Below are 52380 nucleotides of genomic sequence, written 5' to 3'. Positions count from 1 at the left end.
AGCCAATTCTGGTCTTACCGTTGGAATCTGCAATTAATGGCTGCCAACGGATATATCGTTATCGCACCCAACCGTCGGGGTCTCTATGGATTCGGTCAAGAATGGCTCGAACAAATCAGCGGAGACTACGGTGGCCAAAACATGAAAGACTATTTCAGTGCGACCGATGAAATGAAAAAAGAACCGTTCATCGACGGCGACCACATGGGCGCAGTTGGCGCCAGCTACGGAGGATTCTCGGTCTATTGGCTGGCCGGACATCACCAAAAACGATTCAAAGCATTTATCGCCCACGCAGGTATCTATAACCTCGAACAACAATATGTAGAAACCGAAGAAATGTGGTTTGCCAACTGGGATATGGGCGGAGCTCCGTGGGATAAAAAGAATGCCACGGCACAACGTACGTTCGCTACATCGCCGCATAAATTCGTAGACCAATGGGACACCCCCATACTCATCACTCACGGAGAATATGACTTCCGCATTCTTGCCTCTCAAGGTATGTCGGCGTTCAACGCAGCCAAACTGCGAGGAGTTCCGGCAGAAATGCTCATCTTCCCCGATGAAAACCACTGGATATTGAAGCCTCAGAACGGCGTACTGTGGCAAAGAATTTTCTTCCGTTGGCTCGACCGTTGGTTGAAGCCGCAAGCTACAACTACCGACCAACAAAAATGATCGAATTCGACAACATAACTTTCATTTATGACAACAAGCCTCTGATGCAACACTTCTCGTGTTGCATCAGCTCCGGCGAGAAAGTGGTGCTTTACGGACCTTCGGGACACGGTAAAAGCACCCTTCTTGCTTCGGTAGCCGGCTTTGTTTTACCAGACGAAGGCTCTGTCCGTATAAACGGTAAAATCCTCGACAGCGTTGCCATACAACAAATACGACGGATAACCGCATGGTTGCCCCAAGAGTTCACTCTTCCGTTTGAAACAGTCGAAGAACTGATCGCAGCCCCTTTCAGGCTAAAAATAAACCAACCGTCGAGACCTACGAAAGAAACTATCCTGAATCATTTCGCAAGACTCGGACTGGAACCCGAACTGTATGAAAAACGCTCTATTGAAATATCGGGAGGACAGCGCCAGCGCATTATGCTGATGATAACGGCTTTGTTAAACAAAAAAATCGTTCTTTTGGACGAACCTACCTCGGCTCTCGATCCCGACTCTATTTCTCTTATCATCGATTACATTCACGCCATGCGGGAAACAACCGTAGTGATGGTGTCGCACGACACTCGCTTCATAGAGGCGTTCGACCGAAAAATATACATCGGAGACTGATTATGGAAACAATAAATATCGGATACGGACACATGGCTTTGGGATTTCTGTTATTGATAATCCCTACCTATTTTCTCTACCGTTACCGTACCGGTTTGGTAAAAGACACGCTTATTGCCGCGCTACGTATGACCGTACAACTCTTCCTCATCGGATTTTATCTCGAATACCTGTTTTTATGGGATAAACTGTGGATAAATCTGTTATGGATATTGCTCATGATAATCATAGCTTCATCGACCGCACTGAAACGAACCCACTTACCCGTACGAACTTTATTCATGACTGTTTCCGTTGCATTTCTCGTCTCACTACTCATCATAGACTTTTACTTCTTAGGCTTAGTCGTTCGCCCGGAAAAAATCTTTACCGCCCGATATTTCATTCCCATCAGCGGTATGATTTTAGGCAATATGCTATCGGCCAACGTTATCGCTCTCAATTCGTTTTACGGCTCTCTAAACAGAGAACGACAATTATACCTTTATCTGTTGGGGAACGGCGCATCTCCCAGCGAAGCCCTAACCCCCTTCATGCGTGAAGCCCTCATCAAATCGTTCAACCCCACGATCGCATCAATGGCTGTCATGGGACTTATCGCCCTTCCGGGAACTATGACCGGACAAATTTTAGGAGGCAGCAGCCCGAGCGTAGCCATCAAATATCAAATCATGTTAATGATAACCATTTTCGCCTCTTCGCTCATATCGGTTTTGCTCACCCTATGGATTTCCCGTAAGAAAACATTCGATAAATACGGAATGACGAAATTCTAAACGAGCATTTCCTCCCGGTTGCGTTTCAATCGAGCTTTGAACACATCGGGCTTATCATTGAGAATAAGCTCTTCGGGAAACTCAGTCTCCACCAACAGAGGATACAGCCATCTGTAATCGGCGATGGAAAAAGAGATATGGGCATCACTCCCCAAAATGACAGGTTGCTCATAACGTTTGCACAAACGCAGGATTTCCAAATTATTTTCTCTCGCTTTCTCCTTATGGCGATATGGATTGAGAGAACTGTTGTTTATTTCCAACAACACCCCGTTCTCTTTGGCAGCCAGCACTAACGGTTCAAAAAACAGATTGGCCGTACCGTCACCGGGGTGACTGATAATGTCGATATGACCATTACGTATAGCACCTTCCACAGCCGATGTATTCTGCTCGACCGTTCCCGGCCGATAACAAAGCGAATGAAGTCCGGCTATGCGAATATCCAAAAACTTAAAATATTCCTCTTCCAAGTCGAGAGAACCTTCATAATCCACTATATTTATCTCGGCACCTAATAAGAGTTCCACCCCATACATCAATCGCGGGACCACCGGTAAATTCCTAAAATATATGGGTGAACAAGTTCCCGGAATGCCACCCGTGTGTTCTGTAATACCCAATATTTGCAGGCCTTTATCGGCCGCCGTGCGAACCATCTCCTGTAAAGTACTGAAAGCATGTCCGCTAGCAACCGTATGAGTATGTACATCGAGAAGAATTTTCATAACAAACAAAATTAAAGGATTTACAAAGGTACACGAAATCGGAGGGACGTGCAACTTTTGAATTTCAGAAACGGTCTTTTCCAAAAAAGAAAGAAAATTGTACCCTCCAAAACGGCACAAACAAATTCACGAAAAGACTTATCTACCTTTATGCAGAAGAGGCTGCCCCATTTTTTATCTTGGGACAGCCTCTTTCATGTTTCTATTTATTTCAAATCCGGCTCAAATTGCTTGCTCTATATTCCAGACAAAGGCCCGTAGACCAAGCTGGGGAGTAGCCTCGTCCATCTGATGCAGTTTTTCCAACAGTGGCTCTACTTTACTATCCTCGACAACGGTTATAATGGCAGAACACATGGAAGGCCATGCATGACTGCCATAGTGGGGTTCCCCTGTTTTGGAACCACGTCCTCTCATCTGTTCGAAATAAGAGAACCCCCGACAAGAGAGTTTATCCAACAGTTCGATAATTCGCACATAGTGAGCTTGATCAAAAGTGATAAGAACAGATTTCATATCGAATTATATTTTTAGTGTTCTGTTTTCCTTTTCCCAGAATCGGAAAAGGAAAACAGAACATTTTGATTTAGTTATTAGAATTTATCTTTACATCTTGAAGCAGCCGTTCGTGATGTTTCTTGCGTTTGCGCTTCACACCGACAGAGGCAAATACACAATAAAGTACAGGTATGAGAATCAATGTCAAAATCGTAGATACTGTCAAACCACCGATCACCGCCGTACCCATCGGCCTCCACATTTCAGAACCTTGCCCCGTACCGATAGCCATAGGAACCATACCTAAAATCGTAGTTAAAGTCGTCATGATTACAGGACGCAAACGAGAATGTCCACCTGTTACAACGGCTTCACGTATTCCCATACCTCTTTCCCGGTTCAACGATATATAGTCGATAAGCACGATACCATTTTTCACCACAATACCAATAAGCATTATCGCACCGATCAACGACATCACATTCAACGTATTGCCCGATAACCACAGGGCCAAGAACACACCAGAGAATGCAAAAGGCAACGAGAACATAATGATAAACGGATAGGTCAATGACTCGAATTGGGCAGCCATTACAATGAACACCAAAATCACGATGAGATACATCAAAGTAAATAAGTCGCCAAAAGAATCCTGTTGATCCTCATAAGTACCGGACAATTGTATACTGATACCCGAAGGAAGCGACATTTGGTCTATTTTTTCCTGAGCCGCAGCAACAACATCGCTCATCGCAGCTCCCGACAGAATAGCCGAGACCGTATTGATACGCTCACGGTCTTTACGGTCAATCGTCGGCGGGGCAAACCGCTCTACGACCGTTCCTAATTCTTTCACACGAACGCCTTTTCCCTGAGCATTATAAACGACAATATTTTCTATGTCATCTATCGACGTACGATATTCGGGAGCATACATTACTTTAATATCATATTCCTCTCCTTCCTCACGGAACTGGGAAGCCGTAGCTCCATTAATACGATTTCTTAAATAAGTAGCAGCTGTCGCCAAGTTAAGACCATTAAGAGCCAATTTCTCCCGGTCGAAATCCACTTGATACTCAGGCTGATAATCGGAACGACTAATACGAACCTCGCTGACACCCTTTATATCCCGGAGTAAAGCAGAGAGCTGAGCCGCTACACTATCGGTCTCTTCGAACGAATAACCATAGATTTCGTAATCAAGCATGGTCTCACCACCCATAGCCGACATACCACCACCTAAATTCACTTGCGATTTCTTAATTTCGGGATATCCCGCCAAATCTTTACGCATCAAATCACAAATCTCCGACAGTGTTCTCTTCCGTTCTCCCGGATCACTCAAACTGATATTAAAGGTCAAAATATGAGAACCGTTCTTACTCATCGAAGCAAAGGTATTGTCTGTACTGGCCTGTCCTGCCGTAAAGTTACAAACTTCAATTTCGGGATATTGTTCCATCCATTGATTATACAACCGCATACCTATCTCTTTGGAAATTTCAGTACGCGTTCCAATAGGTAATTCCACGATTACCCCTATACGCCCATTATCCTGAGTAGGCATAAACTCCGTTCCCACGAACCGAACCAAGAATAAACTGAGAACAAAGAAAGACATACACGAAATAATAACTATCGTGCGGTGTCCTACCGCCCAATGCAACAGACGTGCATAGGCATTGTCGAAACTGTCCAATCCTCTCTCAATGGGACCGTAAAGTATCTTGAAAGCCTTAGATTGTTTCGGTTGCAACTTCAACATACGAGAACAAAGCATGGGAGTCAAGGCCAAAGCGCACACGATAGAAATAACCATAATGATGGTTACCATCCAACCTAATTGTTGGAAAAGAACTCCGGTCATACCTGTCACCAATGTCAACGGGAAGAACACGGCGATAAGCGTCAACGTAGATGCCACCACAGAAAGTCCCACTTCATTCGTTCCATGAACGGCGGCCTGCATCGGCTCACTTCCCCGCTCGATATGATTCGTCACATTTTCAAGTACCACAATAGCATCATCGACCACCATACCGATAGCGATCGAAAGAGAAGAAAGAGAAATAATATTCAACGAATTTCCCGTAGCCGCCAAATAAATGAACGATGCTACCAAAGATATAGGTATGGTAATGACGATGATAACAGTAGCTCTCCACCGACCCAAAAACAGGAATACCACAATCGACACAAAGATTAATGCCAAAATAACGGTTTCGAACAACGTATCAATCGTGTTCCGAATATTATCCGAAGTATCGACAATCACACCTAACTTCACATCGCTCGGCAAATTTTTCTGTAATCTAGGCAGTGCTTCCATAACGGCATCGGAGATTTCCACAGAGTTCGCCCCCGACTGTTTCTGGACGATAATCATCGCCCCTTGTACTCCATTGTTATAGGTTTCTTGCGCCCGCTCTTCGACTGAATCGTGTACGACGGCGACATCTCTTAAATAGATTGTCTTTCCACCGAAATTACCGACTACGATATCGTTCATTTGCGCGGCGTCGCTAAACTCCCCTTGCACACGCAATGAATAAGTTTCCGAACCGACATCAAACGTACCTCCCGGTATATTCCTATTTTCAGCGCCAATAACCGACGAAATAGCTTCGATGCTGAGATTATAGGCTTCGAGTTTGACCGGATCCACATAAACCTGTATTTCTCTTTCGGGAGCACCGCTGATAGAGACAGAACCGACTCCACTGATACGCGCCAAAGGACTGGCGACGTTATCATCGAGGATTTTATACAGTGCCGGCATACTTTCATTCGCCTGAACAGAAAGCAGCACAATGGGAATCATATCGGAACTAAATTTGAAAATAATGGGATTTTCCGCCTCATCGGGCAGTTCCGATTTTACCATATCCAATTTATCGCGCACATCGTTCGTCAGTACATCTATATCTTCACCGAACTCAAATTCAAGGGTAATCAACGATATATTTTCTTTCGACTCCGAAGTAATGTGCTTCAAATCGCTCACCGCATTCAGTGCATTCTCCAACGGACGAGTAAGGTTATTCTCTATATCGGCAGCACTGGCTCCGGGATACGCTGTCATGACCATAATCGTATTGGTCTCAATATCGGGATAGAGGTCAATAGGCAGCTTTGTAAGGGAAAAGATACCTAAGATAGCCACTGCGACAAAGCACAATGACGTCATAATTGGCTTCTTTACCGAACCTTCATATAGACTCATATAATTTTTCTTTAATGTGTGAATAGTTTAATTAGGTATCTTAAAATCACTCTGCAATTTTCACAGAGGCTCCATCTTTCAATCTGGATTGACCGGCGATCACAACTTCGGCTCCATTCTCTACACCAGAAATCAATTCATAAGTTTTGTCTATATGACGCCCTAACTGAACTTGATTAAACGACACTTTCCCGTCTTTATATACATAAACGAATCTATCGCCAGATCCGGAACGTTTTACAACGGCTTGATCGGGAACAACAACTCGATCGACATCTCCAAAGTCGATATTGACGCGGGCAAACATGCCCGGACGGATACGGCTATCGGTATTGGGTATATTGATCTCGGTCACAAATGTGCGGGTGGTTGCATCTACCGTGGGGTGTATCAAGGATACTTTTCCCTTGAAAACTTCATTGCCATATACCTCGACATTTACATCGACCGGCATACCTACCTTAACTTTCGTGAAATCGCTTTCCGACACATTGACCAACACTTTTACAGGCTGTATCTGCATCACCGTTAAAATAGCTCCACTGGCCATATCGCCATTATCAAAATTACGTGCAGTCACCACACCGTTTACGGGACTTAGCAAAACCGTATTTTCATTTAAATTTTCATAAGCGGTCTTGGTCGTCTCATATTGCGTACGCAACTGATCTACTTGCTGCTGAGAAGCTCCGCCTACGGCAAAAAGCTCCTTTACACGGTTATACTCCAACTCCAAATTGTCCAACTGTAACTTCTGCTGAGCTAAATTGGCTTGATCCAAATCTACCAATTTTTGTCCGGCATAGACTTTATCACCGACTTCTACATATATTTTTTTGATACGATTGGGAACAGACGAACTAATCAAATTGCGCTTATAGGGCTCTACCGTAGCTGTATATGAAACGACCTGCGGAACAGCCTGCTCCATAACCTTAGCAATTTTCACAAGTTGAACAGTTTCTTCCTCAACTTGTTCGACAGTCTCCTTCTGTCCGGAACAAGCGACAAACGACAAGGCCGCACAAACAGCCATTACGTTAAAAAAATGATTTCTTCTCATATATTTATTTTCTTATATTATTCTATGAATGGGTTACTTATCTTGCTTTTCCACTTGTTTATATTGTTCCAAATCGGTATTTCCCAGTAGCAATTGCAAATCGGATTTTGCCGCCAAGAAATCGTATATGGCTTGATTATAGGAGAGACGGGAGTTTGTCAATGCCAAGTCGGCATCATTAAGCTCTACAAAGGTAGCAGAACCGATCTCGAAACTTTTTTGCATGATGGAATATGCTTTCTCGGCTTGTCGAACACCTTCTTTATTGGAAGCAATCTGTTTTATAGATTTCTGGATATTATCCATCGACATTTGCACTTGCATCGAAAGAGAGTTTACCAAGTTATCTCGTTGTAGTCCCAACTGCAAGACATTCGATTTAGCTTGTTTTATTTTAAAGTGACGAGCCCCACCTTGAAATATCGGCAACGATAAAGAAAGTCCTACCGTAGAATAGGGATTCCATCGGAAGTCATCAAACATACCGCCATAACTCATCGATATCCAATTATAATTGGCTGTCGCCGATAAGGTGGGAAACCAAGCCATGCGTTGTACGTCGACTGCCTTTTTCAAATAGGCCGTTTGTAAATCCAATTTACGCAAATCGGTATTTTGTTCAAGCGAGGTATCGATATTCAAAGTCTCTTCATACATGGATGCCTCATAATCGTCTAATTTGTCGGTCACTTCTATATCAACCGTCATATCCATACCCATCAGAACCTTCAATTGAAGTTTACTCAATTTGACGCTGTTCTCGGTTTGCAATAATGTAGGTTCGAGATTACGGACTTGCACCTCGGCCCTTAACACATCGTACTCCGAAGCTGTTCCCTGTTCAAACTTATTTTTGTAATCCCTTGCATTTAACTTGGCATTGTCATAACTCATTTTGATAACATCATAGGAGTTTTGCGCCAACAACAGACTATAATATGCCTTCTCTACTTGATTAACCAAACTCAACCGAGAGGAACGAGCTGCTTCTACCGCTTGTTCGACATCGGCACTCGACAATTGAACGCTTTTCCACAATTGGGGGGCGATAATCGGCAACGAAGCACTAAATCCTACCGAATAGGTATTGTCCGTACCGACTTTCATTCCATCGGAGGAGCTAGTTCCTCCCCCAAGATCAGGAGCCTTGAATTCGGGGTGCAATTGGGACATGGCATTAAACACCGGATCAAACATAGCTCCTACGTTAAAGGCTTTTGAATCCATGTACATAGTCTGCTTCTCTATCGTGCGACTGTATGAAGCAGAAGCATCGATTCGAGGAAACAGACCCGCAATAACTTCCTTTTTGGAATAATCTTTCTTCTCTATTTCCACATCGGCAACCTTTATAGTTGGATTCTCATTGAGCGCTATACCGATAGCTGTTTTCAAATCGAGAGTTACCGATTGAACTTTCTGTTCCTGAGCCCAAGATATTCCGGGGAAAAGGAACAGCATCAACATAGCACCGACTCGGTGCATGATCGTCATTTTGTTCATACGTCTTTTTTCATCATTAAAGTTTTTACCATCTTTTTATCTATTCTCCTCAAAAAATTCATCTGTATATTTTACTCCCTCCGGAGTAGCTATTCCTCGAATAAAGCTCTTAAATATCGTTTCAAAAATCTCGGTAAAAGTATATTTAGAATTAAATATTTGATCTGATTTTTTTAAAAGTTCAAATTGAAAAGTCAATAGCGTCGCTACAATCTCCATATTGATATCGGCTCGTATCACACCTTCACCGACACCTTCTTTCAATAAATCGACCGTAGCTTGTTTATGGCATTCCTTATCATTCTCATACTTATCATTAACTCTCGGATAATATCGTTCCATATCCACAAAAAACATGGGGCTTGTATTCCGCATGAAACGGAGGATATCTTCATAAACATTCAACAACAAATCAATCACATTCTTTCGATTGGCAAAATATACCTCCAACCGAGCCCTTCTTTCCATTTCCTGACTTTCCAAACAAGCCAATAATAACTCGTTCTTTTCCTTGAAGTTTTCATAAAGAGTCCGTTTCGAGATACCTAATTGAGACGCAATCATATCCATTGTAACAGATTTAATTCCGTTACACAAAAACATACGGGTTGCCTGCTTGATAATTCGTTGTTGTAACTCTGTATTCATAATAATTATCCCATTATTGCGGCAAATGTATAGAAAACTTTGGAAACCAAAATAGTTTTCACCGCTTAATTATGTGCTATTTCGTTAATAAAAACAAACACTATTAGACTTAGGCGATCCAGAAAGCACATAATTATATAATAATCAAATATTTATATATTTAAAATAAAAAAAAAGAGAATAGGCATTTATAAAAAGAAACCCCGGTTAAAAATAACCGGGGTTTCTTTCAGTCTACTTTTCTACTTTATTTTTCTTCTCCATAGGTAGCAATTATACCCATTTTCGAATCTTCTATAAAAGATAGAATATAATCAATTTCGGGACTTGGCTCCACCACTTCTTTAATACGAAGCACTGCATTTTCAAGACTAGTACCCGACTGATATATCTGTCGATAAGCCAAAGCGATATTCTCGATAGTAGCCTCACTGAATCCTCGCCGTCTAAGAATAAATGCATTTATTCCCTTATATGTAATGGGATTATGTGCAGCTAAAATATACGGAGGTATATCTTTACCCGTACGGCAACCGCTTTTCACCAAAGTCCAGCTACCTACCCGACAGCGCTCTTTCACGATTACACGTCCGGCGAGAATTGCTTTACTATGAATATGACACTCTCCCGAGAGGTCGCAATCGATACCTAAAATGCAATCGTCGTCCACACGGCAGTCGTGTCCGATACGTGTTCCTTTCAACAGACAAATTCTATTTCCAATGACAGTTTCTCCTTCGGGAGTCGTAGCTCTATTGATGATAACATATTCTCGAATCATATTATCGTCCCCGATAGACAACCGGGTAGCATCGCCTTTATAATGGAAATCCTGCGGCTCGGCGCCCAAAATAGCACCTTGAAAAACCCGATTGTTTTTTCCCATGACAGTTCCCGCCAAAACACTGGCGTATGGATATATCACACAATTGTCTCCAATGACAACATCTTTATCGATATAAGCAAAGGGGTGAATCGTCACATTGTTCCCAATCACCGCTTTGGAATCGACGTACGCTAACGGACTAATCATAGTATATTATTTTTAATTTTTACTTCGTATTTTCCTCTATTTCCCGTCCTCCGCCTAAGGCATGATACAAACTGACGACAGCGACCATGCATTGATACGAATCGGAAATCTGGGACAACTGGGCATTCAACAACGACTGTTGAGCCGTAAGGACTTCGAGATAGGTCGAAGTACCCAGCTTCATCAACGACTCGGTAGCTTCAACAGCTCTTTCCAAAGAAGCAACCTGCCGATTTCTATTTACAAGAGTTTCCTTTGTCGTTTGAATTTGATAAAGAGCATTGCTTACCTCTTTTCCTGCATTAAGGATTGTCTGTTGGAAATTAATAGCAGCCATCTTCTGCTGAGCTTTGGCAGCTTTCAGATTCGCGACATTACTGCCATGATTGAATATCGGTTGTACCAACGATGCAGCCGCAGACAGCAACACTTTTCCGGGATTAACGATCATGCTCCCGGCAGAGTTGGTCCATCCGGCAGATCCCGAAATTACCAAGTTGGGATAAAAGGCAGACCGCGCTATATTCGTAGTATAATATGCCGCAGCCAACGAGAGCTCTGCCGACCGTACATCGGGACGATTGGAAAGTAATTGAACCGGGACTCCCACTTGTAACATTTCGGGGAGTTTCTGGTCTTCAAACGTTCCTCTCTCGATCGATTGGGGCGCTTGATAAAGCAATGTGGACAAACTGTTTTCCGCTTCTCTTATCTGTTGCCGCAAAGCCGGTATCGAAGCCGCAATCATATAGCTATTCGCTTCACTTTGCGCTACCGCAGCTTCATTTGTCATGCCTCCAATCTTCATCGCTTTTATCGTCTCCACGCTCTTTTCCCACAACAAAGCGGTCTCTTCCGTAACAGCGAGTTGCTTATCGAGCATCAACAAGGTGTAATAACCATTAGCTATGGTAGCGATAATCTGTGTACGAACCGCTTGTTCATACGCTTCGCTTTGCATTAATACAGCTTTTGCATTGCGTTTTGAATTCAGCACTCTTCCAAATATATCGATCTCCCAACTTGCCGTAACCGGCGCATTGTAAGTCCATGAGGCTTTGCTACCATCGAAACTACTTACACCGCCTTGCGGAGTCAAATTCAACGTTGGCAAAAACGCCAAGCGAGCGGCATTGAAACTAGCCTGAGCCGCTTCTACTTGCAACATGGCACTTTGCAGATCGCTATTTTTTTCTAATCCAATGCGTATGAGATTCTGCAATATCGTGTCGGTAAAGACTTCTTCCCACGGCAAATTCCCCATATTCAAGGAATCTGCCGCAAGGGTATCGCCTGCCGCGACAGTATCTCGGAACAAGCCTTCTACATCGACATCGGGTCGATGATATTTATTATATATGTGGCAGCTATTAAACATAGTGAGCATAGCTAAACCACACACGGTATATAAAAGAATTCGTTTCATATATTCTCTGTTTTATAGAGTTACCTCAAATTTATTTGGAATATTGTTCAATCTCCGAAATAACCTCCGAATTATCAAGATCGTTCCATTTAAGAGGTTTAATCTTTTCTTGAATAATCTGGAAGACAACGAACAAAGCCGGAACAATAAATATCTGACATATCATACCGATGAGCATACCTCCCACGGCTCCGGCTCCCAGAGTGCCGTTACCGTTAGCACCTACTCCACTGGCAAACATCATAGGCAACAAACCGATAACCATCGCCAATGACGTCATCAAGATAGGACGCAGACGGGCTGCCGCTCCATCGATGGCCGCATTGATAATAGGCATACCCGTACGACGACGATCCAACGCAAACTCTACGATAAGAATCGCATTCTTCGCCAACAAACCGATAAGCATAATCAAAGCGATTTGCAAATAGATATTATTCTCGACTCCCATCATCAATGCAAATATAAAGCTACCGGCCAATCCAAACGGTATCGAGAGGATTACCGAAAGCGGCAAAATGTAACTTTCGTATTGAGCACTTAACAACAGGTAAACAAATACCAAGCACAACATAAAGATAATAGCTGTCGTACCACTGCTCGAACCCTGCTCTTCACGGGTCATACCCGAGAACTCATATCCATAACCTACCGGCAATGTTTCGGCGGCGACTTCCTCGATAGCTTTAATAGCTTCACCAGAACTATATCCGTCGGCCGGATTACCGTTAATAGTCATAGCCGTAAACATATTGAAACGCTTGATATTATCGGGACCATATACCTTTTTCAAGGTAATGAAATTGGTAATCGGAGCCATCTCTGAACCATTACGAATTTTTATGTTGTTCAGACTTTCGGGATTGGCCCGAGCACTCGGTTCTGCTTGTATCATGACACGGTACAATTTACCGAAACGGTTAAAGTTAGAAGAGTACATACCTCCCAAATAACCTTGTAGAGCCGCCAGCACATCGCTCGGGCTAATACCGGCCTGTTTACATTTGGCGACATCGACATCGACCATATACTGCGGGAACGAAGGATTAAATGTCGTCGAGGCCATCGCTATCTCCGGTCGCTTCATCAGCTCAGCTAAGAAATTTTGAGCGACTTCATAAAAATGATCCAGCGAACCACCGGTCTTGTCCTGCAAGTTCAACTCGAAACCATTACTGATACTGTACCCCGGAATCATAGGCGGAGCAAAACACAATACACGGGCATCCTTTATTTCCGTAGCGAACTTCATATAAAGAGTCCCGATTACAGAATTGGCATCCATACCTTTTCCGGTACGTTCGTCCCAATCTTTCAATTTCACGATAAAAGAGCCATAGGTATTCCCTTGTCCACCGATAAAACTGAATCCTAAAATTTGTGTACGACTTTTTACTGCCGGATGAGTAGCGATAATACTATCTACCTCCATAAGAATTTTCTCCGTACGTTCCTGAGAAGTTCCCGGCTGCAAATCGGCTGTAATCATTATCGTACCTGTATCTTCATTCGGGACAAGTCCCGTAGGAGTGATGTTCATTAAAATAACCAAGACAATAACTCCTACGATAACTCCCGCAAACGAAAGTTTTTTATGATGGACAAAATGGGTAACCCCATTTTTATATTTGGAGAGCATCGTGTTGTATGCTGCATTAAACGCTATATGAAAACGATCGATAAACGATGTTTTTTTATTTTCATGTCCGTCTTTATTGTGAGGTTTCAATAAAATAGCACACAAAGCCGGACTCAGCGTCAATGCGTTGATCGCCGAGAAACCAATGGCAAATGCCATCGTGAGACCGAACTGCCGATAGAATGTTCCCGAAGTTCCCGGCATGAAACTTACCGGAATAAACACCGACATCATCACCAACGTAATCGAAATGATAGCGCCAGAAAGCTCGCGCATGGCATCGATAGATGCTTTACGGGGTGACTTATATCCTTGATCCAACTTAGCATGGACTCCCTCGACGACCACTATGGCATCATCGACCACAATCGCAATGGCAAGAACCAATGCACAAAGAGTCAACAAGTTCAAACTAAATCCCATCAAATACAAGGCAAAGAACGTACCGATCAACGACACCGGAATAGCGATAGCGGGAATCAACGTCGAACGGAAATCTTGCAAGAAGACATACACTACAAAGAACACCAAAATAAAGGCTTCGATAAGGGTCTTGATTACCTCGTGAATCGAAGCAAACAGGAAGTCGTTAGCATTCAAAGTCGTTTCGATTTCCATTCCGGGGGGAAGGTCTTTCTTTATATCTTCCAACAAATTTGTAATATCGCCGATAATTGCAGTGGCATTGGATCCGGCAGCCTGATAGACCATCGCACTTACCGCATTATGCCCGTTCTGGAAGTTTTTAAACCCATAGGTCAACCGACCTAATTCAATATCGGCAACATCTTTCAAGTACAAAATTTGCCCATCGTCGTTTGCTCGTATCACCATATTACCAAACTCCTCAGGGGTTTGTAAACGGCCTTTATAGGTCAAAACGTATTGGAACGATTGATTTCCCTGATCTCCGAACTGACCGGGAGCGGCTTCGATATTCTGCTCAGCCAAAATACCTGCAATATCCGCCGGCATCAAACCATATTGCGCCATAACATCGGGTTTCAACCAAATACGCATAGAATAGTCTGTCGCCATAACATCGGCAGCACCGACACCAGATACACGCTGAATTAAGGGGAGGACATTAATTTTTGCATAATTTTCAAGGAACTCCAAGCTGTACCGGTCGTCGGGACTGAACAGAGAGAATACCATCAACATACTCGTCTGACGTTTTTCGGTAATCACACCCACCCGCGTTACTTCTGCCGGCAACAGATTTTGAGCCTTAGCAACCCTGTTCTGCACATTCACGGCAGCCATATCGGGATCGGTTCCTTGCTTAAAATATACGTTGATCGACGCCGATCCTGTATTGGTTGCCGTAGAAGTCATGTATAGCATGTTTTCCACACCATTTATGGACTCTTCCAACGGAGCTATAACACTATTCAATATGGTTTGAGCGTTAGCTCCTGTATAAGTTGTCGAAACTTGTATAGTAGGAGGAGCAATATCTGGATATTGCGTAATCGGTAAAAATACAAGTCCTATAACACCCAGTATGACCATAAAAATGGAAATAACGGTCGATAATACCGGGCGGTTGATAAATCTATCTAACTTCATAATCTTTTATCTATTTGAAGTTCTTGTTATTGATTATTTTGCGAACCGGCAGCCTTAATAGTCATGCCGTCCTTCAAAGTATTGACACCTTCTGTCACGATACGATCCCCGGCTTTCAATCCCGAAGTTACCATATACTCTTTTCCGTTGTCGATCGATGCAATGGTTATTTCGGTAGAAGTCACCGTAGAGTCGTCATTTAAAACATAAACAAATTTCTTATCTTGAATTTCGTAAGTAGCTTTTTGCGGAACCAAAATAGCATGGTCGTTTTTCATAGGAATCATGATAACTCCCGAACCTCCGCTACGCAACAACCTATTCGGATTTTCAAAAGTAGCACGCATATTCGAGGAGCCTGTCTGTGTATCTATAATTCCACTGACCGTTTCGATCCGCCCCTTCAACGGGTATATACTACCATCGGAAAGTTTCAACGATACAGTCGGAAGTTTTTGCAAAAAATTCTCAGCACCGTATTGTGCCACCAATTCCAAAATTTGCCGCTCGGTCATCGAAAAGTAAACATACATCTCGGAATTATCCGAAACAGTGGTAAGCGGAGTGGCCGAAGACGGCGACACCAAACTCCCCACACGGAAAGGAATCTCTCCCACTACTCCATCGAGCGGACTGATAACTCTCGTATAGGAATCGTTATTACGGGCATTTACCAATTGGGCTTCCGCCTGAGCCAACTGGGCCTTAGCCGAAGCATAAGAGTTTTCGGCCATTTGCAAATCATATTCGCTGATGATGTCTCGTCTCTGCAACTCCCGTTTGTTTTCTGCCGTAAGGCGAGCGGTTTCGGTACTGGCTTTCGCTACCTCTACATTAGTCTCGGCGACTTTCAATGCAGCTTTGTACGGGACTGTATCGATAACGAAAAGAACTTGACCTTTTCTTACGACAGACCCCTCATCGACTCTCAAATCTGTAATAAAGCCACTAACATTCGGACGTATCTCAATATCCCGCTTACCCTTAATTGCAGCAGGGTAATTGCTATACCACTCCATCGAATCGGGCTGTAATGTCATTACGGCATATTCGCGAACCATTCCGCCTCCATTCTGGGCATTTTTTCCTCCACAGGAAAATAAAAAAATACAAAGCATCGCACCTGCGATAGGCTGAATAAAATTTTTAGTCAATTTCATAAGCAACAAAAATTATTTTCAACGTTGATATTCCAAGTCGAGTTAAAATTTTATATTAAAAATTATTAAACACAACTTATTGATAAATTTAATCAATACCTACATAAAACCTTTATAACCCCTATAAACAGGGATTTTTCAAACACATTTCGAATGCTACAAATTTAGGCATAAACTCTGTATAATAGCTGGAAAGAATGAAAAAATAAAATAAATAAAAATTATATCCTTCATTCTATTACAAATTCTCTTTCAGAGATTTTATTTCGGCTGCAAATATAAATCCATCTTTACATACAAATGAGTCCTTTTATCCCCCTATTCAGGTCTATTTTTCTCATTCAAGATTATTTACAAGACTATTAGACTATTTTTGCTCCGAAAAAATAAAAATATTTATGACCATTCACATAACCGATATTCCCAACGAGAGCTTCAATCATTACAAACATGTTTTACATGTCGATAACGAGTTCGCTTTGATAGAGATTAATAAAGATAATATCTCGGATTTATCAAAATTCAACTATCCTTACAAAGCAGAAGCATTCACATTATGTATTGTCCTGAAAGGTTGGGTTAAAGGAAAAATAAATTCCATAGAGTATAATGCAATAGCTCCTTGCGTAATCAGCATTTATCCCAATCAAATTTTACAACACGATAGTAACAGCGAAGATTTTTATATCATTTGCATTGCTTTTACCAAAAACTTCGCCAGCAATATCGCATCGTATTCCAAAAATGAAATTTTATTATTAAGGTTCCCCCGGCAGGACAATATATCTCATCATTTATCTCAGGAAACTTTAACTGCATTATTGGACTATTGTGCTTACATAAAAAAGATAATAGCCGATACTGATAATCCTTTCCGAATAAAATCGATACAACACCTTACCGTAGCACTTTTCTATTCGACAGTTTGGAAACAAATAAGTTCTTACAAAAAAAACGAAAAGACAAGAGCCGACTATATTACCTACGAATTCTTAGATTTGGTAGAAAAAAATTTCAAAAAATATAGACAGTTGAATTTCTATGCCGACAAGCTATGTATTACAGCCAAATATTTATCTACAACCGTAAAAAATAATAGCGGCATATCGGCTAGCGAATGGATAAAGAGGTATGTCATTTTGGAGGCTCAAAGATTACTCAAAAATTCAAGTATGACGATTCAGCAAATCAGCAATGAACTGAACTTTCCCTCACAAACTTTTTTCAGTAAATATTTTAAACATCAAATCGGATTATCACCCAAAGAATATCGAAAGAGCTGATTCCCCTTGTAAAACTTTTATTTTTAAAGAAATGTTTTTCTTAACATAAGAGATGAGATAAATTTGCTACATTTGTACTCGATATGCTTACAAATTAAAAGTTATTTAACTTTTAGGAATACAAATTAAACAGATAAACCACTAAATAGTATACTTATGTCAAAAGTTTCAAAAGAAGATGCCTTAAAATATCACAGTGAAGGTAAAGCTGGAAAAATAGAAGTAATTCCTACCAAACCTTATAGTACACAACGAGACCTATCCCTAGCCTATACTCCGGGAGTAGCAGAACCGTGTCTTGAAATAGAACAAGATGCAGAAAAGGCGTATGAATACACGGCCAAAGGTAATTTAGTAGCAGTCATTTCCAACGGGACGGCTGTATTGGGTTTAGGCGACATCGGTGCTTTGGCCGGAAAGCCCGTCATGGAAGGGAAAGGCTTGCTATTCAAGATATTCGCAGGTATCGACGTATTCGATATTGAGGTCAATGAAAAAGACCCTGACAAATTTATTGCCGCAGTAAAAGCCATATCCCCCACTTTCGGAGGTATAAATTTGGAAGATATAAAAGCTCCCGAGTGTTTCGAAATAGAAACCCGATTAAAAGAGGAACTAAATATCCCCGTTATGCACGACGATCAGCACGGAACAGCGATTATTTCCGGGGCCGGACTTTTAAATGCTCTCGATATACAAGGGAAAAAAATAGAAGAGGCGAAACTCGTCGTTAACGGCGCCGGAGCCGCAGCCAGCTCTTGTACGAAATTATACATGGGATTGGGCATTAAAAAAGAGAACATCGTCATGGTGGACAGCAAAGGGGTCATCAGCACCAGCCGCACCGATTTGTCGCCGGCAAAAAAGCAATTCGCCACCGAACGAACCGATATAAAGACCTTAGCCGATGCCATGCGCGGAGCGGATATTTTTCTGGGACTTTCCGTGGCCGATGTCTTGACAACAGAAATGGTACAATCCATGAATGAAAAGCCCATCGTATTCGCATTGGCCAATCCTAATCCCGAAATATCTTACGATAAAGCAATGGCTTCTCGCAAAGATTTGATATTCGCTACCGGTCGGTCGGACTATCCCAACCAAATAAATAATGTATTGGGATTCCCTTACATTTTCAGAGGAGCTCTCGATGTTCGCGCTACCGCCATTAACGAAGAGATGAAACTGGCTGCTACGTATGCCATTGCCAAACTAACCAAAGAACCTGTACCCGATGTTGTCAACTCGGCCTATGGAATAAAGAGACTTTCGTTCGGTCCCGAATATATTATCCCCAAAGCTCTCGACCCCAGACTATTGACCGCAGTAGCCCCCGCAGTCGCCAAAGCAGCGATGGACTCTGGTGTCGCCCAGCATCACATCACCGACTGGGATGCCTACAATGACCGGCTGAAAAAGCTGATGGGATATGACAACAAGATGTTACGGGAATTTACCGAAATGGCCCGCAAAGAGCCCAAACGTGTCGTGTTTGCCGAAGCCAATCATGCCAATATGTTACAAGCAGCTTCTACGGCAATGAAAGAGGGCATTTGTAAACCTATTTTATTAGGAAACGATGAGTTAATAGGAAAGTTGGCAGAGTCCATAGGTGTAGATTTATCGGGCATGCAAATTATCAATTTGAGGCATCCGAACGAAGAAGACCGCCGTATCCGCTACGCACAGCTTCTTACAGAAAAGAGACAACGCGAGGGCATGACCTACGCCGAAGCTCATGAAAAGATGTTCGACCGCAATTATTTCGGTATGATGATGGTCGAAGCCGGAGAAGCCGACGCCTTCATCACAGGCACATACTCCAAGTATGCAGAGACTATACAGATTGCAAAAGAGGTTATCGGTATACGCGAAGGATACAAACATTTCGGAGCTATGCACATCATGAACACCAAGTGCGGGACTTATTTCCTTGCCGATACACTCATCAATCGGAAACCGACTACCGAAACATTAATCGACATTGCAAAATTGTCCTATGACTCTGTAAGGTTTTTTGCCAAAGATCCTGTTATCGCTATGGTATCCTATTCTAACTTCGGGTCGGATAATCAAGGAAGTCCCCTAAGAGTACACGAAGCCATTAAAATTTTACACGAACAATATCCCGAAATCATCATCGACGGAGAAATGCAAATGAACTTTGCCCTCAATAATAAACTCCGAGACAAATCGTACCCGTTCAACAAGCTGAAAGGGAGAGAAGTAAATACGATTGTTTTCCCGAATTTAAGTTCGGCGAACTCGGCTTATAAAATGATGCTGGAAATGGGTGTGGCAGAGTCTATCGGCCCGATACAAATGGGATTGAACAAGCCTATTCACTTCACCGATATTGCCAGCTCGACGAGAGATATTGTCAACCTAACGACGGTCGCTGTTCTCGATGCCATTGTTCAGGAGCGTAGAAACAAACAATAAAAAAATGCACATCGTTTATTTCAGCCCGACGGGTGGAACCCGAAAGGCTGCCTATATCATCGGCAAAGAGATAGACCCTCAGGCTACGGAAATAGATATTACCGACCATACACGGCAACAGAACTCTTACGAGCTAAATGGGGAAGACACCCTATTAGTAGCTGTTCCTGTGTATGGAGGGAGAGTTCCTTCCGTAGCCATAGATCGACTGAAACGTATAACCGGGCATAACACCCCGGCTATACTCGTGGTCGTCTATGGGAATCGGGATTACGACGATGCTTTACTTGAATTAAAAACAACGATGGAATCGAACGGATTTCAAACCGTTGCTTGTATCGCCTGTATTGCCGAGCATTCTATCATGAGGGTTTATGCCAAAGGTCGTCCGGATTCTGACGATGAAACGATCTTAAAGAATTTTTCAGAACAAATCAAAACTAAATTGGTGCAACTGAAAAATGGAGAGAGTTTCACAGAAATACAAGTGAAAGGAAATGCTGATTATAAAATATATAACGGAGTACCCCTGAAACCTCGTGCCGGTAAAAAATGCACACAGTGCGGGAAATGCGCGGCATTATGCCCCACCAACGCTATTCCCCAAGAGAATCCCCGAATGACGGACGAAAGCAAATGTATCTCTTGCATGAGATGTATCGCCGTCTGTCCTCAAAATGCGAGAAAAATAAATCCACTGAAATTATTTCTATCTATTCGGGCTTTCAAGGAAAAATGCGAAACAAGAAAAGAACCGGAACTATTTATATAACAAGACAACAACGCTGATTAAACGACAAATACAGGATTATTTTCGCTCGAATGTTCAGGCGAGAAGTGGAAGCCCTCTGCCGAGAAAGAACAAATATCGTCGGGGTGAGATATTTTGTTTTTTAGAATATAACGAGTCATCGCCCCTCTCATCATTTTCGCATATATCACGATTGTCTTAAACCCGTCGCCTTTATATACTTTAAATTCGGGAGTGATTACTCGTACCCTTTTATTTATTCGAGACCAATCGAACGATTGCTGGATTTCACGGCTTGCCAAATTGACCAATATTCCACCAGCCTCTTTTGTATCGTCAATCAATTTATCGGTTAAAAGCGGCTTCCAATATTCCGAAACAGGAATACCCATCGAAGGCAATTCAACAGCATATTCCATGCGGTAGGGTTTTATTACATCGAGCGGCCGAGTCAATCCGTAACAAGCCGATGCCATACGCAGATGATTCTGGGCATATTCAAAATCGGCCTCGGTAAAATCGGCCGGCGAAATGTAACGAAAGACAATACCGGTATAGGCCAAAAGAGCCGGTAATCCATACACGTCGGGCGAATGAAATACATTATATCTCTCTTTCGTCTGCAAGGCCAAATTACGATTTATCCCCAGCATACCCGACAGTTCTTCGACCGAATAACCAGCCATTTCCATCGCTATATGCTCGGCCTCATTTTTATATAACGGAACGGTAACAAAAGGAACAGTAGTTCTACTACTCCCTACCATCGTTTTTGCCGGAGACAACAAAATCAACATAACTCAATCAATTAAACTGCTTCTGCAACTCGTCATACGAAACGATGATAAAAACCGATTTGCCATCGGGTGTATAAGCCGGTGTTTTCAAAGATAACAAATCATCGACCATAGACAACATTTCTTCCTGAGAAAGAGACTGTCCCACCGGTACAGCAGCAGCCTCGGCCAAAGTCCAAGCCATACGCTTTTGCAACGAAGCCTTTGCATCATGTTCTTTCTCCGAAGCAGTTACAAGCATTTGCCCAATAAGGTCTCGTACATCTATCCCTTCTATACCGGCCGGTATCGCATTGATAGAATAGCTATTCTGCCCCATATCGGCTAAATCAAATCCAAGTGCTATCAATTCTTCCCAGATTCCATGTAAAGTTTCTGATTGAGAGACTGTCAATTGCATGATTTCGGGGAACAAAACACGTTGCGAAGCCATTTCGCGAGAGGATATTCCCACCATAAAACGCTCAAACAAAATTATGCCATGAGCCCGATGTTGATCTATCACCATTAACCCCTCAGCCGAAGAAGTCATAATGTATTTCCCTTTCAACTGCAACACAGTCCTACCGCTTTGATTCAGTTTCGACTCGAACTCAGGAAAAACCGATTGTTCCCCTTCACTAGAAAAATTAGAAACATATCCATCAGAGAAATCCAATTTAGACGGAAAATCGTTGTCTGAATCGGGCTGAACGGTCGAACCTTCTTTTGTATTGTTAAAGCTGCTATAAAGCTGCTGCCAATCATAATTCGGTCTCTTCACAGAAGAACCGCCACCTCCTGCTCGAAAAGGGTTATACGTCGTATCCACATGAACCGTAGGGGGAAGAACATGTGTGCCCGGCTTCGATGTTGGAATTTCCGGTGCATCTTCCATATCGAAATCGATAGAGGGAGCCGTACTGAATTTTCCCAATGCTTCCTTTACAGAGGCAGAAAGAATTTGCCAGATGGGCTGCTCGTTCTCAAATTTTATTTCGGTCTTAGTCGGGTGGATATTCACATCAATCGTCTCGGGATCGACCGTAAGATTGATAAAGTAATTGGGCATTTCACCGACCGGTATCAAATGTTCGTAACAAATCGTCACCGCTTTATGAAAATATGGGTGGCGCATATACCGGCCATTTACAAAAAAATATTGTAATGCTCCTCTTTTGCGAGCAGCTTCGGGACGCCCCACATAACCCGAAATCTTCACCAAAGACGTTTCCGTTCCCAAAGAAAGTAACTGCTGATTAAGACTCTTACCAAAAAGTGCAACAATACGCTGCCTCAAATTGGTAGCCGGCAAATTATACAATTCCGAGTCATTATGGACGAGAATAAAACTAATCTGAGTATTAATCAATGCCATACGCTCAAACTCATTGAGTATATTGCTCAATTCCACCTGATTGGATTTAAGAAATTTACGTCGTGCTGGCACATTAAAAAAGATATTTTTTACCGCAAAATTACTCCCCACAGGAGTAGAAATCGCCTCCTGACCTTCACATTGGGAAGCCGACATACGTATACAAGTGCCTACCTCATCGTCGACTCTGCGCGTACGAAGCTCTACCTGAGAAATAGCGGCGATAGAAGCCAACGCTTCTCCTCGAAACCCCATCGTACGTAGCGAGAATAAATCGTCGGCCGAACGAATTTTAGAAGTCGAATGACGTTCGAAGGCTAACCGGGCATCGGTCGGAGACATTCCTTTGCCGTCGTCTATCACCTGAATAAGAGTACGTCCTGCATCTTTCAAAATAATCTGAATAGACGTAGCACCCGCATCGACAGCATTCTCCACCAATTCTTTAATTACCGAGGCCGGACGTTGTATCACTTCTCCAGCTGCAATTTGATTAGCCACAGAATCGGGCAATAAATGTATGATATCACTCATAATTCGACCAAATCTTAATGATTGAAGCGATGTTTTTTCTCTTCAACAACTTCTATTTTCACTTCTGGTTTTCGAAATATGTCTTCGGGGCTTACCGGCCTCAAATCACTATACCATTTATAGGCCGGTAAATATAGCTGCTCGGGCTTTATCAAGTCCAACGGAGTCATGCTTCCCTGCGGTTGAGGCCAAATAATTATCTTCTCCATCTGCTGATTTTTCAAGTACATTCTCAAAAATCCGCTTTCGGCTTTATTCAGCCCTGTCAATGTCGAATCCCGTTCCTGAGGATAGAAAATCGTTTGAGCATTGCCATTTACATCTATTTGACGCAACTGCCCTTGCTCAAACCATGCTTTCAACTCCTTACCGGAAACTTGATCATAAAAAACAGAATCTTTATGCTGTGCAGCAAAAGCAGACCCGGGAATCAAGGCCCAATCGACCGTACTGTCATTCATGTGTATACGAATCGTATCTCCGGTTATCTGATAATTTTCATTCCAAATGATAGGGAGTTTATACATGTGAAGAAGCGAATCTACCGACGTAAACTCCATAGAATCACAAACTCCCTGCGCATCTATCCTAAAAAATCTCACACCATGATAGGCCTGCAAAAGACGGGTGGAATCGGGCAATACCAAGTGAGATTTAAGAGTATCGGCATGCAAATACAACGTATCGCCTCGCGAAAACTCCAATAAGCGTGCCGAATCTGTCGCAAACGAATACTCGGTTCTTTCATTGTAGAAACCATATTGTCCCTCCATAATCAACGAACGAATGGAGTCGTTGAGCACCATATTACCGAACACTTCTCCGAATCCCGATCGCCTATCGTAAAAAATCGTATCCCCCGTAAGGCTCTGTCCTTTCGACGTAACCAAAGAACGATCCAAAAGCATCGATTTATCAGTTTCGGTATTATACCAACCCGCCGACGAATAAATGATATTACTATCCGACACAATAGTCGAAGGACCCACAATATCGGCAATCTTAGTCTGCGTATTATATTCGAGCGTATCGGAATATAATGTATATTTTTCATTCACCAACTGCACATCGAAATTGAAGACCGACTGTTTGGTATCGGGGGAATATTGACCATATACAGAAGTCAATTCATTCTGAGAATCAACCAATTTGCCCCCATCGAAATAATAGCCGATATTCGGAATCATCTCATAATTCAAACTATCGGTAAACAAAGTTACATCTCTGTTTTCCATGCGCACATTATTCCGCAGTCGAGCTATCTGCTCATCTCCACGATAATATAACACATCTCCATAAATAAACAGAGTATCGCCCTGCTCCATGCGAACATTACTAAATGCATCGAGTGAGTTGTCTTTTTCATAAAAATATGCACTGTCGCAGTACATATACATACTATCTTTCCGAAAGACAACATTTCCCCTCAATACTCGATAATCGGCACTCTGCTCCTTATCGAAAGTAAGTTCGTCACTATTCACCAAGTACACTTTATCGGGATCGTCCTGTTTAGGAAGTTTTTTTTCGGGAGTGCCCGATGCCGCCCACATACCAAGAGTAAGCAGGCATAAAATACCGACCAGTATTTTATGCCTTCCCTTTTCATCTTTTATTCTTTTTTGATGCCCCATTGGCGTCGATCTTATTTCTTTATCCAACCGTCATACTTAAATTCGCAGTTTCGCCAACCTTCTTTTATGCGGATATATGTCTCGCTTTGCTTCTTAGCCAACCACTCATTCAATATATCGGTCTTCTTCTTTTCCTCTACAATAGCTTTTAAGGTTTGATAATCATCAGACATATTGGCTTTATGTCCATCTATTCTGTTTTTCAGCTTTACGATTGCAACCACCTCTTTATTTTTACGTTCGTCGGTCATGACAAACGGTTTCGAAATTTCGCCCACCTTCAAATCGGCAACCACCTTAGCCACATCTTGGGGCAATTGTCCCATTTCGAACTTAGAATTTCCGGTTTGAGGGTTTACCATAAGTCCCTTGTTATTGCGAGTATCCTTGTCTTGCGAAACATATTGGGTTATTTCATCGAACGATATTTTCTTATCTATTAAATCTACCCTCAACGAATCGAGACGAACCAAAGCATCGGATATATCTTTCTCGGAAACGTGCGGACGAAGTAGTATATGCCGAACATTTATACGGTCGCCTCTCTTCTCTATCAACTGTATAATATGGTAACCATATTCGGTCTCCACAATTTTAGAAACCTTCTTCGGGTCATTCAAGTTAAACGCGACATTGGCAAACTCCGGCACCAAATTGCTTTTGCTCACGAAGCCCATTTCTCCCCCCATCATGGCAGATCCCCGATCTTCGGAATAAAGAACCGCAAGAGTAGAGAAATCTCGCTCGCCTTTATTTACTTGTTCGCTGAAATCACGCAATCGAGCTTTCACATTATCTATTTCCTGCTGCGGAACCTTAGGATTCAAAGTAATAATTTGGACTTCTACCTGCATGGGAATATAAGGAATACTGTCGGCCGGCAATTGATTATAAAACTTACGCACCTCGGCCGGTGTGGTTTTTACATCTTTTACCAAATTTCGTTGTACTTCCTGTACGGTTCCCTGATCACGAATAACATTCGCCAACTCTTCACGAATTTCGGTTACCGGCTTTTTAAAGTATTCTTCCATTTTTTCCTTCGACCCGATATTAGCGATCAGATAATTGATACGAGCCTCTACTTGTTGAAAAACAGTAGCATCAGGAACTGTAATCGTATCCAGTTTCGCCTGATGCAGAAAAAGTTTCTGCACGGCAAGCTGTTCGGGTATTACACAATAAGGATCGCCATCAATACGTTGTCCGTCGTATTGCATTTGTCGATATTGCTCTTCAACCTCAGACTTATAAATAGCTTCATCTCCTATTATCCATACAACCTCATCGATAACATTGTCATCGGAAAAAGCCGGCAAAGACACCGCCATAAAGAAAAATAAAAGCCAATCAGTAACTTTACACATAATTCAATTATTTTATACTCTCTTTTTCAATAGATTTCTCACCTTTATACAACCACTTTATATCACCCGACTTCTCGGCATCCCGATACAGATTTTCTTCCAGCTCCCGATCAAAGTTCAACCGATTGCTATTTGTCAAAATTTCCTGAATTTGAGCCCGAGCAAAATCATAAGGCATTTCTTCTCCCGGCAAACGATATTCTGTAATATTCAGTAAATACCAATATCCGTTTTTATTAAATTCCAACTTATGATGTGTCTTTAAAAAGGATTCAGCATCTCCAAACTCGTATGGAATATTATTGACGATTTCTTCAAACGGTATCCACTTGTCATAAAAGTAGTCATAGATCACCGCATTTTTCAAAGCATATTTCTCGATCTTTTCTACTCCATCGGGATTTGTAGAACAATACCATTTTTTCAACTGTCCAAGATTGGGCGTATTCTCCGGTACTTTAAGAAACAACCCTTTCAAGATGGCTTCATGCAAACGAAACATTTCTGAGTTTCGCTCATAATAATCCAGCATTTCTTGTTCATCAAAAGACTTCGTCACCCGTTCATTAACCAATCTCTTACGATATTCGAATATGACTAAATCTCGTCGGTATTTCTCAACCAATGCATCAATACGTTCTATATCGGGAATATTCTTTTGTGCCATTCGATATAGTAATACATCACAAATCCATCGACGGATATACTTGTCGGCAAAATCGGTACTATCAGCGCGAGAGAGTCCCTCTGGCATGGCATCGGCAAGCTCTTGACGCGATAGTATTTCATCGCCCACTTGTACCAATGAATTTTCATCGCTCTGTAACCCACTTCGGCATGCCGAAAAAAGGCATGCCGAAAATGCTGCGCATAATACTATTATCGAGACTTTATACATCTATATTACCTACATAAATATCCGCTAAATTACGACTAAATAATGGCAACTACGGCCTATTAACTGTTTTTAGGACATCTTCATAGATTTCTACCGGATATTTTTTATTGAGTTTCTTCACCCAAACTTTTTCAAGGTAAGTTTGGTAATCGGCCGTTACTTGTCCTCTCACATCGGTATACGCTTCCGGCATCTTCTTCAATAGTTTACCAAACACAAAAGCTATCGGCAACTTCTCATCGGCTTTCACCGGAGCTCCCTTAAATACCAATTCGTCAATTTTTTCATTATCTCCCTCAACAAACAAACCTCGTTCCACTTTTACTCTTGTTAAAGAGTCGGTATTGAACTCTCGATTCAACACGACGATTACAGAATCGTCATCGAGTTCTTTAATCCGGTTCTTTATGCCATCGGCGGTAGCCGCATCACAGCATTGAATCAAAAATCCTTTATAATGAGGTTTATCCCATTTGTATTTTTTCCTATTTTTCTTGAAAAACTTCTGCAAGCCCTCGGTATCTTTCGATGCTTTTTCCCAAACTTCCCTATTGCTAATTTCAAACAGCAACATGCCGTCTCGATATTCATTCATCAAATTACGAAAATCGGGATACTTATCTTCCAAATGAGCCTTCTCGAAATCTAATATTTCCATATCGGCCATATAACCAATCATAGTCGAAATATAATCGGGTGCATTGACCGTCACATCTCGGCCTTTGGACAAAAACGAGGCAAAATCGGCCACTGTATATGAATGGTTCTCAAATGAGAATAAAACACTTTGGTCATTATGAATAGCCGCTATATAAGAAGAATCGACTTTACCTAAATCGCCAGCCAATTTCATCAACTTCGCCCGCTGCGATTCTTCCAAAGAAAAACCATAATCATTTTTCAATTTAGCCACCATCGCATTACGAGCCATGCTACCTCTTTCGTCTCGTGCCATCATTCGCGTAATCTCCGAGCGCATTTGTTCAAAGGGCTTAATATCCCGCCGGTCCATTAACTTAATGATATGCCAGCCATAGGGAGATAATACAGGCTCTGTAATATCTCCTTTATTTTTAAGAGCAAATGCAGCATCCTCGAACTCTTTTACAAATTGTCCACTACTCACCCACGGTAATTCTCCACCTCGTACGGCAGAAGCCTTATCTTCCGACCGCTCCTTTGCCATCGTAGCAAAATCGGCTCCCGACTTCAATTCTTCATAAATGGCTCGTATCTCGGATTCTTTCTGCGCTTTTACTTCATCAGAAGCACCACGAGGCACTAATATCATGATATGGGAAAATAGAAACTCTCCCGGATTGGGACGACGACTATGTACTTTTATAATGTGATATCCGAACTGGGTTTCCACTATATCGGAAACTTCTCCCGCTTGTAATGCGAAAGCAGCCTTTTCAAAAGGATAAACCGTACGTCCGCCTCTAATAAATCCTAAATATCCCTTATTCTGCCTCGATCCGTCTTCACTGAATTTCTCTGCCAACATTCCAAAGTCTTCACCCGCCTTGATTTCAGCCAATACCGATTCGGCTTTTTTCTTTGCCTCGGCTCGGTCCTCAGGAGTCCGAGCATTCAATCCTATGAGAATATGGCTTACCTCCACATCTTCTTTCATTCGGTCATAAGCCTCATGTGCCAAACGGTCATCAACAGAAGCATCGATCAAATAGGGTTTAGCCAACTCTTCTCTATACCCCGCCAATTCATTTTTAAATGCCGAAGTCGTATCAATCCCCATAGCTTCGGCCTCGGCGACTTTCAACTTGTAGTTCTTAAATAGTGTAACGTATTCATCGAGAGATTTATGATCGATTTGTTGCTGGCTGTTCTTATTATAGATATACTCAAATTCCGATTTGTGAATATCTTTATTATTCACTCTCATAATAACAGGGTCGACATCGGTAGCCCCCCCTCCAAACCAAGAATTTCCGGCAAGCAAAGCCGCTAAGAGCCATTTGTTTTTCATTGTGTTATGCACTACATTTTATTGAGACTTGATAGTCCCGAGTTATCAACAAAAATAATACACTATTTTAACGCTTCAAATATAAGAAAATTATATCGTAATCACTAAAATAGTGTATTCTTCCCAAAAATAAAAATCCACCTTCCTTATCGGAAAAGTTATCCTCTACTATAATTCGGAGCCTCGCTGGTTATCGACACATCATGAGGGTGGCTTTCGGCTACACCAGCATTGGTAATACGAGTAAACTTAGCATCATGTAAAGCCTCTATATCCTTAGCTCCACAATATCCCATTCCGGCACGCAAACCGCCGACCATCTGATAAACTACTTCATATAAAGATCCTTTAAAGGGAACACGAGCCGCAATTCCCTCGGGAACCAATTTTTTAGTATCAGTCTCATTAGCTTGGAAATAACGGTCTTTCGAACCTTTCTCCATCGCTTCGAGAGATCCCATACCCCGATATGACTTATACTTACGTCCATTGAATATGATCGTTTCTCCCGGCGATTCTTCAACACCAGCTAGCATACCGCCCAACATAACCGAGTAAGCCCCAGCAGCCAATGCTTTTACAATATCACCCGAATAACGAATTCCACCATCGGCAATCAATGGCACGCCTGTTCCTTTCAATGCTTTCGCCACGTCATAAACGGCAGATAATTGAGGAACCCCGACACCGGCAATCACCCGGGTCGTACAAATGGAACCGGGGCCTATACCTACTTTCACTCCGTCGGCTCCGGCTTCCACCAAAAATTTAGCGGCTTCACCCGTCGCAATATTTCCCACAACGACATCGATATCTGGATATTTTGCTTTTATATCTTTCAATACACCGATTACGCCCTTAGAATGTCCATGCGCCGTATCTATAACGATAGCATCGACTCCGGCTTCTACCAACGCATCCACACGAGTCATCGAATCGGCCGTAACACCGACCCCCGCAGCCACACGCAGCCGACCTAATTTATCTTTACAAGCAAACGGTTTATCTTTGGCTTTCGTTATATCCTTATAAGTAACCAACCCTACCAAATGGCCGTCTTTATCGACAACCGGGAGCTTCTCTATCTTGTGCCTTTGAAGAATATCCGCAGCCTGTTGCAAATCGGTGGATTGTGAAGTCGTCACTAAATTGTCTTTGGTCATTACCTCGTCTACCAATCTTTCCAAATCGCGTTCAAAACGCAAGTCCCGATTCGTTACAATACCCACCAAAAGATTTTTATCGTCCACTACGGGAATCCCTCCTATATGGTATTCACTCATCATAGACAACGCTTCGCGCACCGTCGACCCACACTTGATTGTCACAGGGTCATAAATCATTCCATTCTCAGCTCGTTTAACAGCATGAACTTGACGGGCCTGAGCCTCGATACTCATATTTTTATGAATGACTCCAATTCCTCCTTCACGAGCGATAGCAATAGCCAATTGCGCCTCGGTTACCGTATCCATGGCTGCCGAAACTAATGGAATATTTAATCGGATATTGCGTGAAAACTGCGTCGACAACTCGACATTACGAGGAAGGACTTCGGAGTAAGCGGGGATTAACAAAACATCGTCAAAAGTTAATCCGTCCATCACCACTTTTTCTGCAACAAATGACATAATGGGGTTCATTAGAATTTTATTGCATGCAAAGATAATTATTTTTCGGCAAGCTATTATCTATACATGAAGATTTTTAAATTATTTATCACCCCAAAAGCTAAAATAAAAAAGCGACAACCGATTATCGGAATGTCGCTTTTTCACTATTATTTCTCGGCTTTTAATTTCCCATCTCTGAAAGGAACTTGATACGTATCAAACGAATTTCTTCTTCGCTATACTCCATACCAAACTCCTCAATGGCATCTTCGAGACTATCGCTTTCACTCTCCTTGAAGTAGTCAAAAATATCGTCGATATGCTCGTCATCCATAATCTCGTGCAGGAAATAGTCGATATTGATTTTCGTTCCCGAATAAACAATCGCCTCTATCTCGTCGAGCAACTCTCCAAATTCAAGGCCCTTCGACTCGGCCAATTCATCAAGTGCAATTTTCCTGTCGATGGCCTGAATAATGGATACTTTCAATTTCGACTTATTGGCAACCGTACGCACCCTTAAATCTTCGGGACGCTCAATTTCATTTTCTTCCACATGAGCTTTGATGACTTTAACGAATTCTTCTCCGTAACGTTTCGCTTTACCTGCTCCTACCCCCGGAATATTTTGTAACTCCTCAATTGTAATCGGATAGGTTGTCGCCATAGCTTCTAATGAAGGGTCTTGAAAAATCACATACGGAGGAAGTTCCAATCGTTTAGCGATTTTCTTTCGCAAATCTTTCAAAATAGAATATAACTCGGGATCGACCGCACAAGAAGCTCCACCTTTCATGGGCACTTCTTCCTCCACCTCGTCAAAATCGACATCTTTGACAATCTTAAACGAAACCGGATTCTTCAAAAACGCATGCCCAGCCTTCGTTACCTTCAATAGTCCATAATTCTCAATATCTTTACCTATGTAGCCGGCTATCAATGCTTGTCGAATGACGGCGTTCCACGTGCGCTCATCTTCACCCTGTCCGCTTCCAAACACCTCTAAATCTTCATGTTGATACGAAAGTATTTGGCTCGTTTCTTTACCTAACAAGACATCTATCACATATTCGGCTTTAAATTTTTCTTTCAGTGCAATAATAGTTTCAAGAACCGCACAAAGTTGATCTTTTGCTTCCACTTGCTTTTTAGGATTTAGGCAATTATCACAATTTCCACAATTATCTTCCTCATACTCTTCTCCAAAATAATGCAGTAAAATCTTGCGACGACAAAGAGAAGATTCGGCATAAGCAGCAGTTTCTAACAAAAGCTGTTTACCAATCTCTTGCTCGGCAATGGGTTTTCCCTGCATGAATTTTTCGAGTTTCTGTAAATCTTTATTGATATAAAAAGTTATACACTGACCTTCTCCTCCATCTCGACCGGCTCGTCCCGTCTCTTGATAATAGCCTTCCAGACTTTTGGGTATATCGTAATGTATGACATACCTGACATCGGGCTTATCAATCCCCATACCAAAGGCTATCGTGGCAACGATAACATCTATTTTCTCCAACAAGAATGCATCTTGATTCTGAGTCCTAGTCGCAGAGTCCATTCCGGCATGATATGGCAGCGCACGAATTCCGTTTACCTGTAACAATTCTGCCAGTTCTTCTACTTTCTTTCGACTCAAACAATAGATTATACCCGATTTACCCTCCTGCGATTTTATATATTTAATAATGTCTTTATCGATATTCGCTGTTTTCGGGCGAACCTCATAATAAAGATTAGGACGATTAAACGACGACTTAAATACAGTAGCTTCCAACATGCCCAGATTCTTCTGTATATCATGCTGGACTTTCGGAGTCGCAGTCGCGGTAAGAGCTATTACAGGACGTACGCCAATCTCATTAATAATAGGTCGGATACGTCGATATTCAGGACGGAAATCATGTCCCCATTCCGAAATACAATGGGCTTCATCTACCGCATAAAACGACACATTCACCTGTTTAAGAAAATCAATGTTTTCTTCCTTCGTCAAGGATTCAGGAGCAACATATAACAATTTGGTTTTCCCCGATAAAATATCGGTTTTTACTTGGTCTATCGCAGTTTTGTTCAAAGAGGAGTTTATGAAATGAGCGACACCATCTTCGGCACTGAAATTCCGCATAGCATCGACCTGATTCTTCATCAATGCAATCAAAGGCGAAATAACTATCGCAGTACCGTCAAGAATCAACGACGGCAATTGATAACAAAGCGACTTCCCTCCTCCGGTAGGCATCAATACAAATGTATCATTCCCGGCAAGCAAATTTCTGATAATCGCTTCCTGATTTCCCTTAAATGTATCGAATCCGAAATTCCTTTTCAGTTCCTCAGTCAAATTTACTTCTTTTGCCATACGGTTACTCTCTTTCTCGTTATGTATATTCGCCGACCTTTATCGGTCAAACAAATTTATAAACAACTCCTCTTAATTACCAAATTTTTTCTTGCTGTTTTTTCTTATACTGCCAATAGTTTTGCTTTTTCTAACTTCTTTTCTGCATAGCTACGTGTTATATGCAATTTCTTTTTTGTCGAAGAAGGCGTTTCATACATAGCATCCATCATAATCGTTTCGACAATAGAGCGCAATCCTCGGGCTCCCAACTTGAACTCTACGGCCTTTTCGACAACATAATCAAGCATATCCTCATCAAACGAAAGTTTCACTCCGTCCATTTCGAAAAGTTTGATATATTGTTTGATAATCGAATTCTTAGGCTCTACCAGAATTCTCCGTAGCGCGGCCTTGTCCAAAGGTTGCAAATAGGTTAAAATGGGCAATCGTCCTATAATTTCAGGAATAAGACCAAACGATTTCAAATCTTGGGGCGCAATATACTGTAACAGATTTTCCCGATCTATACGACCATTGCTACCACCTCCATTATAACCTACGACATGGGTGTTCAACCTCATGGCGATTTTACGTTCTATTCCGTCAAAAGCCCCGCCACAAATATACAAAATATTCTTTGTATTCACTGGTATCATTTTCTGCTCGGGGTGTTTACGCCCGCCTTGCGGCGGAACATTTACGATAGAACCCTCCAATAATTTCAACAAACCTTGCTGTACGCCCTCACCGCTGACATCACGGGTAATCGAAGGATTATCGCTTTTACGAGCAATTTTGTCGATCTCGTCGATAAACACAATACCTCGCTCAGCCGCCTCGACATCATAATCGGCAACTTGCAGCAAACGGGTCAAAATGCTTTCGATATCCTCACCCACATAACCGGCCTCGGTCAAGACAGTAGCATCGACAATCGTAAACGGAACTTTCAATAAACGAGCAATCGTCTTCGCCAATAAGGTCTTTCCGGTTCCGGTAGGGCCGACCATAATAATATTCGATTTCTCAATCTCAACATCATCATTATCGGCTACCTGCAAAACACGTTTATAATGGTTATAGACCGAAACCGACAAATAACGCTTGGCATCGTCCTGCCCGATAACATACTGATCGAGAAATGTTTTTATCTCTTCCGGTTTAGGTAAATCCTCTCGGGATACGGTCCATTTGGAACTCGCTTTTTTCTTTTTATGCAAATATTCTTCGGAAAGGAGATAGGCTTGCTCGGCACACTCGTCGCAAATACAACCGTCCCGCCCCGGCATTAATAATCTTACCTCATTTTCTCCTCTTCCGCAAAAACTACACTTTTCGCCCTTAGCCATTCCTAGAATATTATTTCATAGATTTTACCAATACGTCGTCAATCATACCGTATTCTTTGGCTTCAAGAGCAGTCATCCAATAATCACGATCGGAATCTTTCTCCACACGCTCATACGAGTTTCCCGAATGATCGGCTATAATGGTATAGAGTTCTTTTTTAAGTTTCTGTATCTCCCTTGCCGTAATCTCTATATCCGAAGCCTGACCTTGTGCGCCTCCCATCGGTTGATGTATCATAACCCGGGAATGTTTCAAAGCAAAACGTTTTCCCTTTGTCCCTGCAACCAACAATACAGCGCCCATCGAGGCGGCCATACCTGTACAGATCGTAGAAATATCACTGCTTATGAACTGCATGGTATCGTAGATACCCAACCCGGCATATACCGACCCTCCGGGAGTATTGAAATAAATAGATATATCTTTACCCGGGTCGGCAGAATCGAGATAAAGCAACTGTGCTTCTATAACATTCGATGTATAATCATCGATAGGAGTTCCCAAAAAGATTATACGGTCCATCATTAAACGCGAAAACACGTCCATCTGGGTTACATTCAGTTGGCGCTCCTCCATAATAGAAGGGGAAAGATAGCTACTGGTAAACTGCGCATATTGATCAAGGGCAAGTCCATTCATACCCAAATGTTTTACCGCATATTTTCTAAAATCATTAGTCATAATTATATCGTTTTTAGATTGTTTTTTAATCCCTATTTTTAGTCAAAGATATAAATAAAAACAATTATACCCCAAATAAAATTCTGCTGCCCGGTCTTTTTTGCCAATATCTTCACAAAAAATAATACATCAACCGAACTACAAGCATCAATTAACTATATTGGAAGATTTCAAACAATGAAAAGCCCCGAAGCCATTACGTCTCGGGGCTATCGATAATTATATCGATTTTATTACTCGGCAACTTCAAACATTTTCTGGAATTTATCCATCGTCACTTCTTTGTCCGTAAGCGTTACAGACTCCTTAATGGCAGTTTGAATCTTCTGCTCCGTAGCTTGGTCAATAAGACGCGAACGAGACTCTTTGCTCGATAACATTTCCCTAGCATAACGTTCGAGAACATCATCGGGAACACCTGTCATACCATATTGTGCGAACTGACTTGCCGCTACCCGTTTTGCCAAAGCCAACAAATCGGCATCATCGACATGAATATCGAATTGTTTTACGATTTGTTCTTTAATCAACTGCCATTTCAAATCGGGAACCATCTTCGCAAAATCCTCATCGATATTTTCAGCTTTACGATTTTTATCGGTAGCCAACAACCAACGTTTCAAAAATGCATCGGGCAAATCAAATTCACCTACTGCCTTTTCTATCGCAGCACGTGCATCAATCGAAAATTTATAATCGCTTTCAGGAACCAATTGATGCGCTATCATTTCACGAAGTTTAGCAAAATATTCCTCTTCTGTTTTTACAACATCTTTACCGAATACATTGTCAAATAATTCTTGATTCAATTCGGCAGGTTGCAAATGTGTGATATCTGTCACTGTCATCTCGAAATTCGATGTCACATTGGCAGCTTTTTCCTTATCGATATTCAACATAGAGGCCAGTTCTGCGACCGAAGCATCACAACTTTTCGAAGGATTGAACATCACTTTGTCACCTTTCTTCACACCGGCAAATTTAGCTTTTTCCTTGTCATTCTTGAAATATGCAGGAGAAACGATGGTACTTTCGACCGTAATTCCCCCTTCTACCGGAGTCCCTTTTTTTACCATTTCTACCATCGAACCTTTGATAAGGTCTCTTTCATCGGTAGACTCATCTACCGAAATCTGTTTACCGAAACGTGACAAAAAGGATTCATTCTGACGTTTTACCATGTCATCATCGACAGTAATCGTATAGTAAGGTACTTTTATTTTTTTATCGACCTTTACATTCAATTCGGGGGCTAATGCCACATCAAAACGGAACGTGAAATCGTCTTGTGTATCCAAATCGACAGTCATATCTTCTGCGGTCATCGGCTCGCCCAAGATATTGAGCTTATTATCACGAATATAATTGTACAGAGACTCGGAAACCAAACGATTAATTTCTTCAACTCGAACCGATTTTCCAAACATCTTCATGAGCATACTAAAAGGAACTTTCCCTTTTCTGAATCCGGGAATATTCGCTTTTTGCCCATAAGCACGAAGAGATTTGTCTACTTTTTCCTGATAGTCAGCCTTTGAAATTTCAATCGAAATCACGGCATTCAGGTTGTCAGTGTTTTGATGCGAAACGTTCATTCTTATGATTTTATTAAATTAGACTCACAAATTTATTCTCAACTTTCCACAAAAAGCGTGCAAATTTGAGAGCGCAAAATTAGTGCTTATCTTTCGATAATCAAATTATTATTAATTTTTTTCTTTCTACCTATATCGTGAAAAGACTTTCCACTCCGCAAGAGCAGCCTCCTTTGAACTCCAATACCCAACCTTACTTCGTATCGGACATCAATTGTTCAAAAAAATCGTCAAGCTCTTTATCCATTTTTTCCCAAAAATCATCGTGCAAATAGATATTCTCATCGTCCAATGTAATCAAATCGGCAACGGGCTCCATCTCATTATCTACCAACACGACAGAAAAGGGAGGTATAATATCCAGCGAATGCAAAGCATGATTCACATCTTCATGACTCAACACCTTCCTCAGAAAAGCAATTATCGCAGCATCCGAACGTTCTCCACTGGAATCTCGCCACTCGTCCAATCCATCAATTACCGATTGCACCAATATACTTTCAGTATCATCAAATACCGAAAACAACTGTTCGTCGTATTTCACCTGCACATACATATCGGTCAAGGACATCGCCTCTGCACGAGCCTTCTCCACTGCCGTACAAAAAGACTCACACATTGCAGAAAAAAGTGTTAATTCCGAAGTTTCCATAAATACATAATTATTTGTACTTCAAAGATAGTATAACCGAAGATGGAAACCAATTTATTTAGTCATGCCCGGCTCAACTTACCTTTACATTCACGACAAAGATAGCGAAAAAATCCGTAGACATCGCCGTTATGCAAAATTTTCTCCTATTCGTCACATACAAAGCAAGTTTCAAATACCATATACAAAACGATGCGATAAAAAAAATCTCGTTTTATTCAAAAATATATAACTATTTGTTTGGATTCAAAAATGATTTCATTACATTTGCAACATCAAACTCATATTTGACAGGCAATGAAGAATTTTGATTTTGCATATTACTTTTACTTTTATTTTTATTTTGGAGAAAAATAGAAACGGGGTTTTATGCAAAAAAAAGAAATAGAAAACAATTAAGAAACTTATGATAAAATCCCGTTCAATACGAACGGGATTTTTTATTTATCTTGCTTATGAATAAAAAAGTCACCATACAAGGCATAGCCGGTTGCTACCACGAGGCCGCCGCCCGATCTTATTTCGGGGAAGAAGAAATAGAAACGGTTCCCTGCTCGACATTTCCCGAAATGTTCGACCGCATGAATAACGACCGTTCTTTATTGGGTATCATTGCCATTGAAAACACCATTGCAGGCAGCATTTTACAGAATCACGAACTATTACGAAAAAGTGAATTAAGTATCATAGGAGAATATAAATTACGTATTTCTCACGTACTGGCCGCACTACCGGGAGAAACTATGGACGATCTCCTCGAAGTGAACTCTCACCCCATGGCATTAATGCAATGCGGTGATTTTTTACAAGCTCACCCTAAAATGAAAGTCGTAGAAAAAGACGATACGGCCGGTAGTGCCCAAGAAATTTCACACCGTCATCTTTCGGGACATGCTGCCATTTGCGGTAAACTGGCTGCCGAAATCTATAACATGAATATCTTGGCAGAAGGTATCGAAACCAATAAACGAAATTTCACTCGTTTTCTAATTCTTGCCGATCCTTCTCACCGTGAAATTTTAATAGCAGGCAAACGCATAAACAAAGCTTCACTTGTTTTCAGTTTGCCACATACACAAGGCAGTTTATCAAAAGTACTCACCATACTTTCTTTCTATGACATCAATTTGTCCAAAATACAGTCCATGCCCATTATCGGGAAAGAATGGGAATACCGATTTTATATAGACCTTACATTTGATAATTTCACTCGATACAAACAATCCCTCGAAGCAATAAGACCTCTAACAAAAGACTTTAAAATACTTGGAGAATATGCAGAATTCAATCAACCCCTTTAATATCAGACCCGCTAATCGGGTAAATAACATAAGCGAATACTACTTCTCAAAAAAGTTGAAAGAAATAGCCGAACTAAATGCCCGCGGTTTGGATATTATCAGTCTGGGCATAGGCGGGCCTGACAGGCCTCCCCACCCCGAAACGATTGAAACCCTGTGTACGGAGAGCCGGAAATCTGATGTTCACGGATACCAACCTTACATAGGCCTACCCGAACTACGCCGAGCCTTCGCCGATTGGTATAACAGATGGTACAATGTAACACTCGATCCTCAAAAAGAAATACAACCCCTTATAGGGTCCAAAGAGGGTATATTGCACATCAGTCTGGCATTTCTCAATGCCGGAGACGGGGTATTGGTTCCCAATCCGGGATACCCCACATACAGTTCCGTCAGCCGACTGGCCGAAGCCGAAATTTTCACCTACGACCTCGACGAAAATAACCATTGGCAACCCGACTTCAAGCAATTAGAATCGTTACCGCTCGATCGTATAAAGTTAATGTGGGTCAACTATCCCAATATGCCTACGGGAGCCAAAGCATCTATGGAATTGTTTACCAAGCTGGTGGATTTCGGGAAGCGTCACAACATAATCATCGTGAACGACAACCCGTACAGTTTCATTCTCAACGACAATCCGATGAGTATACTAGCTGTCCCCGGGTCTAAGGACATTTGTATCGAAATGAATTCTTTAAGCAAATCTCACAATATGTCCGGTTGGCGAATCGGTATGCTTGCTTCCAACCCTCAATTTATCGAATGGATTTTGAAAGTGAAAAGTAATATCGATTCAGGAATGTTCCGTCCGCTACAAATGGCTGCGACAAAAGCATTGTCATGCAGTCAAGAATGGTATGACCAATTAAACGAAGTGTACCGTAACCGACGTGATATCGCAGAAAAAATCATGAAAGCTCTCGGTTGCAGTTATGATCCGTCACAAGCAGGATTGTTCGTATGGGGAAAAATTCCCGATAGTGCAACAGATGCCGAATCGTTAGCCGACGAAATATTATACAACGCGCACGTCTTCATTACCCCGGGATTCATTTTCGGAAGTCGAGGGAACAGATATATTCGCATTTCGCTTTGCGCCCCCGAAAAAAAGATGCAAGAAGCGTTACACCGTATAGAAAAAATCAAATCAAATAAATAACAATACCATTATGGAAGATTTACAATCAATTTTACTTCCCGGAATAGACTCTAAACGCCCTATTATCATAGCCGGCCCATGTAGCGCCGAAACCGAAGAGCAAGTAATGACCACAGCGAAAAGCCTCGCCGAGCGCGGCATTAAAATATTTCGTGCAGGTATATGGAAGCCTCGTACCAAACCGGGCGGATTCGAAGGTATAGGCGTAGAAGGCCTTGCTTGGTTAAAACACGTCAAAGAAGAAACCGGTATGTACACGGCAACAGAGGTTGCCACTGAACGGCACGTATTCGAAGCATTAAAACATGGTATCGACATTTTATGGATCGGAGCACGCACGACCGCCAATCCCTTTGCGGTTCAAGAAATAGCCAACGCACTGAAAGGTGTAGACATTCCGGTACTCATCAAGAATCCGGTAAATCCCGACCTAGAACTATGGATAGGAGCCGTCGAACGCATTTATAACGCTGGTCTCCACCGACTGGCAGTCATACACCGGGGTTTTAGCAGCTACGACAAACAGTTGTACCGCAATATGCCTCAATGGCACATTCCCATCGAACTACGTCGCCGTCTCCCCAATCTTCCTATTTTTTGCGACCCTAGCCACATCGGCGGTAAACGCGAACTTGTAGCACCATTGAGCCAACAAGCGATGGATCTGGGATTCGACGGACTAATCGTTGAATCCCATTGCGACCCCGATTGTGCATGGAGCGATAAAAATCAGCAAGTGACCCCCGACGCTCTGGACTATATACTCAACATGTTGGTAATACGAGAGACCACACAGACGACAGAAAACCTATCGGAACTACGTCACCAAATAGACAACCTCGACAATCAACTGCTCGAACTGTTAGCCAAACGCATGCGCATATCCAGAGAAATCGGGCAATATAAAAAAGAGCACAGTATGCCCGTGCTGCAAACTAACCGCTATGACGAAATCCTACAAAAACGCATGGCACAAGCCGTTGAGTTGGGAATGAGCGGAGAATTCATGAAAGAAGTGATGCAAGCCATTCACGAAGAATCGGTACATCAACAAATGGATATTATTAATAAATAAAAACAATGAAAATAGTAATTCTCGGAGCCGGAAAAATGGGCTCTTTCTTTGCCGATGTACTCAGTTTCGACCATGAAATCGCCCTATACGACATAGACCCTTATCGACTGAGATTCGCATTCAATACTTTGCGAATGACCCGGCCAGAAGAAATACAAGATTTTACGCCCGACTTAGTCATCAATGCGGCAACCGTAAAATATACGATAGAAGCGTTTCAAACCGTTCTTCCCTATTTACCGGCTCACACAATCCTATCGGATATTGCTTCGGTCAAGACCGGATTACCCGAATTTTATGCCCAAGCCCGACACCCATTCGTATCGACACACCCTATGTTCGGACCAACATTCGCTAATTTGAGCGACCTAAGTACACAAAATACAATCATCATTACCGAAGGCGACCACATGGGCAAAATCTTTTTCAAAGATATTTACCAGCGCCTGAGATTGAATATATTCGAATACAGTTTTAAAGAGCATGACGAAACCATAGCTTATTCGCTCTCGGTTCCATTCACTTCGACGTTGGTGTTCGCCTCGATTATGAAACATCAAGAGGCTCCCGGCACGACATTCAAAAAACACATGGACATAGCAAGAGGGCTACTTTCGGAAGACGACTACCTGCTAACCGAAATTCTTTTCAATCCCAATACTCCCGACCAAGTGCGGGGAATACAGAAGCAGTTATCGTCTCTCCTCGATATTATCGAGCGTAAAGATTCCATAAAAATGAAAGAATACCTCACCCAAGTGAGAAAAAACATAGAATAGCTCAAAATCATGAAAAAGGCTTGCTTAACACAAGCCTTTTTCATTTCACGCACGCCCTGCCTTACTAACTTTATAAAATGAAATTGATACAATATTTTCATGGATTGCAAAAGAATATTTATATTTGTAGGTTAACTTAGGCGTATATATAAGCGCACTAACAAACCTATGGATTAACATGAGAAAATATAATACGTTCCGTATTTCATGCATAGCCTTATTATGGGCATTCTTATGCGTTCTTCTAATTAGGGGAAGAGGCATCGACGGGCAAGCTCTGTTCGCTATCATTGCTTCGGGAATCATTGTATTCGTTCCACTCTACAAACGATGGAAGCAAGAGAGTAAAGGTAAATAGTACCATTGTATTTACGTAAAAGAGACTAAAAATGAACCCCGACAATACAGAACTACTGAAACAAATAAACACACCCGCCGATTTACGAAGATTACAGGTTAGCGAGCTACCCCAAGTGTGTGACGAAATCAGGCATTTCATTATCAATACTCTCGCCCATAATCCGGGACATTTTGGGTCTAGCATGGGGGCCGTGGAATTGACCGTGGCCTTACACTATGTATTCGACACTCCATACGACCGCATAGTTTGGGACGTGGGACATCAAGCCTACGGGCATAAGATTTTAACTGAAAGACGAGACAGGTTTTATACTTGTCGTAAACTCAACGGATTGAGTGGATTTCCAAACCCAGCCGAAAGCGAATACGACGCTTTCATTGCCGGACATGCATCTAATTCTATATCAGCAGCATTAGGCATGGCCATTGCTACACAACTGAAACACGAACAAAAAGAAAGAAAAGTCATTGCTGTCATCGGAGATGCCTCCATTGCCGGAGGATTAGCTTTCGAAGGATTGAATAACGCATCCATCAGTCCCAATAACTTGCTCATCATACTGAACGACAACGATATGGCAATCGACCATAATGTCGGAGGGCTAAACGAATATCTAGTAAACATCACTACATCGAAAAGCTATAATAAACTCAGATACGATGCTTATCGTACCCTACGTAAGCTAAATCTGATAGACGATGAACACAGGGGGGCCATTTTACGTTTCAACAATAGCCTAAAAGCTTTGCTAACCAAGCAACAAAACATTTTCGAAGGTTTAAATATACGATATTTCGGTCCCATAGACGGGCACAATGTGGTTAATATCGTCAATAAACTCAACGATATAAAAGATATGACCGGTCCGAAAATACTTCACCTACGTACGATCAAAGGGAAAGGATATGCTCCGGCCGAAAAAGAACCGACTATTTGGCACGCTCCGGGCTGTTTTAATCCAGAAACGGGCGATAGAATTACCGTAACAGAAGAGCAAAAACCTCCCAAATTTCAAGATGTATTCGGACTCACGCTTGTCGAATTGGCTAAAAAAAACGATAAAATAACAGTTATCACACCTGCAATGCCAACGGGAAGTTCTACATGTTTCATGATGGAGAAATTTCCCGAAAGGTCTTTTGATGTCGGTATCTCCGAAGAACATGCCGTCACCTTTGCCGCTGGTTTGGCCAAAGAAGGATTACAACCATTTTGCAGTATCTATTCGACTTTTCTCCAAAGAGGATTCGACGAAGTCATTCACGATGTCGCCATACAAAACTTACCGGTAACATTTTGTATCGACCGCGCTGGACTCGTGGGAGAAGACGGGGTTACCCATCACGGTGCATTCGATATGTGCTATTTGCGTTGCATACCCAATATGACTATTGCTGCACCTATGGACGAACATTATCTGCGACATCTCATGTACACAGCACAACTATCCGACCGCGGGCCGTTTGCCATTCGCTATCCTCGCGGTTGCGGAAGTCATGTCGATTGGGAATGCCCTATGCACGAAATTCCTATCGGGAAAGGTCGCAAGCTCTATGACGGAAATGAGATAGCCGTACTGAGTATCGGGACTGCGGGTGTCGCGGCACGACAAGCCGTAGAGCGGGCCCGAAAGACAGGTGTAAAAGCAGCTCTCTACGATATGATTTTTGTCAAACCCATTGACGAAGAAATTCTTCACGAAGTAGCCCAAAAATACAAACGAATCATAACCGTAGAAGATGGATGCATAACAGGAGGCTTCGGAAGTGCTGTATTAGAATTCATGTCCGACAATGGATATACACCCCATATAAAACGAATAGGAATCCCCGATAAATTCATAGCACAGGGGACAGTTAAAGAACTACACCAACTATGTGGTATAGATGAAGAAAATATTCACTCGGTAATTATTGGTAATTGGTAAATCATAGAAATAAAAGAGAACTAATAATTATGAAAATAATCATTGCTGGAGCCGGAGAGGTTGGAACACATTTAGCAAAACTGTTATCCCGAGAAGAACAGGATATTATTCTAATCGACAATGATGAAGAGAAACTACGAGAACTCGATGCCAATTATAATTTAATGACTGTCATCGGGAACCCTACTGCATTCCAAACATTAAAACAAGCCCAAGTATATAAAGCCGATTTATTTATTGCTGTCATGCCCTTCGAGTCTCGTAATATCATGGCATGTACAATGGCATCGAAACTAGGCGCAAAAAAAACTCTGGCAAGAGTAGACAACTACGAATACCTTTTACCTGAAAATAAAGCCTTCTTTGAAAATCTGGGAGTAAATGAACTGATATATCCCGAAAAACTGGCCGCAGAAGAAGTAATAACCGCATTAAAACACACTTGGACACGCAACTGGTTTGAACTTTGTAATGGAGAATTAATCGTACTAAGTGTAAAATTACACGACAACGCTAAAATTCTGAATAAAAAACTCTATGAACTCACAACAGCCGAAAGCCAATTTCACATCGCGGCCATCAAACGTATACATGAAACTATTATTCCAAGAGGAAACGACGAAATAAAAATAGGAGACATCGCATACTTTACCACGACTCCTAATCATATACAAGAAATTCAAAAACTCTCAGGTGAAACAGAAGCAGAAATTCACAAAATAATGATCATGGGAGGCAGCCGTATCGCTATACGCATATCGAGTTACGCGCCTGATAATATGGCAATAAAACTCATCGAATGCGACAAGCAAAAGAGTTATAAATTAGCCGAATACATGAACGATATAATCATTATTCAAGGAGACGGACGCAATGTGGATCTTTTGAAAGAAGAAGGAATCCGTGACATGGATGCATTCATAGCATTAACCGATAGTTCCGAGACAAATATATTAGCCTGTTTAACCGCCAAAGAATTAGGGGTAAAAAAGACTATTGCAGAAGTCGAAAATATCCAGTTCATCTCTACTGCCGAACGGCTAAATATAGGAAATATCATCAATAAAAAATTACTAGCAGCCAGCCGTATCTTCCAATTGTTGCTCGACGAAGACTCCTCAAATGCTAAATGCCTCGCATTATCCGATGCCGAAGTCGTAGAATTGGTCGCAAAAGAAAATTCTAAAATTACCAAAGCCGCAGTAAAAGACCTAAAACTCCCGTCCGATTTAACAATCGGTGGATTGGTTCGTAATGGACACGGCATGGTCGTAACCGGAAACACATGGATACAACCGAATGATCACGTCGTTATTTTCTGTCTCGACACAGCATTACATAAAATAGAGAAGCTTTTCAATTAGGAATATCATGCCCAAAATTAACTTTCATGTCATACTGAAATTCATCGGAATATTACTATGCATGGAATCTATATTCATGCTCGTTCCGTTTGTCGTAGCTCTTATTTATGGAGAAGGAGATGCGCCGGCCTTTATTAAATCGGCATCAATAACTGCAATCGTAGGTGGTATATTATTCTACATTTTTAGAAATTCCCGTAACGACGTAGGAAAGCGTGAAAGTTATTTACTGGTAACTTCTATATGGCTTTTCTTCTCGGCTTTCGGGATGCTCCCATTTTGCTTAATGCCCAATCATTTGAGTATTACAGATGCTATTTTCGAAACGGTATCCGGTCTAACAACGACAGGAGCTTCCATTATAGAAAACGTAGACGTTCTTCCACATGGTATTCTCTTTTGGCGCAGTTTCATGCATTTTATCGGAGGAATGGGTATCATCTTGTTAACAATCGCCATACTGCCCATGCTCAACCATCAGGGTGGATTACTTTTATTTAATTCCGAAGTAACCGGTATAACAACTGAAAAATTGAAACCAAAAATCGGAGAAACAGCAAAAAAATTATGGAGTGTATATATCATACTCACCATTATCCTCTGTCTCCTATTGTGGTTGGGTCCCATGAATCTTTTCGATGCTATCTGTCAAGCATTTTGCGTCATGGCAACAGGTGGATTTTCGACCAAACAAGCCGGTATAAATTTTTGGAACTCCTCTTACACAGAATATGTCATGACTATATTCACATTTATCGCAGGTATAAATTTTGCTTTGGTGTATAGAGCCGTAACCGGAGATTTCAAAAAACTATTACACAATGAAGAAACCAAATGGTACACGGCAATTGTATTAGGGGCCACTTTATTAGTCATTACAGGACTATACATAACCGACCAAAACGGATCCTTCGAAGATACTTTTCGAAGATCGCTATTCTTGGTTGTAACAATTGTTACGTCAACCGGATACACCGGAGATGACTATGTCGCTTGGGGCCCATTTTTTACAACTATATTTTTACTACTCATGTTCTTCGGAGCTTGTGCCGGCTCCACTTGTGGAGGAGCAAAAATAGACAGGCTGGTGGTCCTCGCCAAAAATACAAAAAATGAACTTTACAGAGTCATACACCCCAATGCTATATTACCTGTACGCGTAAATGGGAAAGCCATATCTCACGAAATAGTATCCAAAATATTAGCATTTATCTTAGTATATGTCATGGTACTTATAGCAGGGTCTATTATCCTATCGGCATTGGGGTTGTCTATGGAAGAATCATTCGGTTCGACACTTTCCTGCCTCAGCAATATCGGTCCCGGGGCCGGTTCAACCGGTCCGGCAGGTAACTATGCTTTTATCCCCGATTTAGGAAAATGGACTTTGTCAATCATCATGCTCATCGGCCGGCTTGAACTGTTTACAGTCCTCATTTTATTCACATCTTACTTTTGGAAAAACTCATAATATTGTTGAGAATAAGTATTTTTTGTACATTTGTATCTAATCTAAAATCCAAAGCGAAGTATTCTCATAATATGCCTACAACAGACTTAGAAGAAAATAAAATAAAACAAGCCCAACCCGAAGAGGGAAACGATACAGCTCAGAATGAAAGAGAAATACGTAAAAACATATTTAAAAATGAACGTGTAAATTTCATTTTAGGTGTCATTTTAGTCATATTCTCCCTCTATTTGACTATCTCTTTCATCTCATTCTTTTTTACAGGAAGCATCGACCAAAGTAAAGTTGAGAATCTATCGGTAGGAGAACTTTCTTCCATTGGAAACGAGATTCAAAATTGGACGGGTGCATTCGGGGCATACTTATCCAACCTCATGATAAATCGTTGGATGGGTATATCTGCTTTCATCGTTTCTCTATGGTTATATGTCGTAGGCCGTCGATTCATGAAAGTCGCCCATACTCGAATGATACGATTTACGATTAGCTGTGCCTTGTCGATAATAGTTTTGTCTCTCTTTTTCGGATTCATTTTCATGCACAGTTATAACAACACCTTCCTATATTTAGGGGGATATCACGGGTATTATGCGACTTTATGGCTCAATGCATGGATAGGACCATGGGGAACGGCTCTGTTCATTATAGCTCTCGTTATCATATTGCTCGTCCATCTAAGTTATAAAACCATCGAATATATTCGACGAGTATCGTCCGTCAACCTCACAGGGAAGGCGATCCAAGCAATAAAAAACAGGACGGATAATCCAGAAACAGATAACGAAAATGACAATAGGGAAACTGAATCTAACGAAATCCAAAACACTGAAAACATACCCTCATCGGAAAACGATATTGTAAATACATTGCCCGAATATCCCGATGACCCTACCGAAGAAATCCCTACACTCGAAGATATACAAGAAAATATTCTTCCTATCGAAGAGGAGACTAAACGAGTTACCATCGAGACCGGTGACCCCGACTTTGTCATCGAGACGGCTGAGACCGAAGTATTAGCCACACAAGCTCCTATGGAAGATTATGATCCTACGAAAGACCTCTCGCATTATAAAAGACCGACATTCGATTTACTGGACAAACGGGAAAACAGCGAGGTGGAGATCAACATGGAAGAACAGTCTGCCAACAAAAAACTGATCACCGAAACCCTCAAAAATTACAATATAGAAATCAGTTCCATTACGGCGACTGTGGGTCCTACCGTTACTCTTTATGAAATAAAACCAGCACCCGGAGTAAGAATAGCCCGGATAAAAAGTTTGGAAAACGATATTGCCCTCAGCCTGTCGGCGTTAGGGATTCGCATTATAGCCCCTATTCCCGGCAAAGGAACCGTCGGTATCGAAGTACCGAACAAAGATCCTAAAATGGTCTCTATGTATTCTGTTCTAGCTTCCAAAAAATTTCAAGAATGTAAATATGAACTTCCCCTTGCGTTAGGAAAAAGTATTACGAACGAAGTCTGCATAGCAGATCTTTGTAAAATGCCTCACATATTGGTGGCTGGTGCTACCGGACAAGGAAAATCCGTCGGGCTGAATGCCATTATCACATCTTTACTTTATAAAAAACACCCGGCTCAATTAAAATTCGTATTAGTCGATCCCAAAATGGTCGAATTCAGTATCTATTCGGTTATAGAAAGACATTTTATGGCTAAATTACCCGACGCAGAAAAGTCCGTAATTACCGACAGCGACAAGGTTATCGCCACTTTAAATTCTCTCTGTATCGAAATGGATAATCGATATGCCCTACTCGCCAAAGCAAATGTGAGAACAATCAAAGAGTATAACGAAGAGTTTATCCATAGAAAACTGAATCCGAATAACGGACACAAATTCATGCCCTATATCGTGGTGATTATCGATGAGTTCGCTGATTTAATTATGATGGCAGGCAGAGACGTCGAAATGCCCATCGCTCGAATAGCACAAAAAGCGAGAGCTGTCGGTATTCACATGATCATAGCAACACAACGTCCTTCAACGACCGTTATCACCGGTAACATTAAGGCAAATTTCCCGGCACGTATCGCTTTCAGAGTTATGCAAATGGTCGATTCACGGACTATACTCGATGCTCCCGGAGCAAACCAGCTCATCGGACGAGGTGATATGTTATTTACCGAAGGAGGTGATTTGAAACGTATTCAATGTGCGTTTATCGATACTCCCGAAGTAAAACGAATTTGTGAGTATATCAGCAAACAACAAGGATACCCCGAACCATATGAACTTCCAGAATATAAAAATCCCGACAGTGACGCAGGGAGCAATGGAAACGATGTAATCAACCGAGACCCCCTATTCGAGGAAGCCGCTAAAATGATCGTCGTTTCAGGGCAGGCCTCCACATCGTCTTTACAAAGACGCTACTCCATCGGATACAATAGAGCGGGACGACTGATGGATCAACTGGAAGCTGCCGGTATCGTAGGCCCAAGCGAAGGGGGTAAACCTCGACAAGTACTGATTGTGGATATTATGGCTCTCGAAAACAAATTAGAATTAATGAAATGAAAACAAATCGCATTCTACTATGCTGCTCTGTACTTTTTCTACTATTAAGCATGGAACCTCTACATGCACAAAACGGTACACAGGCATTAGATAAAGTCGTTGGTAAATTCCAACAATCGAACGGTATATCGGCTACTTTTACACTGACCGTTTTTAATGCACTGAACGAACCCGTAGAAAAACAAAACGGAACTATAAAACTATCTGGGAACAAATTTTACTGGAATACAACATCTATGACTGTATGGTACGATGGTTTGCAACAATGGACATACGTAAAGGCAACAGAGGAAGTAAACCTAACCGAACCAACGACCGAAGAAATCGCAACAGTCAATCCCTACATACTCATCAATAACTACAAAAAAGACTTCTACATCAAAACATTAAAGTCAAAAAGTTCCAAAGAAAGTATAGCAGAACTTACACCAAAGAAGAAAGGAACAAATATAGACCACATTATAATTATTATCAACACAACTACATGGAATCCAAGCTCTTTTAAGCTCTATTATAGCGATCGGACATATAGCATAATCAACCTATCAAAATATGCTACCGACCAAAACTTTCCAGACTCGACATTTGTTTTTAACAAAAAGCAATATTCAAAAGCAGAACTTATCGATTTACGCTAATAACACAAATAAATAGAAATTATGGAACAAAACGAACGCATACGTTGTCTAATTATAGGCTCAGGACCGGCCGGTTATACGGCAGCTATTTATGCTTCACGAGCAAACCTATCACCGGTTCTATATGAAGGCATGCAACCGGGCGGACAACTAACAACGACCAGCGATGTAGAAAATTTCCCGGGATATCCCGAAGGTATATCAGGATTCGATATGATGGAAGATTTGAAAAAACAAGCCGAACGATTCGGGGCAAACATTCGCCGAGGGATTGCCACAGCTGTCGATTTTTCTCAAAAGCCATATCGTATAACCATAGACGGTGAAAAAATTATAGAAGCCGATGCCTTAATCATTTCTACTGGTGCTTCGGCCAAATATTTAGGACTCCCAGATGAGGTTAAATATGCAGGTATGGGAGTGTCGGCCTGCGCTACTTGCGATGGATTTTTCTACCGAAAAAAAATAGTCGCGGTAGTAGGTGGAGGCGATACGGCTTGCGAAGAAGCAGAATACCTTTCCCACTTAGCCTCTAAGGTTTACTTAATCGTCAGAAAAAACTTTCTAAGAGCCTCCAATATCATGCAACGCCGTGTCAATGAAAATCCTAATATAGAAATCTTATTTGAAACTCAGGCCGAAGGATTGTTCGGAGAAAACGGAGTGGAAGGAGTACATTTGGTTAAAGGCAAAGACACAGCGCATGAAGAGCGTTACGATTTACCCATAGATGGATTTTTCCTTGCCATTGGACACAAACCTAATACAGATATATTCAAACATTCCATTACCCTCGATGAAAACGGATATATAGTTACTGCACCTCACACAACCGAAACTAACATAGAAGGTGTATTCGCTGCCGGAGATGTCGCAGATCCCCGGTATAGACAGGCTATCACTGCGGCGGCATCGGGTTGTAAAGCGGCAATGGATGCCGAACGCTATCTTATAAATAACAGTCTATAAGGACACTTTTGCTTTATACAAATAAGGAGCGTAAATGATTTTTTCGCTCCTTATTTTTTATTGATATAAATCCCGATTTACTATTAAATATTATAGTTTTTCCTCTTTTAAGGAACAATGTATCAATTTTTTATATATTTTTGTGCTGTAAAACATAGTTATAAGGCAAATGGTTAAAAAAAGCACATTAGAATCCATACTACAACAAGAAATGTCTGATTTTTGGGCTCTACTTGAAAATGAAGAAAAACGCATTATCGCCGAAAACTTTAAAATTCAGAATTTCAAAAAGAATGAAATTATTTACAGTGAGGGAGAAGATCCCGCACAACTAATGTGCTTATTAAAAGGTAAAGTAAAAATTTACAAAGACGGAGTTGGGGGCAGGAGCCAAATTATTCGATTAATTCGACCGGTTCAATATTTCGGCTATCGGGCATATTTCTCTCGCGAACCTTATGTAACGGCAGCAGCAGCCATTGAAAATTCTATTGTGGGATTCTTGCCCATGCCGTTAGTAGAAGAACATATTCGCAAAAATAACGGCTTGGCTTGGTTTTTCATTAAAGAACTATCCAACGATTTAGGCATTTCGGATGCCCGCACAGTCAATCTCACACAAAAACATATTCGAGGACGATTAGCCGAATCCTTATTGGTACTTAAAGAAAATTACGGTGTCGAAGAAGATGGACTTACACTCAACATCTATATGGCTCGTGAAGATTTAGCTAACTTATCGAACATGACCACATCTAACGCCATACGCACCCTATCGAGTTTTACAAACGAAAAAATCATAACAGTCGATGGCCGACGTATACAAATTATAGATGAAGAACGGTTACGAAAAATTAGCAAATTCGGATAATATCCCACTTGGGCTATAATAAGTAAAACAAAGCACTCTCGACAAATTTGTCGAG

At 41.6% G+C, this 52380-nt stretch carries 40 protein-coding genes; 18 read left to right on the top strand and 22 right to left on the bottom strand.

Going from position 1 to position 52380, the window contains the following annotated elements; translation table 11 throughout:
* The 3 genes from QVD32_RS05120 to QVD32_RS05110 form a co-directional block, all read left to right on the top strand.
* A partial coding sequence (locus QVD32_RS05120) for a S9 family peptidase (protein ID WP_287710159.1) occupies window positions 1-681 on the top strand: 681 nt, incomplete at its 5' end.
* Entirely contained in the window at window positions 606-1298 is a 693-nt protein-coding gene (locus QVD32_RS05115) for an ABC transporter ATP-binding protein (protein WP_287710158.1), read from the top strand. The genes QVD32_RS05120 and QVD32_RS05115, both read left to right, overlap by 76 nt.
* 2 nt (window positions 1299-1300) lie before the next feature.
* Window positions 1301-2074, top strand: a complete 774-nt coding sequence (locus tag QVD32_RS05110) for an ABC transporter permease (RefSeq protein WP_021899655.1) — start codon at window positions 1301-1303, stop codon at window positions 2072-2074.
* On the opposite strand, the gene QVD32_RS05105 is transcribed toward QVD32_RS05110, so the two are convergent.
* The 10 genes from QVD32_RS05105 to QVD32_RS05060 form a co-directional block, all read right to left on the bottom strand.
* On the bottom strand, window positions 2071-2802 hold the full coding sequence (locus QVD32_RS05105; RefSeq protein ID WP_021891378.1) for a phosphatase: 732 nt from the start codon (window positions 2800-2802) through the stop codon (window positions 2071-2073). The genes QVD32_RS05110 and QVD32_RS05105 overlap by 4 nt on opposite strands.
* 222 nt (window positions 2803-3024) lie before the next feature.
* Window positions 3025-3318 (bottom strand): PG0541 family transporter-associated protein, encoded by a 294-nt coding sequence (locus QVD32_RS05100; protein ID WP_008861810.1) that lies wholly within the window; start codon window positions 3316-3318, stop codon window positions 3025-3027.
* Window positions 3319-3388: 70 nt separating this feature from the next.
* Complete coding sequence (locus QVD32_RS05095) at window positions 3389-6526, bottom strand: efflux RND transporter permease subunit (RefSeq protein ID WP_021891379.1); 3138 nt, start codon at window positions 6524-6526, stop codon at window positions 3389-3391.
* Between the two features lie 46 nt (window positions 6527-6572).
* Window positions 6573-7589, bottom strand: a complete 1017-nt coding sequence (locus QVD32_RS05090) for an efflux RND transporter periplasmic adaptor subunit (RefSeq protein WP_021891380.1) — start codon at window positions 7587-7589, stop codon at window positions 6573-6575.
* Between the two features lie 33 nt (window positions 7590-7622).
* Window positions 7623-9092: a TolC family protein gene (locus tag QVD32_RS05085; RefSeq protein ID WP_021891381.1), complete on the bottom strand. Its 1470-nt coding sequence runs from the start codon at window positions 9090-9092 to the stop codon at window positions 7623-7625.
* Window positions 9093-9128: 36 nt separating this feature from the next.
* Window positions 9129-9740 (bottom strand): TetR/AcrR family transcriptional regulator, encoded by a 612-nt coding sequence (locus QVD32_RS05080; protein ID WP_008861806.1) that lies wholly within the window; start codon window positions 9738-9740, stop codon window positions 9129-9131.
* 247 nt (window positions 9741-9987) lie between these two features.
* Window positions 9988-10773 carry an acyl-ACP--UDP-N-acetylglucosamine O-acyltransferase gene (gene lpxA / locus QVD32_RS05075; protein ID WP_021891383.1) on the bottom strand — a complete coding sequence of 262 codons (786 nt, stop codon included), beginning with the start codon at window positions 10771-10773 and terminating at the stop codon, window positions 9988-9990.
* 19 nt (window positions 10774-10792) lie between these two features.
* Entirely contained in the window at window positions 10793-12199 is a 1407-nt protein-coding gene (locus QVD32_RS05070; RefSeq protein WP_021891384.1) for an efflux transporter outer membrane subunit, read from the bottom strand.
* A 31-nt stretch (window positions 12200-12230) separates the two neighbouring features.
* Window positions 12231-15410: an efflux RND transporter permease subunit gene (locus QVD32_RS05065; RefSeq protein WP_021891385.1), complete on the bottom strand. Its 3180-nt coding sequence runs from the start codon at window positions 15408-15410 to the stop codon at window positions 12231-12233.
* 26 nt (window positions 15411-15436) lie between these two features.
* Window positions 15437-16570 (bottom strand): efflux RND transporter periplasmic adaptor subunit, encoded by a 1134-nt coding sequence (locus QVD32_RS05060; RefSeq protein WP_021891386.1) that lies wholly within the window; start codon window positions 16568-16570, stop codon window positions 15437-15439.
* Window positions 16571-16968: 398 nt separating this feature from the next.
* On the opposite strand from QVD32_RS05060, the gene QVD32_RS05055 reads away from it, so the two are divergent.
* The 3 genes from QVD32_RS05055 (at window position 16969) to QVD32_RS05045 (ending at window position 21067) form a co-directional block, all read left to right on the top strand.
* Window positions 16969-17853, top strand: a complete 885-nt coding sequence (locus tag QVD32_RS05055; RefSeq protein ID WP_008861801.1) for a helix-turn-helix domain-containing protein — start codon at window positions 16969-16971, stop codon at window positions 17851-17853.
* Window positions 17854-18009: 156 nt separating this feature from the next.
* A complete protein-coding gene (locus QVD32_RS05050) occupies window positions 18010-20295 on the top strand; it encodes an NADP-dependent malic enzyme (protein ID WP_021891387.1) in 2286 nt (761 codons plus the stop codon).
* A 4-nt stretch (window positions 20296-20299) separates the two neighbouring features.
* Window positions 20300-21067, top strand: coding sequence for an EFR1 family ferrodoxin (locus tag QVD32_RS05045; protein ID WP_021891388.1), 768 nt, complete (start codon window positions 20300-20302; stop codon window positions 21065-21067).
* Window positions 21068-21084: 17 nt separating this feature from the next.
* On the opposite strand, the gene QVD32_RS05040 is transcribed toward QVD32_RS05045, so the two are convergent.
* From QVD32_RS05040 to QVD32_RS04985, 12 genes are all read right to left on the bottom strand, one after another.
* Window positions 21085-21843, bottom strand: coding sequence for a YaaA family protein (locus QVD32_RS05040; RefSeq protein ID WP_021891389.1), 759 nt, complete (start codon window positions 21841-21843; stop codon window positions 21085-21087).
* A gap of 7 nt (window positions 21844-21850) precedes the next feature.
* A complete protein-coding gene (gene mutL / locus QVD32_RS05035) occupies window positions 21851-23734 on the bottom strand; it encodes a DNA mismatch repair endonuclease MutL (protein WP_118687234.1) in 1884 nt (627 codons plus the stop codon).
* Window positions 23735-23748: 14 nt separating this feature from the next.
* Window positions 23749-25287 (bottom strand): OstA-like protein, encoded by a 1539-nt coding sequence (locus QVD32_RS05030; protein ID WP_394368546.1) that lies wholly within the window; start codon window positions 25285-25287, stop codon window positions 23749-23751.
* A 92-nt stretch (window positions 25288-25379) separates the two neighbouring features.
* Entirely contained in the window at window positions 25380-26735 is a 1356-nt protein-coding gene (locus QVD32_RS05025) for a peptidylprolyl isomerase (RefSeq protein WP_008861794.1), read from the bottom strand.
* 7 nt (window positions 26736-26742) lie between these two features.
* The gene (locus QVD32_RS05020; protein WP_021891392.1) at window positions 26743-27633 is read right to left on the bottom strand and encodes a peptidylprolyl isomerase; all 891 of its coding nucleotides are present in this window, start codon (window positions 27631-27633) and stop codon (window positions 26743-26745) included.
* Window positions 27634-27682: 49 nt separating this feature from the next.
* The gene (locus QVD32_RS05015; protein ID WP_021891393.1) at window positions 27683-29623 is read right to left on the bottom strand and encodes a peptidylprolyl isomerase; all 1941 of its coding nucleotides are present in this window, start codon (window positions 29621-29623) and stop codon (window positions 27683-27685) included.
* Window positions 29624-29781: 158 nt separating this feature from the next.
* Window positions 29782-31254: an IMP dehydrogenase gene (guaB, locus tag QVD32_RS05010; RefSeq protein ID WP_021891394.1), complete on the bottom strand. Its 1473-nt coding sequence runs from the start codon at window positions 31252-31254 to the stop codon at window positions 29782-29784.
* A 163-nt stretch (window positions 31255-31417) separates the two neighbouring features.
* Entirely contained in the window at window positions 31418-33598 is a 2181-nt protein-coding gene (recQ, locus tag QVD32_RS05005; RefSeq protein WP_008861790.1) for a DNA helicase RecQ, read from the bottom strand.
* 104 nt (window positions 33599-33702) lie between these two features.
* A complete protein-coding gene (clpX, locus tag QVD32_RS05000) occupies window positions 33703-34929 on the bottom strand; it encodes an ATP-dependent Clp protease ATP-binding subunit ClpX (protein ID WP_008861789.1) in 1227 nt (408 codons plus the stop codon).
* A gap of 10 nt (window positions 34930-34939) precedes the next feature.
* Entirely contained in the window at window positions 34940-35611 is a 672-nt protein-coding gene (clpP, locus tag QVD32_RS04995; protein ID WP_008861788.1) for an ATP-dependent Clp endopeptidase proteolytic subunit ClpP, read from the bottom strand.
* Between the two features lie 233 nt (window positions 35612-35844).
* Window positions 35845-37206 carry a trigger factor gene (tig, locus tag QVD32_RS04990; protein WP_008861787.1) on the bottom strand — a complete coding sequence of 454 codons (1362 nt, stop codon included), beginning with the start codon at window positions 37204-37206 and terminating at the stop codon, window positions 35845-35847.
* Between the two features lie 193 nt (window positions 37207-37399).
* Window positions 37400-37858: a hypothetical protein gene (locus QVD32_RS04985; RefSeq protein ID WP_021891396.1), complete on the bottom strand. Its 459-nt coding sequence runs from the start codon at window positions 37856-37858 to the stop codon at window positions 37400-37402.
* Window positions 37859-38313: 455 nt separating this feature from the next.
* Between QVD32_RS04985 and QVD32_RS04980 the strand changes: the two genes are divergently transcribed.
* The 12 genes from QVD32_RS04980 (at window position 38314) to QVD32_RS04925 (ending at window position 52325) form a co-directional block, all read left to right on the top strand.
* Window positions 38314-39159: a prephenate dehydratase gene (locus QVD32_RS04980; protein WP_021891397.1), complete on the top strand. Its 846-nt coding sequence runs from the start codon at window positions 38314-38316 to the stop codon at window positions 39157-39159.
* Window positions 39134-40324, top strand: coding sequence for a pyridoxal phosphate-dependent aminotransferase (locus tag QVD32_RS04975; protein ID WP_021891398.1), 1191 nt, complete (start codon window positions 39134-39136; stop codon window positions 40322-40324). Before QVD32_RS04980 ends, QVD32_RS04975 begins: the two co-directional genes overlap by 26 nt.
* Before the next feature lie 10 nt (window positions 40325-40334).
* Window positions 40335-41399, top strand: coding sequence for a bifunctional 3-deoxy-7-phosphoheptulonate synthase/chorismate mutase type II (locus QVD32_RS04970; RefSeq protein WP_008861783.1), 1065 nt, complete (start codon window positions 40335-40337; stop codon window positions 41397-41399).
* A gap of 5 nt (window positions 41400-41404) precedes the next feature.
* Window positions 41405-42178, top strand: a complete 774-nt coding sequence (locus QVD32_RS04965) for a prephenate dehydrogenase (protein ID WP_021891399.1) — start codon at window positions 41405-41407, stop codon at window positions 42176-42178.
* A gap of 178 nt (window positions 42179-42356) precedes the next feature.
* Window positions 42357-42536, top strand: coding sequence for a hypothetical protein (locus QVD32_RS04960; RefSeq protein ID WP_118687235.1), 180 nt, complete (start codon window positions 42357-42359; stop codon window positions 42534-42536).
* Window positions 42537-42567: 31 nt separating this feature from the next.
* Entirely contained in the window at window positions 42568-44466 is a 1899-nt protein-coding gene (gene dxs, locus QVD32_RS04955; RefSeq protein WP_021891400.1) for a 1-deoxy-D-xylulose-5-phosphate synthase, read from the top strand.
* Between the two features lie 29 nt (window positions 44467-44495).
* A complete protein-coding gene (gene trkA, locus QVD32_RS04950) occupies window positions 44496-45830 on the top strand; it encodes a Trk system potassium transporter TrkA (protein ID WP_008861779.1) in 1335 nt (444 codons plus the stop codon).
* Window positions 45831-45891: 61 nt separating this feature from the next.
* Window positions 45892-47301 carry a TrkH family potassium uptake protein gene (locus tag QVD32_RS04945; protein ID WP_229033558.1) on the top strand — a complete coding sequence of 470 codons (1410 nt, stop codon included), beginning with the start codon at window positions 45892-45894 and terminating at the stop codon, window positions 47299-47301.
* Between the two features lie 71 nt (window positions 47302-47372).
* A complete protein-coding gene (locus QVD32_RS04940; protein WP_021891402.1) occupies window positions 47373-49847 on the top strand; it encodes an FtsK/SpoIIIE family DNA translocase in 2475 nt (824 codons plus the stop codon).
* Window positions 49844-50485 (top strand): outer membrane lipoprotein periplasmic chaperone LolA1, encoded by a 642-nt coding sequence (gene lolA1, locus QVD32_RS04935; RefSeq protein WP_021891403.1) that lies wholly within the window; start codon window positions 49844-49846, stop codon window positions 50483-50485. The genes QVD32_RS04940 and lolA1 overlap by 4 nt, the downstream gene beginning before the upstream one ends.
* A 21-nt stretch (window positions 50486-50506) precedes the next feature.
* Window positions 50507-51454, top strand: coding sequence for a thioredoxin-disulfide reductase (gene trxB, locus QVD32_RS04930; RefSeq protein WP_008861775.1), 948 nt, complete (start codon window positions 50507-50509; stop codon window positions 51452-51454).
* A gap of 169 nt (window positions 51455-51623) precedes the next feature.
* The gene (locus QVD32_RS04925) at window positions 51624-52325 is read left to right on the top strand and encodes a Crp/Fnr family transcriptional regulator (RefSeq protein WP_021891404.1); all 702 of its coding nucleotides are present in this window, start codon (window positions 51624-51626) and stop codon (window positions 52323-52325) included.
* Window positions 52326-52380: the final 55 nt, after the last annotated feature.

It is taken from the genome of Barnesiella sp. (genome assembly GCF_022723415.1).
GTDB classification, from domain to species: Bacteria; Bacteroidota; Bacteroidia; order Bacteroidales; family Barnesiellaceae; genus Barnesiella; species Barnesiella intestinihominis.
This window is presented reverse-complemented; position numbering and strand designations above follow the sequence as displayed.

Bases quoted from the DNA above. Each gene is read 5' to 3' on its own strand.
- recQ (WP_008861790.1), bottom strand. From the start codon at position 33,598: ATGGCAAAAGAAGTAAATTTGACTGAGGAACTGAAAAGGAATTTCGGA.
- QVD32_RS05080 (WP_008861806.1), bottom strand. From the start codon at position 9,740: ATGAATACAGAGTTACAACAACGAATTATCAAGCAGGCAACCCGTATG.
- QVD32_RS05095 (WP_021891379.1), bottom strand. From the start codon at position 6,526: ATGAGTCTATATGAAGGTTCGGTAAAGAAGCCAATTATGACGTCATTG.
- lpxA (WP_021891383.1), bottom strand. From the start codon at position 10,773: ATGATTAGTCCGTTAGCGTACGTCGATTCCAAAGCGGTGATTGGGAAC.
- QVD32_RS04960 (WP_118687235.1), top strand. From the start codon at position 42,357: ATGAGAAAATATAATACGTTCCGTATTTCATGCATAGCCTTATTATGG.
- QVD32_RS05055 (WP_008861801.1), top strand. From the start codon at position 16,969: ATGACCATTCACATAACCGATATTCCCAACGAGAGCTTCAATCATTAC.
- QVD32_RS05110 (WP_021899655.1), top strand. From the start codon at position 1,301: ATGGAAACAATAAATATCGGATACGGACACATGGCTTTGGGATTTCTG.
- QVD32_RS05030 (WP_394368546.1), bottom strand. From the start codon at position 25,287: ATGTGGGCGGCATCGGGCACTCCCGAAAAAAAACTTCCTAAACAGGAC.
- QVD32_RS05085 (WP_021891381.1), bottom strand. From the start codon at position 9,092: ATGAACAAAATGACGATCATGCACCGAGTCGGTGCTATGTTGATGCTG.
- trxB (WP_008861775.1), top strand. From the start codon at position 50,507: ATGGAACAAAACGAACGCATACGTTGTCTAATTATAGGCTCAGGACCG.
- QVD32_RS04975 (WP_021891398.1), top strand. From the start codon at position 39,134: ATGCAGAATTCAATCAACCCCTTTAATATCAGACCCGCTAATCGGGTA.
- QVD32_RS05090 (WP_021891380.1), bottom strand. From the start codon at position 7,589: ATGAGAAGAAATCATTTTTTTAACGTAATGGCTGTTTGTGCGGCCTTG.
- QVD32_RS05020 (WP_021891392.1), bottom strand. From the start codon at position 27,633: ATGTATAAAGTCTCGATAATAGTATTATGCGCAGCATTTTCGGCATGC.
- mutL (WP_118687234.1), bottom strand. From the start codon at position 23,734: ATGAGTGATATCATACATTTATTGCCCGATTCTGTGGCTAATCAAATT.
- trkA (WP_008861779.1), top strand. From the start codon at position 44,496: ATGAAAATAATCATTGCTGGAGCCGGAGAGGTTGGAACACATTTAGCA.
- QVD32_RS04980 (WP_021891397.1), top strand. From the start codon at position 38,314: ATGAATAAAAAAGTCACCATACAAGGCATAGCCGGTTGCTACCACGAG.
- QVD32_RS05050 (WP_021891387.1), top strand. From the start codon at position 18,010: ATGTCAAAAGTTTCAAAAGAAGATGCCTTAAAATATCACAGTGAAGGT.
- QVD32_RS05070 (WP_021891384.1), bottom strand. From the start codon at position 12,199: ATGAAACGAATTCTTTTATATACCGTGTGTGGTTTAGCTATGCTCACT.
- QVD32_RS05040 (WP_021891389.1), bottom strand. From the start codon at position 21,843: ATGTTGATTTTGTTGTCTCCGGCAAAAACGATGGTAGGGAGTAGTAGA.
- lolA1 (WP_021891403.1), top strand. From the start codon at position 49,844: ATGAAAACAAATCGCATTCTACTATGCTGCTCTGTACTTTTTCTACTA.
- QVD32_RS04940 (WP_021891402.1), top strand. From the start codon at position 47,373: ATGCCTACAACAGACTTAGAAGAAAATAAAATAAAACAAGCCCAACCC.
- tig (WP_008861787.1), bottom strand. From the start codon at position 37,206: ATGAACGTTTCGCATCAAAACACTGACAACCTGAATGCCGTGATTTCG.
- QVD32_RS04945 (WP_229033558.1), top strand. From the start codon at position 45,892: ATGGAATCTATATTCATGCTCGTTCCGTTTGTCGTAGCTCTTATTTAT.
- dxs (WP_021891400.1), top strand. From the start codon at position 42,568: ATGAACCCCGACAATACAGAACTACTGAAACAAATAAACACACCCGCC.
- QVD32_RS04965 (WP_021891399.1), top strand. From the start codon at position 41,405: ATGAAAATAGTAATTCTCGGAGCCGGAAAAATGGGCTCTTTCTTTGCC.
- clpP (WP_008861788.1), bottom strand. From the start codon at position 35,611: ATGACTAATGATTTTAGAAAATATGCGGTAAAACATTTGGGTATGAAT.
- QVD32_RS04925 (WP_021891404.1), top strand. From the start codon at position 51,624: ATGGTTAAAAAAAGCACATTAGAATCCATACTACAACAAGAAATGTCT.
- guaB (WP_021891394.1), bottom strand. From the start codon at position 31,254: ATGTCATTTGTTGCAGAAAAAGTGGTGATGGACGGATTAACTTTTGAC.
- clpX (WP_008861789.1), bottom strand. From the start codon at position 34,929: ATGGCTAAGGGCGAAAAGTGTAGTTTTTGCGGAAGAGGAGAAAATGAG.
- QVD32_RS05065 (WP_021891385.1), bottom strand. From the start codon at position 15,410: ATGAAGTTAGATAGATTTATCAACCGCCCGGTATTATCGACCGTTATT.
- QVD32_RS05045 (WP_021891388.1), top strand. From the start codon at position 20,300: ATGCACATCGTTTATTTCAGCCCGACGGGTGGAACCCGAAAGGCTGCC.
- QVD32_RS04985 (WP_021891396.1), bottom strand. From the start codon at position 37,858: ATGGAAACTTCGGAATTAACACTTTTTTCTGCAATGTGTGAGTCTTTT.
- QVD32_RS04970 (WP_008861783.1), top strand. From the start codon at position 40,335: ATGGAAGATTTACAATCAATTTTACTTCCCGGAATAGACTCTAAACGC.
- QVD32_RS05025 (WP_008861794.1), bottom strand. From the start codon at position 26,735: ATGTGTAAAGTTACTGATTGGCTTTTATTTTTCTTTATGGCGGTGTCT.
- QVD32_RS05015 (WP_021891393.1), bottom strand. From the start codon at position 29,623: ATGAAAAACAAATGGCTCTTAGCGGCTTTGCTTGCCGGAAATTCTTGG.
- QVD32_RS05105 (WP_021891378.1), bottom strand. From the start codon at position 2,802: ATGAAAATTCTTCTCGATGTACATACTCATACGGTTGCTAGCGGACAT.
- QVD32_RS05100 (WP_008861810.1), bottom strand. From the start codon at position 3,318: ATGAAATCTGTTCTTATCACTTTTGATCAAGCTCACTATGTGCGAATT.
- QVD32_RS05060 (WP_021891386.1), bottom strand. From the start codon at position 16,570: ATGAAATTGACTAAAAATTTTATTCAGCCTATCGCAGGTGCGATGCTT.